The sequence below is a fragment of the Actinopolymorpha cephalotaxi genome (assembly GCF_013408535.1).
Classification (GTDB): domain Bacteria; phylum Actinomycetota; class Actinomycetes; order Propionibacteriales; family Actinopolymorphaceae; genus Actinopolymorpha; species Actinopolymorpha cephalotaxi.
In genome coordinates this window covers 6,130,616-6,187,610 of the sequence record NZ_JACBZA010000001.1, presented here as the reverse complement: position 1 = coordinate 6,187,610, position 56,995 = coordinate 6,130,616, and the positions used below count along the sequence as shown (strand labels likewise).

Genomic DNA, 56,995 nt, shown 5'->3' with positions numbered 1-56,995 from the left:
GAGTGGTGCTGCTGCACTGCGTCGCCGGTCAGAGCCGCACTCCAGCGGTCGCGGCCCGCTATACGACCCTGACCACCGGCGGACCGGCGCGTACAGCGTTGGCCGATCTCCGTGAGCTGCTCGACACGCACGGCTGGACGCTCAACCAGGAACTACGGCAGGTGGTCGAAGAGCTGTAACCCGTCATGCCGCGGCGCACGCCCCCGGATCCTCAACTTTCGAAGAGCTTTCCAGTCAGGTGCATGCTGGTGCATTCCAAACAGTCCGCGAGTTCGGGAGCGAACTGCACCCGACAGCCCCCTGTGTCCGGACCGGCCGGGTGAGCCTTCCGCGCCCCACCCGCGTGCTGGTGCGCACGAACCACAGCCGGGTCCACCGCAACCGGGGGCTCCCGCCCAGAGGGTTGCCCGGGGCCGGCCCACCGCGGCGCAGGCCGCGGCCACGCCCACCAGCGGCTGGAGTTCGCTGACCGGCTCACCCGACCCAAAGCGAACAACGAACCATTGGCGATCGCCTACCGGCTAGTGCACTGGAACCGAAGGTGGGAACCACTCAACCACGAAGTGTCCCTGACCGAGTTCTGCGGGTGGATGCTCACGGGCTCGGTAATCGCGCACCGGCGCCGGGACGGCTGGACGGTCTGGACCACGCCCCGCCACATCGAGTCTGAGCGCCAGGCAGCCGACCACTCGGCCGCGGCCCAGGACTACTGGCGCCAGGTGGAGCAGGAGCGCCTCCGGCAGCTGGCGAAGGTGACTCGCGAACTACGCGAGGCCCGTGAAGCCCGACGACGTACAGCGCAGAAAAGTCCCACCCCGATTCAGCCCACCCCTACGCCCGTACAAGCCCAGGGGCCGATCACTTGCTCGGTCTGCGGCAGGCGTCTAGCACCCGAACTCGCAAGCTCCGGCAGGCACAGCGCAGATTTACCCTTGGCGCTAGCCCAGCGCACAGCAAAGCGTCAGATGACCCGAAGTGGACCCAAGGCTGTACTCACCGAGGAGTGGCACGAGCAGGCCGCGAACAAGCGGAGCTTCGCCGCGCAGCTGCGGCACCGCGCGGCCCATGACGGCACCGATCAGGCCAGTGAAGCCGACGAGGCGTACCGCTGCCGCCACCTCGCCGCAGCCGAAAGGGTCCGGGCAATGGCCAACCGGACCTTTGCAGCCCTCCTCCGCCAACTGGCCGCCGACACCCGCCGCGGACTCATCGACCAGGCAGGCACCCTCGGCCCGGACGAGCATGAAAGGGCCGCTGCGGAACGAGACGCCGCGGCCGACTACCGAGACTGGATCGCCGCCCAACGCGAGGCCGACGGCGACCGACGAGACCAGATAGCCGACGAGCGGGACCGGATCGCCGACGAACGCGAGGACCAGGCCCAAGACCGCCGGCGCCTCTTCGACGAACGCGAACGCCTCCTCGACCAGCGTGAACGCCTGCTGGACCAGTGCGAACAGCGGCTTCACCAACACCAGCAGAAGCCCGACTAGGGCGTGTCTCCCAGTTCGCGTAGCCAGGTGATGATCGCGCCGAGTACGACGCCGCCGCGGTAGGTCAGGGCGAGCTTGTCGTACCTGGTGGCCAAGCCTCGCCACTGCTTCAGGACGTTGAAAGAACGCTCGATGACGTTGCGCCCCTTGTACGCCTCGGCGTCGAACGTCGGTGGTCGGCCACCCTTGGAGCCCTTGCGTTTGCGGTTTCCTGTCTGGTCGGACGGTTCGGCGATCACGGCGGTGATGCCACGGGAGCGCAGCAGCGCCCGGTTGCCGCGGGAGGAGTACGCCTTGTCCGCCAGGACCGCGTCGGGTCGGGTCCGCGGGCGCCCTCGACCCTGCCTGGGTACGCGAATCGCCTTGAGCAGGTTCGCGAACATCGGCGAGTCGTTGGCCTGGCCGGGCCCGAGCAGCAGCACGAGCGGGCGGCCCTTGCCGTCGCACAAGTGGTGAATCTTCGTGCTCAGGCCTCCGCGGGAGCGGCCGATGGCGTGGTCAGCCGGCTCGATCCGCAGATTCGTGTGATTCGACAGTTCCCCCTGTGCCAGTGGCGGGCCTGGTCAGGTTGGTGCCGTGCTGGTGCGCGCGGTTGATCGTCGAGTCCACGCTGACCGACCAGTCGATGTCACCGGCCGCGTCGGCGTGCGCGAGCAGCGCGGTGTGGATCCGGTCCCAAGTGCCGTCGCCGCAGAACCGGCGATGCCGCTTCCAGACCGTCTGCCACGGCCCGAACCGCTCCGGCAGGTCACGCCAGGCGATGCCGGTCCGGAACCGGTACACGACACCCTCGACGATCCTGCGGTGGTCCCGAAACCTGTTGCCCCGCTTGCCGTCCGAGGACGGCATCAAGGGCTCGATCAGCTCCCACTGGGCATCGGACAGCACGGCTGAACGCGACATCGGTCAACCATCGCAGCCCGGAAGGCCGACATTCGGGAGACACGCCCTAGCACAGCGACGATGCTGACGGCGAGCCAACGACGGTCGATCATCAGCGGCCGGCGAACTGGCCGCTGAGTACGGGACAGGCCGCGGGCCACCGCGCTCCCGGCGTGAAGGTGACCGCCCCGGCCCCCCTCATGGCCATCGACACGGGCCCTAACCCTCCCCTTGCCGGAGCCATCCGAGGACCAACCGGGGCGATCACCGACGAAGCTAGTGGAGTTCTGAGTTAGCCGCTGACCAGGCGCAGAGCCGTTGCCGAGCAGCGCGTACCGCGGGCAACAACCGCCGAAAATCCATACGGAAGGGCAGGAGCGGTGGACGGGCCCTGCGTCCATGACCTCGAGGGTCGTCTTGACTCCGACCCGCTGATTCACCCGGGGGGACGGCTGGCATACGGCGACGGGGAAAACACCGCAGCTCAGATCTGTGAACCAACGGGTCGGACAGGCAGATTCTAGCGACCACAGACACTCGGAAGTGATCTTCACGCGAAATCTGCCTGTACGAGCGCCATGCTTCGACTGCCGGCTCTACCGCCAGCAGAAGGTACGGGCTGCGACAGCGGTCTGTTCGGCGGGCCGCGACGAGGCTCGACCGGGTGCGAGAACTTTGAGCCACCAGGCGGATCGGCTCTTCCGCCAGCAGTCCGACGCCAATAAGTTGGCGGATGGGGCGGATCCTGCCTCATCAACTCAAACCGCAGCCGCAAGGTACTGATCGCCATACCATGATCGGTCGTGGGATTCTCCGTCAAGCTTGCCCCAGGCGTGCGAGTACGCGCCTCCAGTCGCGGACTGCGAACGAGCGTCGGGCCGCGCGCTGCCCGAGTCCACTTTGGCTCCGGCCGGACCGGCTTTTCCACCGGCGCCGGGCCCGTCAGCTTCTACACCAGCGTTGGAGGCAACCGGCCGTCACGTCGAGCACCATCAACCGGGGCCTCATCGCGGGCTCTCGCCCAAGCCGCGAAGCTGGAGCAGGCCAAGGAACTCCTGGCGGCACTGCAGAACATCCTTCAACTCCATCACCCCGACTTCCCGGTCGCCCAGCCGCCGATCGCGCCACCGCCGCCTGAGCCTGACCGTGACGAGATCAACGCGCGGCACCGGAAGGCCGCCCTGGCCGGTATCGGGATGTTCGAACGGAAGGCTCGGGCGCACGCCAAGGCAGCCGCGGAAGCGGCCGCACGAGCTGAGATAGCGGCAGCGATCGCGAACAACCAGCGCGTCCACGCCCGGTACCAGGCAGAGCTGGACCGGATGTGGCAGCGACTCCTGAACAACGACCCAGAGATCGTGCTTGGCACGCTGGCGGAGGCGTTCGAGGACAACGACGCTGCCGCCGCCCCCGTTGGCGTAGCAGGCTCCGAGGCTTCCATCGTCGTGCTCGTGCCCACACCCGCCGCTGTTCCCGAGCGCCGGCCAGCCACGACCTCCGCAGGAAACCTGACCCTGAAGAAGCTCACCAAGCGCGAAGTCGCCGACTTCTACAAACTCATGGTCTGCGGATACGTACTGGCCACCGTCAAGGAGGCATTCGCGGTCGCACCAGGCTTGACCCACACGAGCATCGTGGCCCTACGCAACGAGGGCCTAGACGCCTACGGCCGGCCCCGCGTCCAAGCGATCCTGGCAGCCCGCTTCGCCCGCCAAGCCCTCCACGATGTGCGGTGGACCGCAGCCGACGCCACCCAGATAGTTGGCGACGCCAGCGAACTGCTCACCGTCAAGCAAGCCGGCCCAAGCAAGGAGTTCGTACCACTCGACCTCGACTCCGAGCCGGACATCGCGAAGGTCGTACAGGCCGTCGACGTCAGCGACCTCCTCAGTTGAAATCGGAAGAAGGCCTCTATCCGACGCAGCGACCTCTCGCTGACCGTTAAGACGTCTGAAGGAACGAGGCCGTGTTCGACCACGTCGGGACCTGGCGATCGCCCGGACCCCCTCGTTGACCCCCGCCACAGGCGGTCGCTTCCTGCCCTCGGCGGACATCAATCCTTGGCGTCTCTGTCCCTTAAGAAATCGTGTCAGTCGGCTGCGGCAAAGTTGGGCGTCGTTCCATCGGCTGGACGTCGTGCAGCATGATCTTCAACCGGGGATGGTGGGGCACGTGGTCGAAGTGCCGGTTGAGCGATTCGATGCGGTACTTCTTCGTGGGGTGGTTGTCGAGGATGCACAGGTAGGCCAAGGGAACCGAGGCCTCGGGCTTTCTCGCGAGTTCGTCCAAGAGCATCGACAGCTTGTAGGCGTCGCGGGCAACCTCTGTATGGTCTTGGCCGTCGCCTTGGGTTGCCGTGACCTTCAACTCGCTGATGACGGCCATGCCATGGAGTCGCTGCAGGCCGGTACCGTCGGGGGAGCGGTCGATGCGGCTCGCATAGTGCGGAAGATGTATACCCGGTCGTTTCATGATGACCGCGTCCAAGCGCACGTGATTGCCGGCGACGAGGGACTTCCATGCGCTGTCGGCAAACGACTGCTTCTTCACCATGGGTTCGCGCGCCACGCGGTCGATGCCGAACTGTGAGATGAGGTAGTGGGCGAACCACGCCTGATAGGTCGGCTCCGGAGCTATGAACTGTCCGCAGGTACGCGAGAACACTTCCCACGCGGCCAGAAACTTGCCCGCCACATCCTCAGCCATGTCGCCCCCTTCAGCCTGCTCACTGATCTCGCGGCACCGACCCAGCAGCCACCAGCGGGACCCTAGGAGTGCCTTTCTATAGCCTGAGTGACGGATGCGGCCAGTCGGCGTACGCTCGCCACGACCGATGGGTCATCGGCGGCGAACCTCCGCTCCTGATCTGCAACGACCCGACCGACGTCGTGCCAGGTCGTCCACGCGAACACATCGGAGATCTGGTCCACGAGCATCGCCGGGTCGAGGTCGCTGCCGTCCATGCGGTCTACCACCGATTCGAGATGGAGCGCCACCGCCTCCTCGATACCCATCCGTCCATGGCCCCTCACCGTCACTGGGGGCGCAGAACCCAGGATCAGCAGCAGGAGCGGCGTCCTGTCTCCTGCTTCGCGTACGGCGGTGACGTACTCCCGGGCGAGTTGCTCGGGCTGGAAGGAACTGGTTCGGATTCGCTTCGCCTCGATGAGCACGAAGCAGTTCGGCGACACCATGATTCCGTCGGGTTGAACCACCATCTGCGTCTGGTAGGTCGGAGCAGCCGGTCTGAGTTTGAACTCATCAGGAAGAAGAGTGACAACCGCCTCTTCCACTTCACCTACGAATTTCATCCGCGCCCGGTCAGCACCATGCCCTGCGCTCACCACAGCGCCAAGGAATGCCTGGCGGGGTAGAAAGTCCAGACCAGCAAGCGCCTCAGCTGTGAGGACGTTCTCGTATCCGCGGCCGCCGTCGCGGTAGGCACGAATGGACGCTCCGGCCCACGACAACTCCTCGAGCAACCTCCCAAGGACGGATCGATTAACCGCCGCCTGATCGTTCATCCGCCCCTCCCGGAGCCAGACGTCACATGTAGTCGCAGCAGCGAAGACTACGCCTGTTCAGCAGCAGTGGCAGCTCGCAGCGGCCGGCTCCAACCAACGATGTCCGGCAGGAGCGCTGGCGAGCTCGACGAGTGTGGATGTGGGTTCCCTGCGTTACTTGATTCGCCCTGGCCCCGAGACGGCGTACGACTGACGATGCCTCCACCGAAGGCCCGAACAAACGCGGACCGCAACCGGCCGCGGTGACTTGGGCGACTGGGCAGTGAGGTTGCGAGAGCGCCAACGAACTGCCCGAGCGCGTGACCACCGCCGCCCATATCCAACCCTCGTGTTGGTCATGGATAGGCCGCGACAGCCAAGAGCCATTACGGCAACTGGCCATTTCAGTCCTATTCAGGCACCTCGATCGGGCGGTAACGATCCACGGTAAGCTCCAGTGGTGGGGACCGGACGGTCGGGCAGTCCCGAAGGACTTCGATCCGATCGAGACCTCGGTGCGGGAGAGAATCACCAGGCTGGCACAGTTCGACGATCTTGGCCTTGAATTCGACGTAAACGAGCGGCACGGGCGCAGCGTCCTTGTTCCCCATGCTGGCCTCACGGACCCGGCGCCGGGCCGACGACGCCGGCCCTACCTCCTCAGCCTCGATGGAGAGCTACCGGCATTCCGGCCGAGCGGAATCCGTGCAACCACCCGTTCAAAGCCACAAGTCACTGCACAGGGCTGGACCCGTAGACGATCATGGCCTAGTCCGAGGCGGGGTAAGAACCCGCCCTGACCTGCGTAAACAGGTGAGCGGAGGGCATGGGATTCGAACCCATGAAGACAGGTGGGTCCTGCCTTAGCGGTTTTCAAGCAATCTCCAACAGCCCATGCGACCAGCACGTTCACCACCCCGACCACCACTTCGCCGCGTATCCGCCGCGCCAAGGTCCCAGCAGCCAGAGCCCGCCGGACACCACCGGACTGGCGCCCGACCCACGCCTTGCGACCCAGCCAGACCGCTACTGTCGCGCCGATGCCGTGCATACCGCTCCGGCACCGGCCCTCGCCGACACCGACGTCCGGGCTGCGGTGCCAGCCATCGGCACTGACACGCCGCCGTCAGGACCGGCATCAAGTGTCAGGTAGTGCACACTTGTGCCATGAGCCAAGGTCTTCCCGAGCCGACGCCCGATGCCTCCGCCGAGGTCGTCACCATCACCGACGCACGGACCCGCTTCGGCAACCTCGTACGACGCGCCGCGCACACCCGCCAACGCGTCATCATCACCGACCACGGTCAAGCCGCGGCCGCGATCATCAGCGCCGCCGAACTGGAAGACCTCGAAGACCGGCTCGCCATCGCCCAGTACGAACTCGAGAAAGCCAACGGCACCCTGCGGACCATCCCGCACGAGCAGGCCAAGCGCAGGCTCGGGTTCACTGAGTGACCTACACCCTCGACTGGCGCGAGAACGCCCTCAACAGCCTGGCCGGATACCTTGACGACGACCGAGCCGGCGTGCGTGAAGTCTTCACCGTGCTCGACGAGCTCACCGCCAACCCCTACCCGCCATACGCCACCAAGATCGGGTCGGCACTTCGATTGCGGATCGGCCGCTATCGCATCGTCTACGAGATCGAGGACCACACCGTCACCGTGCTCGTAATCCACGTCGGCCGCACCAACTGACTCCCAACAGACATCACCCCGGCGGGCGGTGAACTAGCAGCGAACAAGACGACGCATTGGACGGGACACCAGCGATCACCTCCGGCTCGGGCTGGAGATCACGATCGCGGCACAGTTTCGTTGGCATCGGTCTGCCACCACTACCCTCACCGCATGCGCTGGCGTCTGGGCTTGTCCGCGGTCGCGATGGCGGTCCTCATGGCGGGTTGTTCGGTGATCGCCAACGGGCTGGCGGGGTCAGCGTCGACCCGCAGGGTCACCTGCTCGTCGTGCTTGCCTGGTGCGGCCCAACGCCGCCCGACGGTGCGACGATCTACCACGACGGCGGAACGGACGGGATCGAGGAAGCCAGCTACGACGCGCCGAGACTCACCGGACGTTCCACCTCCTTCCGCGTGGACGACCCAGCCGGCGGCTGGAAACTCCAAGGCAAACCTCCCAGGCTCCAGAAGAACATCACCTACAGCGTCTACGGCTGGACCCGAGACAACGGCTACTCCGTCGCGTCCGCAGAATTCCGGCTGTCCACTGCGGCACGCATCAAGCCTGGGAAGGTGCTCCTTCAGGACGAGAACGAGCACGACATGCAGGTGACCAGGCGCCAGCTCCACCGGATGACCCACGACCGAACCTGGGTCTCCTGCGGCTAACAAACACCGCCCGTCACCCTCGCGGGTAGAGATCTTGGTCTGTGTCAGCCCGGCCGCTCAGTCTCTGTCAGCCCGACCCGTCCGTCTCGAGTTCGGGCTCGTCCGACCGCCGGAGGCAGTGACGTCCCCGGCCGCTGGGCGGCAGATGACGTAGCACCCAGCCGGCTGGGCCCCGATGGGTGTCTCTTGTGAAGGCGAACACGCCGAAGATCACGAACTCGCTCACCGCATAGGCAATCCAGCACGTGACGGCCAGCCAATCCGCTGCGACCGTCTCCGACAGCACGAGAGCAGCGGCGAGGCACCCAACTGGTACCCACCCGATATGCCGACGCTGAACCGCTGACAACCAGAAGGCTCTGATGGTGAGCCCAGCGACGACAGCCGCCAGCAGCAAGTCAGTCGACACCACCGAAGTGTCTCAGCAGAACACCTGTCCGAGTGCGTCCCGGCCTCGTGGGCTTTCGCTGTTTGCGCGGACGTCTTCAGCCGGTCAGACCCTGTTAGGACCCCTCGTCTGGCCGGGCGGCCTTCCTCTGAGTACCCGCCGGCGACCGCGGACAGGCGCGTCTGACTACACGTTGCACGCTGATCTCATGGCGCATACTCCAGTTGCGAAGTGGCGTCGTATCCGCAGGCGGGGGAGGCACGGAGAGGAGTAGATGGGATGGGGAGCCGAAGTCAACGGGCTCCACGCTCGGCCGTTCCAGCTCTAGTGGGGGCTGCCCTCTTCGCCGCGCTTGCCATCGTCCTCGCCTACGATAGCTACGTCCTGGCTACGCTCGGCCAGATCGCTGAAGGGGTGGTCCTCGACAGGAAGCGTGCTCCCTCCTGGGCGGGGAAAGGAAGTGACGGTCCGCGCATCACGGTGCGCTTCACTACCAAGGACGGCCACCAGGTGGAGGACCGGACCGACACCTTCGTCGACGACCCCGTCACGTTCTCCATGCTTTCCTCCACGAGGCTTGTCTCCAAGGCGAAGTCGATGAGTTCAGGCGTCGGGTCTCACCGACGTCTCCCATAGTGGAACCTGCGTTGGCTGAGGCATCGGTATATCCGGCCGTGCAGCGAGTTTCGGTCCGCAGCCGAACGCTCAGCAATGGCAAAGTGGCGCAGCGAGATGTCTGATGGTGACTGTCATTGGCCCACCACCGTCAAGCATCAGGTGACACAGGGCACAGGGCCAACACGTCATGCCTGGTTGTTGCGGCTCATGAGGGTTGGTGGCGGAGTGTGAGGGAGGGGTAGATCGCCTGGCGGCAGGATGGAAGTGCGACCAACCGTTCTGTTCACGGAAAGGGATCTACCCCTCGTTCCCACGCTAGCGCTCCGTTGACTCCTGCCGGTCGGCTGCGTCTTGTTGCTGTCGCTGTGAGCTCAGTACCACTTGACCTCGAGGAGTAGGCCGTTCTGCACGTAGAACTTGTTCGGTCCCGGTGAGATCGCGGCGAACCCGGCCACGTAGTTCGGGCCCACGTCGACCAGCGTGTCCGGGTCGATCCGCCGGGTCCGGCCGTTGGTCGCGTAGATCGCGCCGTCGCCCGGGTCGTACTCCATGTTCACCGCCCGCGGCTGGAAGCCCGTCACCGTCGACCAGGGGTAGTCGAACTCCTTCTCGGAACGGATCAGCGAGCCGTCGGTCGGCGAGATCTCGAACACGGTCCCGTACGTCATGCCGAACAGCCGGCCCTGCCCGTCGAACGTCAGCCCGTTCACGCCCTGCTCGTCCGGCAGCGGCGTCGACCTCCACAACACGCGACCAGACGCGGCGTCCATCGCGAACACCTGGCCCGGATGCTTGGAGTTGTCCGAGGGGTTGCAGCAGCCGAGCGAACCGCCGTAGATGATCCCGTCGCGGTAGGTCAGCGCCGAGATCTGGTTCGCGCCCTCGACCAGGCCGGAGTTCCAGGTCCGCCGCTCCCCGGTCGCGGGGTCGTACAGCGTCAGGGCACCGTTGTCCTGGGTGTTCTTCGGTGAGGTGCCGATCGCGACGTACGGACCCGCGCTCACGACGGTCCACGGGCGTTCCTGCCCCTTGTCCTTGAGGTCGAAGAGCTTCTTCGGGTTCGAGTCACCGAACGGCAGGGCCGGGTCGTACTCCCACAGCTCCGCGTTCGCATAGACGCCGAAGTACATCTTGCCGTTGTGGGCGCCCATGCCCTCGATCTGGTGCCTGAAGTCGTACTCGGTCCACTTCGTGGTCGCGGGGTCGTACGCCACCAGCCCGCCCTGGAAGTAGCCGCCGGCGTAGATGCGCCCGTCCGGGCCCTTCGCCAACGAGCGCGGTGGGGTCGGCGTCCCGACCAGCCCGTCGGCGCGATCGAACGTGGTCTCCTTCGTGGCCGGGTCGTACGTCCACATGTCAGCGCTGCCGGTCGCGCCGTAGATCAGCTCGTGACCGACCCGCTTGTCGACCGCCCGCGCGACCCCCTTTCCGGCACCGAGACCGCCCTTGTCGGCCTGCTCGGCTCCACCCTGGAACCCGGTCGGCGTCAGGGTGCCCTTCCGAGGATCGAACAGTGTCAACTCGCTATTGACGATCAGGTAGACCCGTCCCTGCTCGTCGGCCTGGGAGATCGTCTGCCCCATGTAGCCGGGAATCTCGTACTTCCACTTCAGGGTCTTCAGGTCCAGCACCCAGCCGACCTGAGCAGTCGTGCCGCCCGCGAACAGCACGTACAGGTAGCCGGCCTCGTCCTCCATCTGGTAGGTGTACTTGTCCGTCGGCATCCCCGGCGGCGGCGGGATCTCGACCCGATCGCCGGTCCTCGGGTCCACCTGGTAGAGCGCGGTGGTCTGCCCGAGACCGGCGTAGATCTTCCCGCCGCTCGCCTCGACCGACCGGACGAAAAGATACTTCGACCCGAAGTCGCCGTAGTCGCGGTACTTCCGCGTCGTCGGGTCCCAGGAGAACAGCCGCCCACCAGGCAGCGGAGCGGGGCCGAAGCCCTCGGTGGTCCCGAAGTAGAAGACGCCCCGCTCGTCGGTGTCGCCCTCCCAGGTGAAACTCGTCCGCGGCGACGGGCGGCCGAGGTCCTCGACCGCGTCCGCCCGCCAGGGCAGGCGGTACACGTGACCGTAGCCGTACGTGCTCACGTACACCGTGCCGCGCTTGTCGATCGACACGCCCCACGCGCCCTGCGCGCCGAGGTCGGCCGGCACCTCGCCGGAGGGATCCCCGGGAACATACAGCGGCAGCATGCGCATGACGCGCTTGGTGAGCGTGTCGAACTCGGCGAGGTATGCGGGCTTGCCGCTGAACGCCTGGTACGTGCGGACGGTGCCGTCCGGCATCCGCGCGGTCTCCCCACCCGCCGCGGTCGCGGCGTACAGGGGGATCGTGCCGCGGTTCCACCACTGCGGCGTGGTCGGTGTGACGGCGGCCGTCACCGACAGACCGGCGACGAGGGCCAGTCCTGCGATCAACAACCGGTGCCAGGGTCGGGTTCGCATACTCGTGCCCTCCACCTCGGGGTCTTGTGGTCGTGACCGTAAACACGTGTCGTGCGGCCGTCACCGGCAATGCCCATAACTGGTGCGGACCTTTTATGGACGCGGGACCGAGGGGCGCTTACTCTCTCAGTTACGGCCCCGTCCGTAACAGGAGGCGCGATGACTTCCATCCGGAACGCCTTGGCCCTCACGACCCTCACCGTGCTGCTCGTCGCGGGCTTGGTCCCGCCAGCCCAGGCGGCCGGCGCGATGAGCTACGGCCCGCAGCGGGTCACCGGTATTCCCGCCGCCGGCGGGGTCAAGGTCTAGTTGCTCGGCACTGTCGACGTTCCCATGCAGGCAGGCCAGACCGCCTACGTCTACTCGTCCATGAAGGCGTCCGCCGCGGAGCAGGTCACGCTCGTCGACAACGAGGTGCTCTGCTCCGGAGCCGGTGCCAGCAACGTGGTGATGGGCGAGAACATCGACCCCGCCGGCAGCGCCAACACCGACCGAGTGAACATCACCATCGTCACCCGATTCCTCGTCTCGGCCACCTCGACCGGATCGATGGTCTGCAGGGTCTACTACCGCGGTCACTCGCTGTCGGAGCTGACCTCGGCGATCACGGTCGAAGGTGAGCTCAGGTTCGCCGATCCCTCCGTCGGCGAGGACGTCAACAGCCTCGCCATGCAGACCTCGTTGCCGAACGGGAACACTCCTGTGTCCTCGATCGCCCGTATCCCGGTTCTGGATCGCACGCTCACGGCGAGCCAGACGAAGGTGGACGTGATCGCCGACGTCGAGTTCATGGCGTGCTACCCCTTTGACGCGGCTACCTGCGGGCACTCCTCGGACCGGTCCAACGCCAAGTTCACGCTCTTCGTCAACCAGATGAACGGCGACACCGTCTGCAAGTCGGCAACGGCAGCGCAAAGCGTCGTGTCGGTACTGAAACAGACGCACCACAAGGCCGTTCCGATGTACACCTCGCTCGATCTCGCACCCGGCTGCCGGCGCCTGTACGCGTACGTCAAGGCCGAGTACGTGTCGGGGGCGGTCGGCTCGATCCAGGGTGAGACAAGCCCGTTGCCAGACGCCGACGGTAGCGGCACGCATACCTCGGTCATGACGCACATGTTCGCTGTCCCTCGTTGACCCCGGGAGAGGATTCCCCGTGCGGCAAGGCAAAACTCTGCTCGTTCTGGTCGCGCTCGTCGCGGCCGTGCTCACGTCCACCGGCGCGGTGGCCGCGCCACCCGCTCCGGTTGGCCCGCGGTCGCTGGGGATCCCATTGCGGGACGTGCTCATGATCGGCGGCACCGTGGGTTCGCTGCCGGACGGACGCCGGGTGATCTGGTCCGCCGTGTCCGGCACGCCCGCGTACCTCAACGCCGTCGACACGACGACGGGCGCTCCACTGCTGTCCGTTCCGCTGACGGGAGCGAGCGGCGCCTACGGCGTCGAGCAGGCACCCGACGGCTCGGTGTACGTGGGTACGTACGGCACCGGACGGCTGTACCGGCTCGCGCCCGGCGCGACGCAGGCCGAGGACCTCGGCGTGCCGATCGGCGGCGAGGCATACGTGTGGAACATCGTCGTCGCCCCCGACGGCACGGTGTACGGAGGCACCTCGCCGGGCGGCAAGGTGTTCAGCTGGAGTCCCACCACGAAGACGTTCCGCGACTTCGGCACGATGGTGCCGGGTCAGACGTACGTGAAGAGCATCGCCTACTCCCACGGCAAGGTCTACGCCGGCGCGCTCGCGTCGTGGATCGTCACAGAGCTCGACCCGGCGACCGGCGCGAAGCGTCAACTGCCAATGCCGCCCGGCATCGGCGACCCGACGAGCAAGGTCGTCAACGACCTCCGCGCATACGGCGACTTCCTCTACGCACGCGAGCAGACGGGCCCCGGCCCACTGCGCGTCTACGACGTCACGACCGGGTCCTGGACCGACACTGTCGAGAGCGCCGCCGGCCTGGACGTCACGCCGCCCGGCTCCGACGGCCGCGTCTGGTTCTTCCGCCAGTTCGAGGTCGGGTCGTCGGAGCTCATCGCGTACGACCCGACCACCCACGCGCAGCAGCGCACCGGGTTGAAGGCGTACGGGCGCGTCGTCAACACCCGCGGCATCGGCTGGGACGGCGACGCGGTCGTCGGCCTGTTCTGGCGCGGTCTGATGTTCCGCCACGACACCTCGACCGGACAGTCGTCGACACTGCGGACGACCGTCGCCGGGCAGCCGACTCCCGTGCTCGCGCTCGCGTCGGGCGCACCCGGAACGGTTTACGCCGGCGGGTTCCTGCAGGGCGGCGTCGCGACCGTGTCGACGGCCGACGGCAAGACAACGTACAACCGGTTCAGCCAGGTCGAGTCGCTCATGCCGACAGGCCGCGGCCTGGTCATCGGCGCGTACCCGTCCGCCCGGATCTACCGCTACGACGAGGCGAAGCCGTGGTACAGCTCGGAGTACTCCGACGAGGCGCCGCAGGGCACGGAGAACCCGGTCAAGCTGCTCGACCTCGAGTCGCACGTACAGAGCCGCCCGCAGGGACTAACCGAGGTGCCCGGCAAGATCGTGTCCGGGTCGACCCCGTCCGGCGACACATTGGGCGGATCATTGTCGGTCATCGACGCGCGGACAGGCAAAGTCGACCGGATCATCGACGACTTCGTGACCGACGAGGGCATCACCGCGATGACCGCCGGCAAGCACGGCATCGTGTACGGGGCGACGTCCGTCGCCGGTGGGCTGTCGACGACGCCACCGACCCAGGAGAGCGCGACGATCTTCGCGTACGACGTGTTCCGCAACCGCAAGCTGTGGGAGGTCAACCCGTCCGCGACGGTGAAGACGATCTCGGCCGTCGCCGTCGACTCCCGCAACCGGCTGTGGGCGGTCGTCGACGGCGACGTGCTTGAGCTCGACCCTGCGACCGGACGAACGATCCGTACGTTCGACACGTTCGCCGGCCATTCGGCGGCGGCTCAGCTCGCACTCGACGACACCCGCACGACGCTCTATGCCCTGGTGGGCGGGACAAAGGTCGTGCTCGTCGACACCAACAAGCAGACCTGGCGGCCGCTGCTCGACCAGCCGGCGTTGCGCATGGTCTACAACGCCGGCGAGCTGATCTTCGCTCGTGACGCTGAGCTGATCGCCTGGCAGGTTCCGAAGCGCTGACCGAGCACCCACCCCCCTGGCTTCTACCCTGGCCGCAGCTCACTTTTGGGCGGTGGAAAGCGAGCCGCCAGCCAAAATGAAGCGCCACGCCGCCACGCCCTCGCCGGAGCCGCACTTGGCGTATCCAGAACTCGGATTGAGTGACGACCAGGCGCCCGATCCTGGCCCGCGTATGGCCCGCAAACGCCGAGATCTGGCCGGACAGAGCAAGCCACACCGAGCCCAACCGAGCATGATCCAGAAGACGTCCCAGAACCACGTTTCCGCAGGTCAGAGCGGCTAAGAACCAGGTCAGGGCGGAGGGCATGGGATTCGAACCCATGAAGACAGGTGGGTCCTGCCTTAGCGATTTTCAAGACCGCCGCACTAGGCCACTATGCGAGCCCTCCCGACCTGCGGCACGACACCGGGTCCGGGCCGACAGCCGTACGAACGGCCAGACCCCACCCCGGTGAAACCCCCGCAGATCAGCCCTCGAGGCCAGGCTCGAGGGCAACGCCGACCATTGTCCCATCCAGGTACGACAACCCGTCCCACCCCTGGCACAGAGCGGTGACCGGGATGCGTGGGACCGAAGCGCGGCTTCAGCCCGTCGGGGAGATGTTGTGGTTGAGGCGGAAGAGGTTGTGCGGGTCGAAGCGCCGCTTCAGCTCGACCAGGCGCGTATAGTTGCCGCCGAACGTCGACCGCGCGAGTTCGTCCGCCTCGTAGAAGCCGGGGAAGTTCACGTACTCCCGCCCGTCGGAGTACGCCCCGGTCCGCTCGTACACCTCACGCGCCCAGGCGATGTTCGCGTCGTCGTCCTCGGGACGCTCCCAGTTCGCCTCGATGCCCAGCATGTACGGCATCGACCGGTCGCCGAACGCGGTGTCGCCGGCCGGCACCCGCGCCATCGCGCCGCCGAGCGGCCACACGTCGATGCTCGACCGCGGTGACGGCGCGGCTTCTCCGAGCGAGACGATGGTGTCGATGAGCATGTCGTCCAGCCCGGTGAGGAAGCGCGACTTCCAGTAGTAGCGGAGCTCGTGCGCGGGATAGTCGTCGTCGAGGAACTGCTGCAGTTCGAGGTACGTACGTCGCCCGCTGAGGTCGGCGACCGGCCGGCCGAGGGCGCGGGCCGGGGCCAGCGCGCGCTCGCCCTCGTCGGGGTCGCCGACGTACGTGGCGAGGTGGATCAGCACCGGCCGGCCGACGTACTCTTGCGGGAATCCCTCCATCGGCGGCCCGTCCATCAGGATGGCGATCGAGGCCACCTCGTCCGGGACCGTGTCCTTCCACGACCGGATCGCCCGCAGCACCTCGCCCGCGTCCGCGCCGGCGTGCACGACCAGCGCGCAGAACACGTCCGGCCCGACCGGGTGCGCACGGAACTCGAACTCCGTCACGATCCCGAAATTGCCGCCGCCTCCGCGCAGCGCCCACAGCAGATCCGGGTCCTCGCTTGGCTTCGACCCGGCGCGGACCGTACCCCCGTCGGAGGTCACCACCTCCGCGGACAGCAGGTTGTCGCAGCTCAGCCCGTGCTTGCGGGCCATCCAGCCGAACCCGCCGCCGAGTGTGAGGCCGGCCGCACCGGTGTCGCTCACCACGCCCATCGGGACGGCCAGGTTGAACGGCTGCGTCGCCTGGTCGAGGTCGGCGATGCGGACGCCGCCCTGGGCGCGGACGATCTCGGTGGCCGGATTGGTCAGGGCGGCGCTCATCGGGGACAGGTCGACGACCAGGCCGCCGTCACACGACGCGACCCCGGAGACGTTGTGTCCGCCACCACGGACGGCGAGGAGCAGGTCGTGCTCGCGGGCGAAGTTCACCGCGGTGGCGACGTCGCCGGAGTCGGCGCAGCGGGCGATCAGCCCGGGCCGCTTGTCGACCAGGCCGTTCCACACCGACCGGGCCGTGTCGTACTCGGGGTCTATGGGCTGGACGAGGCGGCCGCGCAGGTCGTCCGCGAACCGCTCCACCGCTCCCTCGGGCACCTCGACGAGCTCGCCGGCACAGGAGTTCAGTCGTACGACAGCCACGGCCGGCCCCCTTGGGAAAGGCAGAAAGCACAGAAGCACGCGGACGCCGAGCACGCCCGCTCCCGGCATCCCACCATCGGCGTACGCGTGGTGGCACGGGTATGTCGCCCCTCTCACCGTGGGCGTCCGGCCCGGCAGCGGCAGGCCCGTCGGCTCAGCGGGCCGGCTCCGCAGGCCGGCGCCGGCGGGCGGGGTCGACGGCAGCCAAACCAGGTGCACCGCTGCGCGCCCGCCCGGCACGATGGGGCGATGGTCCCGATGGTCCCCCACCCCGTATCGCCCAGGGCGCCCGAGGCGCCCGACGTGCCCAAGGTCATCGTGGTGACCGGCATCATGGCCGCCGGCAAGTCGACCGTGGCGCAGTTGCTGGCCGAACGCCTGGACCGGTCCGCGCACGTACGCGGCGACGTGTTCCGCCGGATGATCGTGTCGGGGTCGGCGCCGATCGTGCCGGACGGCGGCGAGGCCATGGACGCCGAACTCCGCCTGCGCTACCGGATCTCCGTCTCGGTCGCCGACGCCTACGCCGAGGCCGGCTACACCGCCGTCGTCCAGGACATCATCATCGGACGGCACCTGACGGAGTACGTGAAGTCGCTGGCCACCCGCCCGGTGGGCGTGGTCGTCCTCGCGCCCCGGCCGGAGGTGGTGGAGCGCCGGGAGTCCGGCCGGACCAAGACGGGGTACGCCGATGGCTGGACGGCCGCCGACCTGGACGCCGCGCTCCGTCTCGAGACGCCCCGGCTCGGGCTCTGGCTGGACACCTCCGACCAGACGCCGGACCAGACCGTGACGCAGATCCTGGACCGGCTGCCGGAAACCCTGGTCGACTGAGTCGCTGGTTCAGACGGGGTTCGGACCCGGGTTCAGAGCCGTACGTCGGCGACGACCGGCAGGTGGTCGGAGGCGTCGGCGTCGGTGAGCACCCACGCGCGTTCGGCCGTCAGGTCGGGTGAGACGAGCACGTAGTCGATCCGCCGGTCCGGGCCGGCGACCGGAATCGTGTGGCCGGGGTCCGCGTCAGGGTCGGCGTCCCCGTCCGGCCAGGCGTCGGTGAGTACGCCGGTGAGCGGCTTGGTCTCCGGCGCGGTGGGCTGGGCGTTCAGGTCTCCGGTGAGGATGGTTCGCCGCGGCGCGGCACCGAGGATCTCTGCGACCCTGGTGGCCTCGCTCTCCCGGGCGCGCGGATCGGCCTCGGACAGGTGCGTGGTCGCGAAGCACAACCGCTCCCCGTCGACGTCGACCTCGACGGCCAGCAGTCCGCGCGGCTCCAGGTCCGGCTCGGAGTCCGGACCAGGCGGCAGCAGCTCGTGCACCACCGTCAGGATCGGGAAGCGGGACAGCACCGCGAGGCCGTACTGCCGACGCTGCCGCCCGGGACCGGGCGAGTCGGGATCAAGGTCGGGACCGAGCGAGTCGGGATCAAGCGGATCGAGATCGAGATTGGCGGCGTATGCCACGTGCATGCCGAGGGTCGTCGCCAGCCACTTCGCCTGGTCGGCGAACGCGCTGCGCTCGGACCAGTGCCGGTCGACCTCCTGCAAACCTATCAGGTCGGCCCCGGAACGCGCGAGCACCGCGGCGGTCCGCGCGAGGTCGAGCCGATCGGCGGTGTCCGCCCCGTGGTGGATGTTGTACGAGACGACGCGAAGGGCGGCGGCCTGATCGCGGCCACCGCCCTCCGAAGGGCCGTGCGGGTGTTCGTGTTCCACGTGGAACGGCAGGCTGCTCACCCGGCCCACGCTACGGCTGTGGCGGCCGCAACCGCCAAGCGGTCAGCGGCGGACGGCGAAGTCGGCCACCACCGGCAGGTGGTCCGAGCCGTCGGCCTCGGTGGCCACCCGGGCGTGCAGCGGCTGCACGTCCGGCGACGACATCACGAAGTCGATCCGGTTGTGCGGGTCCTCCTGGGAGTAGGTGAACCCGTCACCCACGCCGACGGCCGCCCAGGAGTCGGTGAACACGTCGGTCAGGATCTGGATCTCGGCCGCACCCGCGCTGGCGTTCAGGTCGCCGGTGAGGAAGGTCCGGGTCGGGCTGTCACCGAGCAGTTCGACGATCCGCCGCGCCTGCGCCTGGCGTTCGAGGTTGTCGTTGTGCTGCAGGTGCGTGTTGGCGAATCGCATCATCACGCCGCGCACCTTGATGTCGGCGACGAGCAGGCCGCGCTGTTCGTGGTCACCGAACTTCGGCAGCAACGTGTTGGTGGAGGACAGGATCGGGAACCGGGACAGGATCGCGGTGCCGTACTGCCGGCGCTCCCCGCCCGGCGTGGCCGGGTCCAGGTCGAGGTTGGCGGCGTAGGCGACGTACATGTCCAGCCGGTCGGCCAGCCAGGCGGCCTCGTCGAGGTTGTCGCTGCGGTCGCCCCAGTGCCGGTCGACCTCCTGTAGTCCGATCACGTCCGCGCGCAGGCCGCGGATCTCGTTGGCCACGTCGGGCAGGTCGAGCACGTTGTCCGGGCCCGCACCGTGGTGGATGTTGTAGCTGGCCACCCGCACCCGTACCGGCTGGGCCTGGTCGGCGCTGGTCTGGTCGGCGCTGGCCGGCGCGGCCGCGAACCCGACGGAGGTGGCGAGGGCGAGTGCTGCCGCCCCCACGAATGTGAGTGCACGCGTGAGTCGTGGCGTACGTCGAAACACGAACTGCTCCCTTCCCGGCAACAGGGGTAGGGCACCCATCCCACCGGCACCCCCGCACGACGGCGGGGCATACGCGTGGACGGCGAACGAACGCCTGGTGACGGTGTGACCTGACCCGTGAGACGAACCGGCACCCGAGGAAAGAGCGGGGTGCGTGCGGGTCACGTTAACGGGTTTCGGTCCGGAGTGGATCTTCGTACGCCATTGCCGCGACCGGTCCCGGTCACGACAGCCAGAGTCGGGGGCAACGGCAACCAGCACAGGGACAGAGACAGGCAGGGACGACGCGAACGCCCGTCAGCGGAGCAGGCTCGCGGGGTCGACCGGACGGCCCATACGCGCCGACTCCTCACCGGCCAGCGCTATCGCCAGCGCGGTCAGGCCGTCCTCGGCGGTGACCCGCGGCTCCACGCCTCCGGTGAACGCGGTGAGGAACTCGGCGAACTGCTCGGCGAACGGGTCGACCGAACCGTCGTCGGCGTACAGCACCGCACCGGTCCCGTCGGTCAGCACCTGCGCCGGCGCGGAGTCGAACCGCAGCACACCCTCGTCACCCGCCAGTTCGAACGTCGAGCGCACCGAGGTGCCCGGCACGTCCCAGACCGCCTCGACCCGGGTGGTCACGCCGTCGACGTGGGTGAGCGTCGCGGTGCTGCGCAGCGGGGCGCCGGCACCTGCGCGCGGTGTCGTACGGCCGACCACCTCGCCCACCTCGCCGCCCACCCAGCGCGCGTAGTCGAGGTCGTGGATGGCCAGGTCGACCAGGATGCCGCCGGACCGGGACACGTCGGCGAACCAGGTCTGCGCCCCCGGGCTCTCCACCTCCCGGAAGAACGTGAACTCCGTCGGCCGCCCGATCCGGCCGGCGGCGACGGCGTCCCGGGCGATGACGTACGCCGGGAAGTAGCGCAGGACCTGCGCCACGCACAGCCCGACGCCGGCGTCGATGCACGCGTCGATCATCGTCCGGCCCTCGGCGGGGTCGCGGGCGAGCGGCTTCTCGCAGACGACGTGCCGGCCGGCCCCGGCGGCCCAGTGGGCGAGCGTCGCGTGGGTGTCGGTGGGCGTGCAGATGTCGATGACGTCGGCGGCGGTCAGCACCTCGTCGGGCGCGGTCACCGACCGCACGCCGTGCTCGGACGCGAACGCCCGGCCGCGTTCGGCCGAACGGGAATGCACCACGACCTCGGCCCCGAGCCGATGCCAGGACTCGACATGCCGGCGGGCCATCTCGCCGGTGCCGACGATGGCGACCCGGGCCCGGGCCGTCGCGTCGAGTGTCCGCGCGCCGTCCGAGGGTCCGTCCGAGGGTCCGTCCGAGGGTCCGTCCGCGGGTTCGGTCACGTCGCCTCCACCAGGGTGCCGGCCGCTGCCGACAGCTTCTCCGCCGCGGTGACGATATCGGCCTGGTCGGCGTCGGAGCCGAGGAGGACCTGCTGCGGAATCCACACCAGGTCGGCGCAGAACCGTTCGGTCTCCGGCAGGTCGAGCCGGCCGTAGTCGGTCGCCGCGTAGGCGGGGTCGAAGCCGGTCGCACGCTGGTCGAAGCGGCGCTGGGCGAACACGCCCTGCCGATCCAGCGGTACGCCGTAACCGGGGCTGCACGGAATGCCCTCGGCGTTCAGGGCGGCGGTGAAGCGCTCGCGCGGCAGCCCGCCGAACGCCTGCGGGTCGTACAAGAACTGGTAGAGGTGATAGCCGTGCGTCGTGCACCGCGGGTCGCGGGCGAGCGGGCTGAGCCCGTCGATCCGGGACAGCCCCTCGTCGAGAATGCGGGCGCTGTGTTCGCGGCGGGCCACCTGCTCGTCCAGGTCGGCGAGCTGGGCCAGCAGGATCGCGCTCTGGAACTCCGTCAACCGGTAGTTGCCACCGAGGATTCCGTGGTCGTACCACGCGCCGGCCCGCGAACGCCCGCAGTGGTGGAAGCTCCACGCGCGGTCGGCGAGCTCGTCGTCGCTGGTCACCACCATCCCGCCCTCGCCCGCGGTCATGTTCTTGCTGGCCTGGAACGACCAGCAGCCGAAGGTGCCGAACGACCCGACGCCCCGCCCCCGCCAGCGCGCCCCGTGCGCGTGCGCGGCGTCCTCGATCAGTGCCAACCCGTGCTTGACAGCGAGGTCGGTGAGCCGGTCCAGGTCTGCCGGGTGCCCGGCCAGGTGCACCGGGATGATCGCCTTCGTCCGCGGGGTGATCGCGGCCTCGACCGCGTCCGGGTCCAGGCAGACGTACTCCGGGTCGACGTCGGCGAACACCGGCAGCGCGTTCACGCCGAGCACCGCCGTCGCGGTGGCGAGGAACGTGTAGCCGGGCACGATCACCTCGTCGCCGCTGCCGATGCCGAGGGCCTTCAGCGCGATCTCCAGCGCGATCGTCCCGTTGCAGACGGCCAGGCCGTGCCGCGCGCCGTGGTGGTCCGCGAACGCCCGCTCGAACTCCGTCTTCACCGGGCCGTCGACGGACGACCAGACCCCGGCCTTCGCGACCTCGGTGACCGCGCGCACGGCCGCGTCGTTCGCCGGCGGCCAGGCTGGAAAGCCGTTGGTGCGTACGGGGCTGCCGCCGAGCAGGGCCGGCCGGTCGGCGTCGGTCGTCGGCCTGGTCGCTGTCATCGCTGGTCTCCGATCTGCGTGGACGGGCTCGGCCGGTCGGGCACCTCGGCCGCCTCGGGCAGGTCGCCGAGCACCTCGTCCAGTGCGGTCAGCACGTGCTCCTCCACCGCGGGCGCGAACCTGCCGGCGCGGTAGACGTACGGATAGGACTGGTCCGGCTCGTACCCGCCCTCCCGCAACTGCGCGGCGGTGACGACGTACCCGATCATTCCGTTGGTGTACGGGATCGGCAGCGCGGCGCCGGACGTGCGGCGTTTCACGTGCTGCCCGTACGCCACACTCACCTCCGCGTCGAGGCCGACCAGGGTGAGGCCGTCGGCGAGGTCGACCCGGGTCAGCCGCAGCGGCACCTGGTCGACCAGCCGGCCCGGCTCGGCGAGCAGCCGGCGCGCCCAGTCGCCGTCGATGCCGGGCGTCTCCCGGCGGCGGGCCAGTTCGTCGCGCGAGGGCGGCTGCAAGGGCAGGTTGACGCTGTGGGTCCGCACCGCGACACCGCCGGGCGGCAGCGGGGGAAGGCGCCGCAGCGGCCGGTCGAGCACCGCGCCGACCGAGACGGCCAACTGCTGCCCGATCGACTCGATCTCCTCGTCGCCGCCGCGGTGGAACTCACCGTCCCGTACGACGTTCGGGTTGATGTCGCCGCAGCAGCCCTGCAGGAAGCCGATGGGGACGCCCGCACCGACCGTGTGCTCCAGTGCGGACCGCATCGCGCCCGGGTAGTCCGGTGACACCTGCGGGTCGGCGGAGACGACGGGGTGACAGGTGTAGTGGACCAGCAGCGCCCTGGTCGAGCCGTCCGGGCGGGCCAGCCGGAGCACGCCGACCTCCGGGTCGTTCGGGCCGTCGGGGTCCGGGCCGCCGTAGGTGCCGTCGGGGTTGGCCCGCCTGCGGTTGACGCCGAACCCGCAGGTGCCGGTGCCGCGTTCGGCGTACACCGGCTCCATTCCGGCGAGCGCCTCACCGATCGCGGCGAGCACGACGTCGGTCAGGTGGGCAACGTAGGCGGGGTCGCCCCGGCCGAGGAGCGGCGAGAACGTCAGCCCCGGTTGCGGTGCGCAGTGGGTGTGCGAGGCGTGCAGCACGACGCTGCCCTCGGGTACGCCGTGGTCGGCATCGATCCGCCGGGTCAGGTCGGCCACCGTGTCCGGCCCCCACCACAGCAGGTCGGCGCAGACCAGCAGCGCCGTGCAGGCGCCGGCCGCGTCGCCGAACGCGAACACCTGCGCGGACAGCGGCGCCCGCACCTTCTCCCAGGGTTCGAGCCGGACCGCGAACCCCGCAAGGGGAACCGGCTCGGCGGGCGTGATGTCGGCAGTGGCGGTTCCGACGTACAACCCGGCGTCGGTCGGCGAGGACATGCGTGGGTCGGTCGTCCCCGAGGTCTCGGTCACGGTGGTGTCGCCTCCCGGCCACGGCTTACTGGTGTGGCCAAGTATGGCGAACGATCACTGTGGGAGACAGGGCGCGGACCCACCGCGGACGGCCGGAACCCGTCAGCCGCCGACCTTCCCCGCGGCGTCCGCGGCGTGCGTCGCGTCCGTCGCCTCGGTCGCGTCCGCGGCGGCCAGCTCGTCGTCGACGTACCTCGCCCGGGCAGCCATCAGGCCGGTCGCCACCTGCGGCACCACCAGCACCAGCAGCAGCCCGATCGGCACCGTCCACCCGCCGGTCACGTCGAACAACGCGCCCATCGCCAGCGGTCCGCAGGCCGCGATCAGGTAGCCCACGCTCTGGGTGAAGCCGGACAGTCGCGCCGTCACGTCGTGGGACCGCGAGCGCAGCCCGATCATCGTCAGCGTCAGCGGGAACGCGCCTCCGCCCAGGCCGAGCAGGACGGCCCAGGCGACCGCCCCGGAGGCGGGTGCGAGCAACAGCCCGACGTAACCGACGACGTACGCCGCGCCGCACGCCCACACCAGCGGCCGCTGGTCGGCCAGCCGGGCGGCCAGCGACGGGAAGAGCAGGGACAGGGGTACGCCCACCAGCGGGAGGATCGCAAGCAGCAGCCCCGCGTGCGCGGCGTCCACCCCGGCATCCCGGAAGATCTGCGGCAGCCAGCCGAACGCGGCGTACGCCTGCAGCGACTGCAACCCGAAGTACCCCGCCAGCGACCAGGCCAGCGGCGAGCGGCCGACCGACCACAGCGACTCGTGCCGGGTCGCCGTGCTCCCCGGCCCGGCGGGCCGTGCCACCACGCCCCGGTGGCGGGCCAGCACCAGCCACGGCAGCAGCGCCACCGCACCGGCCAGCGCCCAGGAGCCGAGGCCGAACCGCCAGCCGCCGAACGCGTGCGCGATCGGCACGGTCAGCGCGGCCGGCACCGTGGTTCCGATGGCCATCGACGTGGTGTACGCGGCGGTGGCCAGGCCCACCCGGCCCGGGAAGTACGCCTTGACGAACGCGGGTACGAGGACGTTCCCGGCCGCCATCCCGGCCAGCGCCACCGTCGTGGCCAGCAGGAACACCGGCACCGACGGGACGAGCACGCGTACCAGCTGCCCTACCACCACGGCGGCGAGCGCGGCGGCCAGCACCCGCCGGGAACCGAACCGGCGCGACCAGCCGGGCGCCATCGCACCGAACGCGGCGAAGCTCAGCACCGGCAGCGTGGTCAGGACGCCGGCCACGACGGCGGAGACGCCGAGGTCCGCGCTCAGCTCGTCCAGGACCGCACCGAGGCCGGAGACGGCGGGGCGGAGGTTGAAGGCGAGGAGGACGACGGCGGCGAGGAGCAGCCAGGCGGGCCAGCCGCCGCGGGCCGGGGCCGACTGTGCCGGGACGGCCGGCTGCGCGGGTGGCCGCTCCTCGGCCAGCGTCACCAGCGCGCCGCCGGCGTAGGCACGGGTGTGGCCGGACTCCACGGCGGGCTGAGCAACGGACTGAGCAACGGACTGTGCAGTGGACCGGGCCGCGGACTCCGCGGCGCTGCCGACGGGCGCCACCGGTGACGGGGAGGGAGCCGACGAGCCGGCGGATTCGCAGGTTGATGACACGTGGGCCAATCGTATGGGGTGTCTCGCGGACGGCCCACCCGTTATCCGTCCGCGAGGCCCTCGCCCGTGACGATCAGCTCGAAAGGATCAGCCGGTGACGATCAGTCCGAAACGATCAGCCGCGCGCGGTCCGGGTCCGGCGCACCATCGCCCGCAGGACCAGGGCGAGGAACCTCGTGTTGGTCACGGCGTACCGCGTGAACAGCCGGCGGGGCTCCTGCAGCAGCCGGAACAACCACTCCAGTCCCAGCCGCTGCATGTACGCCGGCGCCCGGCGCAGGTCGCCGGCCAGCACGTCGAAGCTGCCGCCCACGCCGATGCACACCGGCACCCGGGCCTGGTGGGCGCCCTCGATGATGAAGTGCTCCTTGGAGGGGGTCGGCATCCCGACGAAAACCACGTCCGGGTCGGCCGACCGCACCTCGTCCCACACGCGGGTGGCGTCGTCGGGGCCGAAGTAGCCGTCGCGGTGACCGACGATGCGCACGCCCCGGGCACTGAGCTGACCGGCCAGCCGGCGGACCACCTCGTCGCGGCCGCCGAGCAGGTAGACCCGCCAACCGGTCTCCCGGGAGCGGTCGAGCACCTGCTCCATCAGGTCGATCCCGGCGACCCGCTCCGGCAGCGGCTGGCCGAGGGCGCGGGCGGCCCAGACGAACGGCTGGCCGTCCGATCCGATCAGGTCACCGCGCTCGAGGACGGCGAGGTAGTCGGGGTCGTCGTGCGCGCGCACGACGTTCGCCGCGTTGACGCACAGGTGGGTGCCGCTCTCGCGGCTGGCGACCCGCTCCTCGACCCAGTTCAACGTGCCCTGCATGTCGACGGCGTCGACCGGCACTCCGAGCACTCGTAGCCGACGACTCACGCTCGTCACGGCCATCTGTCGCACACCCCTTTAGGAGACGAGCCCCCCAGCCTGTCCTGACCTTGATCAGCTTTTTGCCAGCACAGACCTTAGAGGTGACGAAGTGGATCAGGCGTGCCGGGAGCCCATTTTTACCTCAGACATTGACTTTCGGGATGTTTGGCAAGGATTCCGTCACTCGCGGTTCACTTCTGCGGACTGACAGTGAACTTGCGGTGCCGCAGCGTGGGGTTGCGCGTGCGCGCCTGCGCCAGGCGTTCGGCGTCGACGTCGCCGGCCGCCACACCCACCTGCTCGCCCAGGGACGTCACCACGACACCCATCGGATCGACCAGCATGCTGTGCCCGGAGTACGCCGGACCACACTGCCCGGAGGCGGCGACATAGCTCGTGTTCTCGATCGCCCGGGCCCGCGCCAGCGTGACCCAGTGGTCCTCCTTCAGCGGGCCGTGCATCCAGGCGGCCGGCACCACCAGGACGTCCGCCCCGGCGTCGACCAGCGCCCTCGCGAACTCCGGGAACCGAAGGTCGTAACAGGTGAGCAGGCCGAGCCGGTGGTCGCCGACGGGGACGGTGACCGGCTCCGGCTCACCGGCCACCAGCCGGTCGGACTCGCGGTAGCCGAACGCGTCGTACAGGTGGATCTTGCGGTAGGTCGCGGCGAGCGAACCGTCCGGCCGTACGACCACGAGCGTGTTGTACGCCCGGCCCGGGTCGTCGGCGACGCGCTCGAACATGCCCGCCACGATGACCGCGCCGAGCTCGGCGGCGAGGTCGGCGAGACCTCGTACGAACGGGCCGTCCAGCGGCTCGGCGTACTCCGCGAGCACGGTGTCGGCCGGGCCGAAGTCGCACATGCTCGCCTCGGGACACACCACGACGGCGGGCCGTTCGGCGGCGCGGTCGCCGGAGACGGACCTGGCGAGGCGCCCGATCTCGGCGAGGTTGCGTTCCTTGTCCAGCGTGGCGGAGAACTGCAGCAGGGCGATGCGCACCCCGCCAGTCTGCCGCGTGCTGGTGTCACACTCGACCCCGTGACCACATCCGCGGCGGGCGATCGGACGGACGGACGGGCGGCGGACGGGCCGGCGGCGCACGGTGCGGCGTACGACGTGATCGTGCTCGCCGGTGGCGGCGCGCGCCGGTTCGGCGGTACCGACAAGGTGCTGCTTCCGGTCGGCGGCCGGACGATGCTCGACCGGGTGCTCGCCGCCTGCGTGGGCGCCGCGTCGGTCACGGTGGTCGGCCCGCGGCGTCCGGTGGACCCGAGCCTTCCCGTACGCCCGCGCTGGACGCGGGAGGACCCGCCCGGTTCGGGCCCGCTCGCGGCGGTGGCCGCCGGACTCGGGGAGGGCGCCGCGCCCGTCGTGGTGGTGCTGGCCGCCGACATGCCCCTGCTTGACGCGGACGTGGTGGCCCAACTCGTGGCCGGCCTGCAGACCGGGCCGACGACCGGGCCGACGACCGGGCCGACGACCGGGGCCCCGGACGTGGAGGCGGTCACGTTGACCGACGGGACCGGGCATACGCAGCCGCTGGCCGCGGCCTACCGGCGTACCGCCGTCGACCGGGTGCTGGCCGAGACCGGCGACCCGCGGAACCAGCCCGCCCGCCGGCTCACCACCCTCCTGAGGTGCGCGGAAATCCGCTCACCTCGCGCGGCCCGCGACTGCGACAACCCGGACGACCTCGCCGCCGCCGACCGGCTCGCCCGTACTCCCCCCGAAAGCACCGAAAGGCCACCCATGCTCCTCGACTGGGCCCACCAGCTCACCACCGCGCTGGCCGCCGACTCCGCCGACGCCGCCAAGCCCGCCGACGCAGCCGAAGACGCTGAGACCGGCGTGCACCCGGTGGTCGACGCCGACCTGATCAACACCGTCCTCGACCTGGCCCGCGACGCCGCGCACAACGTCGACCGGCCGGCCGCGCCGCTGACGACGTTCCTGGTGGGGTACGCCGCCGCTGCGCGGGGCGGCTCGCCGGCCGACCTCGCGGCCTGTGTCGACCTGGCCCGCGAGCTCGCGCAGCGGTGGACGGAGACCGGCTCGGCGGACTGACCGAACTCGCCTGGCGCTACTGTCATTGCCGCCATGTCACTTCCGCAGCGTCCCAACCGCGCGGCGCCGCACCTGTTCGGTGAAGTGCGCCTCCCCGAGAGTTACGTCCCGCCCCTTCGCCAGATCGCCATCCGGGCCGCCGCAGCACTCGGCCTGCTGGCCCTGGTGGTGCTGGTGGTCTACGTCGACCGGGACGGCTACCGGGACACCGCGGGTGGGTCACTCAGCGTGCTCGACGCGTTGTACTACGCGACCGTCAGCCTCACCACCACCGGATATGGCGACATCACCCCGATCACCTCGCAGGCCCGGCTCACGAACGTCCTGCTCGTCACGCCGCTGCGGATCGCGTTCCTTATCGTGTTGGTCGGCACGACCCTCGAGGTCCTGGCCACGCGGAGCCGGGAGCAGTGGCGCATTTCGCGATGGAGGACCAGGTTGCGCGATCACACCGTCGTCGTCGGGTACGGCACCAAGGGCCGCAGCGCGATCGACACCCTCGTCAACGGCGGAATTCCCGCCGACCGGATCGTCGTCGTCGACGCGTCGGCAGGGGCGGTGGCCGAGGCGAACGCCGCCGGCCTGAGCGGGGTGGTCGGTGACGCCACCCGGGCCGACGTGCTCCGGCGCGCCGAGGTCTCCGTCGCCTCCCGCGTCATCGTCACCGCCCACCGCGACGACACGGCGGTCCTGGTCACGCTCACCGCCCGCCAGCTCAACCCCAGCGCCACGGTGGTGGTGTCGGTACGGGAGGCGGAGAACATCCGGCTGCTGCGGCAGAGCGGCGCCGACGTCACCGTCACCTCCTCCGACGCGGTGGGCCGGATCATGGGCCTGTCCACGGTCAGCCCCGCGCTCGGCACGGTTCTGGAGGACCTGCTCAGCTACGGGGAGGGCATGGAGGTCGCCGAGCGTCCCGTACTCCCCCGCGAGGAGGGACGTTCGCCGCGCAACCTGGACGACGTGGCGGTGGCCGTCGTCCGCGGCGGCGAGGTCTACCGCTACTTCGACCCGACCGTCTCGCAGTTGCTGCGCGGCGACCGGGTGATCGTGGTCCGGCCCGCGGAGGAGCTTCCGTGGGCGCCCCGGCCCGGCGGAGAACACGAGGCCCACGACGAGTCCGGCGACGCCGAGGAGGTCGGGCCGATCAGGCCGGCCGGGTCGGACGTGCCCGGCGGACCCAACGGCCCGGGCGGCTCCGGCGCCAGGGGCTCCGCTGCCAGGGGCGGCAAGGACTCCGACGGCCAGGCCGGCTAGATCGCCAAGGCCGACCGGCACGCCTCGAGACACGTTCCAGGTGTCAGGACGCCGAACGAACCGCATAACGACCGGGTAGGGCGACAAGCCGGCCGACCGGGAGGAGAGCCGAACGATGCGTGCAGTCGTACTCGAGGGTGCGGGTGGTCCGGAGGTACTCAGGCTCGGGGACGTGCCCGAGCCCGAACCCGCCGCCGGCGAGGTGGTCATCGATGTCGTGGCGGCCGGCGTCAACCGCGCCGACGTCATGCAACGCCAGGGCAACTACCCGCCCCCGCCCGGCGCCTCGGACCTCCTCGGGCTGGAGTGCTCGGGCCGGATCGCCGCGGTGGGCCCGGACGTCGAGGGATTCGCGGTCGGGGACGAGGTGTGCGCGCTGCTGGCCGGCGGTGGGTACGCCGAGAAGGTCGCGGTGCCCGCGGGCCAGGTGCTCCCCCGGCCCGAGGGCGTGAGCCTGATCGAGGCGGCCGCGCTGCCGGAGGCGGTCTGCACGGTGTGGTCCAACGTGTTCATGCTCGCCGGGCTGCAGCCTCGGGAGACCCTCCTGGTGCACGGCGGCGCGAGCGGCATCGGCACCACCGCGATCCAGTTGGCCACCGCGCTCGGTGCGCGGGTGCTGGCCACGGCGGGCGGGCCGGCCAAGTGCGAGGTGTGCCGCGACCTGGGCGCCGACGTCGCCGTCGACTACCGCGAGCAGGACTTCGTCGAGGTCGTACGCGAAACCACCGACGGGCACGGCGCCGACGTGATCCTCGACATCGTGGGCGCGCCCTACCTCGACCGGAATGTCACCACGCTGGCCACCGAGGGCCGGCTGGTCGTGATCGGAATGCAGGGCGGCCGCAAGGGCGAGCTCGACCTGGCGCGGCTGCTGGTCAAGCGGGCCGCCGTCCTCGCGACCGGGCTGCGTGCCCGGCCCGTGGCGGAGAAGTCGGCCATCGTGGCAAGCGTGCGGGAGAACGTCTGGCCGCTGGTCGCCGACGGGCACCTGCGCCCGGTCGTCCACCAGGTGGTGCCGATCGACCAGGTGGCGGAGGCGCACGGCATCCTCGACCGCGGCGAACAGGTCGGCAAGGTACTGCTGGCCGTCCGCGGCGAGTAGCAGGCCGACCCCAGGCCGGAACCAGGTCGGCACCACACCGGAACCGCGCCGGACCGCGCCGCCGCCAATCCGGGACCTCGTCGGCACCGAACCTCCGTCGAGCGGTGCCGAACGGTCGTCGACTGCCCACGAAAACGGACAAACGTAAAAAATCCGGGCGGGGAGGCAACCGTGGCGCCGTTCAGCCCGTCCCAACCTGTAACCCGCGGCGGCCGGCCGACCCGAGACGGCCGACCGGAGAAGGCCATCCTGGCCCCGTCGCGGCACGAGACGGGCGCGCGAGGGCGCACCGACGACGAGGCGGGTGAGCGGAATGAACATCGACTACACGCAAAGGGCTCAGCGACTCGCCCGCATCCGCATTCGCGCCGAGGTCGCCCGTCGCCGGGCCGAACGCCTCCGCAGATCCGGTGACGCCGAACGCCCCGCATCGCGAGGCCGCTCGACCGGCCACACCGACCCACATGCCTGAGACACCCCACCCGCAGGCCTCCCCCGTTGGTCCGGGGGTGCCCTCGCGTCTGCGGCCCGGAGGGGTAAGGATGGGGGCCATGACCGACCCCTTCTTCGCCTCCGACGCCGGTGCGACCGGCTCCGACCACCCCTACGGCAGCGAGGAATCGCCCCGAGTCGTGATCGTCGGGCCCGACGGCATGGCCGTGGAGGGCCCGCCCCGGGGGGACGACCCGGACGGTGAGCCGCACGAGGACGACGAGCGCTCGGTCACCGACCTGGTCGAGCAGCCGGCCAAGGTGATGCGGATCGGCAGCATGATCAAGCAGCTGCTGGACGAGGTCAAGGCAGCACCGCTGGACGAGGCGAGCCGGCAGCGCCTCCGCGAGATCCACAAGTCGTCGATCGCCGAGCTGGAGAAGGGCCTCGCCCCCGAGCTGGTCGACGAGCTCAGCCGGCTCTCGCTGCCGTTCGAGGAGGGCGTGGTCCCCTCCGAGGCGGAGCTTCGGGTCGCCCAGGCGCAGCTGGTCGGCTGGCTGGAGGGCCTGTTCCACGGCATCCAGACGGCGTTGTTCGCCCAGCAGATGGCGGCCCGGGCCCAGCTGGAACAGATGCGCCGCTCACTTCCGCCCGGCAGCCAGCTCCCGCCGCAGATGCAGCCCGCTCCGCCGGAGGCCGAGCGCCCCGGAGGCATGTACCTCTGAGCGGGGCGCCTCGCCGCGGGCCCGGACGACGGTGGCACGCCGGCACCGGCGTGCCACCTGCTCACAGATAGATGCTCTCCAGCACGTGCGCGACGCCGTCCTCGTCGTTGGACGGGCAGCGGCGTTCGACCGCGGCCAGCACCTCCGGATGCGCGGTCGCCATCGCGAACGCCGTTCCGGCCCAGGCCAGCATGGCCAGGTCGTTCGGCATGTCACCGAACGCCACCACCTCCGTGGGATCGATCCCGCGTTCGGTGCACAGCGCGGCCAGCGTCGTCGCCTTTGAGATGCCCTGTGCGGAGATCTCCAGCAGGCCCACCTGGCTGGAGTGGGTGAGCTCGACCAGATGACCGGCCGCCTTCCGGGCCATCGCCAGCAGTTCGTCGGGGTGGTAGGTGTCGTGGCGGACGAGGAGCTTCACCATCGGCTGGCCCAGCAGGTCGGCGATCTCTCCGACGTAGGTCTCACTCGCGATGTCGCCGTCGATGGCGTACGCCTGCTCGTGGCCGAACCGGTCGCCGGACTCCACCCCGAACGACACTCCGGGGATCGCCGACCTGATCGAGTCCACCACCGACCGGCCGATCTCCGGGGACAGCGGGAACCGCTGGACCACCTGCTCCTGGTGCAGGTCGTAGACCAGGGCGCCGTTGGAGCAGACCGCGATCCCCCGGTGACCGGTCTGCTCGGCCACCGGACGCATCCAGCGCGGCGGCCGCCCGGTCGCGAACACCACCGTCGCGCCGGCCTCCTCCGCCGCGGCCAGCGCGGCGCGGGTGCGGTCCGAGACCGTCCCGTCGGAACGCAGGAGGGTCCCGTCGAGGTCGCTGACGACGAGTCGGGGCGGGCTGGACGGCAGGTGATGCGGCGGTACGGTCACCGGCCCATCCTCCCAGAGCGGCCCGCCACGGAGGGGACGCCCGGGTCCGGGTCAACGCGCCGGTCGGGTGCGCCGGTCGGGTGGGCCGGGTCAGTTGGCGGCGTTCTCGAGCCGGTCGGCGACCTTGGGGACGACCTGGCCGGCGATCTCCCGGGCTCGCGACCGGCTGCCGGCCCAGACGTAGACGGCGCTGAGCAGGTCACCGTCGGCCTGGTACACCGCGAGGTAGGAGTACTTCTCGCCGTCGCGGGCGTCGACCCCGCGCCACGCGAACGCGCCCTTGAGCGCGCCCGACGGCGGGTCGACCACGGTCACGTCGCGAATCTGCCCCTGGTCGTGCTTCCAGCCGTCGCAGTCGCCGACCGCGCGCCGGATCTCGGTCAGCGCCTTCGCACCCGTGCCGGGCTGGTACGCGACAGCCTCGCCGCTGACCACCAGCGACGCGGACTTGCCGGACTCCCAGAAGAAGTCCTGGTTGCGGGCGAGCCGCTTCTTGTCGCCGGCCCACTTCCGGCCGCAGATGTCGTTCGTCGGCGTGGTCAGGCTGTCGTCCTGGTTCTGGATCTCGACGTCGTGGCCGATCTCCTTGTCGGTGAGGACGATCTTGCCGATCGCACCCTTCAGCTCCGCGGCCGTCTTCGGCGTCGGCGTCGGCGTCGGCGTCGGCGTCTTCGCGGGCTTCGCGGGCCTGGTCGCGGCGACCTTGGCCGGAGACTTGGCCGGCTTCACACCGGCCGAGTCGTCGTCGCTGGAACCACAACCGGCGACGGCCAGCGCGCAGCAGGCGACCAGGGCGAACGCACGTCGGAATCTGGGCACGAGTCGGAACTCTAATCCACCCGGCGAACCCGTCCCGCAACCCGCCCTCGCCGTCGTACCGCCGCCCCGGCCGCGCCTTTGGCCGTCACCTCGCCGGGACCTCTTTCCACACCTCGGGCCGCACCTCCAGCCGCGGGAAGACGGCCTCCGGATCAGGCAGCCGCTCGCCGGGCACCCCGGACCCGGCCTGGGTGAGCACGCGTTCGGCCAGCGTGGGCACGAACGGCGCGAGCTCGGCACCGATCGCGCGGACGGTCGCGGTGAGAACGCCGAGCACCACGCCGAGCCGCCGGCCGGCGTCCCGGTCGCCGGCCCGTTCGGCCCTGGCCAGCGTCCACGGTGCGGTGTCCTCGACGTACCGGTTGGCCTGCGCGATCACCTCACGCACCGCCCGGGTCGCGGCGCGCAGGTCGAACGCCGCCAGCGCCTCGTCGATCCGGCCCGGCAACGCGTTCGCCTCGCCGAGGAGTGCGGTGCCGGCGGAGTCCTCGCGTACGCCGGAAGCACCGGAAGCACCGGAAGCACCGGAAGCGGCGGAAGCGACGGGTACGACGCCGGCGCGGTAGCGGTGCACCATGCTCACCACCCGCTGGGTGAGGTTGCCGATCCCGCCGGCGAGGTCCTGGTTGGCCACGTCCACGAGCCGGTCGACGGTGAAGTCGGTGTCGCCGACCTTGGGCACCCGGGCCGTGAGCCACCAGCGCAACGCGTCGGTGCCGTACTCCTCGGTCAGCTTCACCGGGTCGACCACGGTGCCGAGCGACTTGCTCAGCTTGCGGCCGTTCGCGGTGAGGAAGTCGTGCACGAGGATCTCGGTGGGTAGCGGCAGCCCTGCCGACAGCAGCATGGCCGGCCAGTAGATCGCGTGGAAGCGCAGGATGTCCTTGCCGATGACGTGCACCCGGCGGGCGTCGGCGGCGTCCTCACCGCGCCACCAGGTGCGGAACGCCGGCACGTCCGGACCGTCGCCGTAGTCCAGGCCGGTGACGTAGTTGCCGAGCGCGTCCCACCAGACGTACATCACCTGGCTCGGGTCGCCGGGCACTGGCACACCCCAGCCGCGGGCCCGGCCCACCGACCGGGAGATCGAGAAGTCCGCCAGGCCGGCCTCGACGAAGGCGCGCACCTCGTTCGCGCGGACGGCGGGTTCGATCCGCAACCGCCCACTGGCGTAGAGGTCGAGCAGCTGCTGCCGGTAGCGGGACAGCCGGAAGAACCAGTTCTCCTCGCTCACCGGCTGCGGCCGGGTCTCGTGCTGGGGACAGAGCCCGCCGACGAGTTCGGCCTCGGCGTAGAACTGCTCACAGCCCACGCAGTACAGCCCCTCGTAGTGCGTGCGGTAGAGGTCGCCCGCGTCGGCGCAGGCGCGCCACAGCCGCTCCGCACCCGGCCGGTGGCGGGGGTCGCGGCTGGTGCGCAGGAAGTCGTCGTAGGTGAGGTCGAGCACCTCCCGCTGGCGTTCGAACGCGGCGGCGTGGGCGTCCACGAAGTCCTGCGTGGGTACGCCGGCCCGCTCGGCGGCCTGGACGTTCTTCAGCGCGTTGTCGTCGGTCCCGGACTGGAAGCGCACCTGGTCACCGCGCAGCCGGCGGTGCCGGGCGAGGACGTCGGCCTGGACGAGCTCGAGGGCGAACCCGAGGTGCGGATCGGCGTTGACGTACGGGATCGAGGTGGTGACGTAGAACCGCCTGCGCCGGTCCGGCAGGGCCGACGGAGCGGGCGGAGCCGACGGGGACGGTCGGGCAGGTGGAACAGGTTCGGACGGTCGGGCAGGCGGGGTCGGACGGGCGGACATCGGGCGGTTCCCTTCGTCTGCTCGCGAGGGAGGCCCGGTCCCGACATGCACGAAGGCCCGCTCTCGCGAGGGGCCTTCGGCTGTGGATACGGCACGGAAGCGACCCCTAACGGGGCCGCATCATCTCCTGGTGCCGGAACGTCATGCCGGAAGCTTACCCGCTTCCGAACCGCCGCCGGGCGGGTCAGCTCGTGGCACGGTGACGTCGGGGAACCAGCGGGCGAGCTCGACGGCGACACCGTGGTCCTCCTGCAGCGCGGTGACGTGGTCGGCGACCCGCTGGATCTCGATCGCGGCGTTGCCCATCGCCACGCCGCGCCCGGCCCAGGACAGCATCTCGGCGTCGTTGTCGCCGTCGCCGATCGCCAGGACGTCCTCCCGGTCGACGCCGAGACGCTCGGCGACCTTGGCCAGCCCGGTGGCCTTGCTGACGCCTTCGGGGGCGAGGTCGAGCCAGGCGGTGTAGCCGATGTAGTAGGAGACCCCGTGCAGGCCGACGCGGTCGATGATGTCCAGGAAGTGCTCGGCCTCGATGCTGGGCTCGCGCAGGATGACGCGGGTGGCGGGCTCGGACACGAGCTGGGCGACCGACTGCACCTCGATCTCCCCGGTCAGCTCGCCCGGAGGAAAGTGCGCGTTGACGCGGTAGCCGACGCCCAGCTCCTCCACGGCCACGAGCACGCCGGGCAGCCGGGACAGCAGCATCCGCACCACCGGCTCGGGGTCGAACGTCACCACGTCGACGAGCTCGACGCCGCGGCCGTCGACCGAGCCGTCGTGGGTGAGTGCCGCCCCCTCCGGGTGCAGGCGTACGGTCACCGCGCCGTTGCTGCAGACGAGGTACGGCGTGGGCAGGTCGAAGTGCCGAGCCAGCGGGCGGGTCGCGGTCAGCCCGCGCCCGGTGGACAGCACCACGTGCGCGCCGGCGCGCACCACCTGGCGTACGGCCGCGTCCACGACCGGCGACAGGCGGTTCTTCGCGTCGACGAGGGTTCCGTCGATGTCGAGCGCCACCAGGCGGGGGCGCCAGCTCTCGGCGATCCGATCGGGCGAGGTCGTCGAGCGGGCAGTCACGTGCGCGGCTCCAGCAGGGCCCGACCGCCGAGGAAGGGCTGCAGCGCCTTGGGCACCCGGACCGAGCCGTCGGCCTGCTGGTGGTTCTCCAGCACCGCGACGATGGCCCGGGCGACCGCGACCAGGGTGCCGTTCAGGGTCGCCACCGGGCGTACGCCGCCGGCGTCGCGGAACCGCACTCCCAGCCGGCGGGACTGGAACTCGGTGCAGTTGGACGTCGAGGTGACCTCGCGGTAGCGGCCCTGGGTGGGGATCCACGCCTCGATGTCGTACTTGCGCGCCGCGCTGGCGCCGAGGTCGCCGGCCGCGGTGTCGATCACGCGGTACGGGATCTCCAGCCGGTCCCAGAACTCCCGCTCCCAGGCGAGGAACCGCTGGTGCTCCTCCCGCGCCTGGTCGGGGTGGCAGAACGAGAACATCTCCACCTTGTCGAACCAGTGCACCCGGATGATGCCGCGGGTGTCCTTGCCGTAGGAGCCGGCCTCGCGCCGGAACGCCGGGCTGCTGCCGGCGTACCGCAGCGGGAGCGCGTCGGCGTCCAGAATCTCGTCCATGTGGTAGGCGGCGAGGGGCACCTCCGACGTCCCGACGAGGTAGAGGTCGTCCCCTTCGACGCGATAGACGTCGTCGGCGGCCTGGCCGAGGTAGCCGGTGCCCTCCATCGCCCGCGGCTTCACCAGCGACGGCGGGATCATCGGCGTGAAGCCCCAGGTCAGCGCCTGGTCGACGGCCATGTTGATCAGGGCCATCTCCAGCAGCGCGCCGACTCCGGTGAGGTAGTAGAACCGCGCGCCGGAGACCTTGGCGCCGCGTTCGATGTCGATCGCGGCGAGCAGCTGGCCGAGCTCGATGTGGTCGCGGGGCTCGAACCCCTCGGCGGCGAAGTCGCGGGGAGTGCCGGTCTCCTCGAGTACGACATAGTCGTCCTCGCCGCCCGGCGGGGCGTCCTCCTCGACGAGGTTGTCCAGCCCCAGCATCAGCTGCTGGAACTCCCGCTCGGCCTCGGTCTGCTCGGCCTCGGCCGTCTTCACCTGGGCCGACAGCTCCCGGGTGCGGGCCAGCAGGGCCTGCTTGTCCTCGCCCTGGGCGCGGGCGACCTGCTTGCCGAGGGACTTCTGCTCGGACCGAACCTGCTCGAACGAGGCGATCGAGGACCGGCGCCGCTCGTCGGCGGCGAGCAGTTGGTCGACGAGATCGACCGAGGCGCCGCGACGCCGCTGGCTGGCGCGCACCCGGTCGGGGTCTTCTCGGAGCAGTTTGGGGTCGATCACGGCATCGAGAGTACGCGGGTGGGCCACCGGCTCCGCCACCGGTTTACCTGGTAAGGCACTCGCTGGCCAGGCACGACGTGAGTTCCGGGGCAGATCCGTACCGCCGCGTGGCAGGTCCGGCGCACGGCCCCGGAGCGGAGCCGGCGAGGACGCGCCGGGGCGCCGGGCACCCCCACGGTCTGCGAACGCACCGATCCCGGGGTAGACATGCTTTCCGTGAGCAGCAAGACGGGGGCCAAGGTCCGCCGGCGGCGCCGCCGGCGCGGTGTGAAGGCACCCGTGCCCGGCGCCGCGAAGGCCGCGACGGCGCCGAAGAACGGCCACCCGGGCCCGCACGGCACCGACCATCCGGATCGCCCGGATGCGCGGGACGCCGGGACGCCCGCGCCGGCACCCGACCACACGGACCACTCCGACCACACAGACCGCTCCGGCCACTCCGGCCGCAGCGACAGCTCCGAGCAGACGGAGCAGGACGGACGCGAGCAGGACCTGTCGGAGCAGTCGCAGCCGGACGAATCCGGAATGAACGGATCCCCCGGGCACCCGCCCGACCGTTCCGGAACGGTCGGGCGGGCGACCGCTCCAGCCGCTGCCGGCCGGACGCCGGGAAGCCACCGCGCCGCCGCCCGGCCGGGCCGGAGCGGCCGATCCGCCCAGCAGCGGACTGCCCGGGCCGCCCGGCAGCGGGCCTGGCGCAGCCGGGCGGTCGAGCGCCGGGCGATGTTCGCGACGCTCACCGGCAGCGCCGGGTTCGCCGTACTCCTCGTTCTCGTCGCCGTCCAGTGGTCCCCGCTGGTCGGCATGGACCGCTCGGTGGCTACTTGGTGGACGACCGTGGTGACGCCGGGCTCGGGGCTCGCCGACTTCTTCGTCGTGGTGCAGGCGATCAGCCAGCCGTGGGTCCTGCGGGCCGCCTCGGTGGTGGTGGCGGCGTTCGTGATCAGAGCCGGTTACCGGCGGCTCGGGTTGTGGCTGATCGGCGTGGTGGCGGTCGGCACGCTGCTCGAGTGGTTCCTCAAGGCGCTGGTCGCACGGCCACGGCCACCGGTGGCCCGGCCGGTCTCGGCGCCGTTCGGTTACTCCTTTCCGTCCGGACATGCCCTGATGTCGGCTCTCGTCGCGAGCGCGCTGGTGATCGTCGCGCTCCGCCTGCGCGTCCGTACGCGCGGCAAGGTCGCGGCGTTCGTCGCGGCGGGCGGGACGATTCTGCTGGTCGGGCTGGATCGCGTCGCCCTGTCCGTGCACTACGTTTCAGACGTGCTAGCCGCCTGGATACTCGCGCCCGCCCTGCTCGGAGCCACCGTGCTCGCCTTCGGACTGGGCCGCCCCCGCGGCCGGGCCGGGGAGGACGAGCCGGAACGCCCCCGCCGCCGCCTCGCCGTGGTGCTCAACCCGTCGAAGGTCGACGACGCCACCGACTTCCGCAACCAGGTCGAACGCACGGCCCAGCGCGCCGGGTGGGAGCCGCCGGAATGGTTCGAGACCAGCGTGGACGACCCGGGCCACGCGATGACCAAGGCCGCGCTCGCCGCCGAGGTCGACCTGGTGATCGCCGCCGGCGGCGACGGCACCGTCCGGGTGGTCTGCTCCGAGCTCGCCGACAGCGGCGTGCCGGTCGGAATCGTGCCTGCCGGCACCGGCAACCTGCTGGTCCGCAACCTCGGCCTGCCGCTGGACCTGCGGGAGGCGATCGAGGTGGCGATCACCGGCACCGACCGGCGGATCGACCTCGTCCGGGTCGAGGGGGACAACCTGGAGACCGACCGGTTCGCGGTGATGGCCGGGCTCGGGCTCGACGCCGCGGTGGTGGGCGAGGCGCCGGCGAAGCTCAAGCGGCGGGTCGGCTGGGCGGCGTACGCGGTGTCCATCGTGCGCAACCTGTCCTTCCCCGCGCTGCGGGTGGACATCGTCGTCGACGACGAGCCGCCGGTACGCCGGTACGCCCGTACCGTCCTGGTCGGCAACGTCGGCACCCTGCACGGCGGGCTCGAACTCCTGCCCGAGGCCGAGCCGGACGACGGGATGCTGGACGTCGTGGCGGTGGCGCCGCGCCGGCTGACCGAATGGCCGCACGTGGCGTGGCGGGTGATCCGGCGGTCGAAGGACCAGGACGAACGCCTGCACACCTGGCGCGGCCGCCGCATCGTCGTGACCGCCGCGGAGGACTGCCCCCGCCAGCTCGACGGTGACGTCATCGAGTCCGGGCGTGAGCTGCGGTGCGAGATCGAGCCGGGCGTCCTGCTCATCCGGATGCCGAGTACGGACCGCCACAGCTAGAGCGGCGGGCGCCTACTCGGGGCTTTCGTCGGCGGGTCGTTCGTCGAAGGCGGCCTCCACGACGTACGCCGGGAGCTGGTCGGGTTCGGCCAGCACGGCCGCGACGGCGTACCGCAGGTCCCACCGCCCGCCTGCCCAGGCCAGCGCCCGGGCCAGCCCGGCGCCGGTGGCCGCGTGCGGGATTCCGTCGTCGTCCACCCACCACTCCACCGACTGCCCGTCGACCTGCAGGTCGTCGTACTCCCGCCAGCTCGTGGGTCCCTCCGGCAGCAGCAGGCGGACGCCTTCCGGCACCGGGCGTTCCCCGCCGTCGTCGGCCGGCTCACCCTCGACCTCGCCGGCGGCGAGCTCGGAGGCCAGCGGCAGGTCGAGGAGTTCGGCCAGGTTGTCCGCGGCCTGGCCGGTCGCGACCACGTGCTCGCCCAGGTCGGTGCGCTGCGCCCACATCGGCGCGTCCACGACCACCGCGTCGTCGGCGTCGACGACTCGGGTCTCCCGGCCGGCCAGGACGCGGACGCGTTCCGGCGCGGAGTCCGCGCCGAGCAGCTGCGGGTCGAGCGAGCCGAGCTGCGCCCACAGCCTCACCATCGTCGCCGCGTCCACGACCAGGGCAGGGTCGGCGAGCCGGTGCAGGATGCGGCGCAGGCCGTCGCTGTCCAGGTCGTCGGCGGTGCGCACCAGGCCGATCGCCTGCCGGGCCGCCGGGTCGAACGCCGCCAGCCACGCCGGCGCCGGGCGGGCCAGCGCGGCGATCGCGGGTTCGGCGTCGGGGTCGGCGTACCCGGGGATCGGCAGGCCGTCGACGTGCACGTGCCGGCGGATCCACCATGCGGTGTACGACGGGACGTCCACCGCCGCCAGCTCCGGCCGGCGCGGGTCACGCAGCCGCGCGGGGACGACCAGCGCCCGGCGCAGGGCCGGCTCGGCGACCAGCAGCGCAAGCGCCCGCGGCCAGGCGTCCTCGCGTACGAAGTCGACGTCGCGCACGGCGAGGAACTCGCCCACGGTGCCGCCGCCGTCGCCCGACTCGAGCTCGTCGGCGGCCTCGCTCGCCCAGCTCTCGATGTCGTCGAGTTCGGCGAGCTCGTCCGGAGGGGCGGTGAGGTCGACGTCGGAGGCGGTGACCAGGCCGAGGGTGCCGACCACGCCGGCCGCCTCCAGCACCTGCGGCCCCCAGCGTTCGAACACCGCGCGGTCCAGCGGCGCGAGGTCCTCGGGGTCGAACAGCTCCTCCGCCCGCGAGCCGGGCAGGACGAGGGCGCTGGCGGGGGCCAGCTCGCCGTGGTCGTCGGGCAGCGCGAGGTCGCCCAGCCAGGGCAGCTCGCCGGGCTGGAGTTCCCCCGCGCGCACCGCGGCGGCGACCAGGGCGAGCACGGCGTCGGCGACCTCGCCGGGCTCGTCGGCGTCCGGGGAGTCCTGGACCGCCGCCCGGACCGCGCCGTCGTCGAGGATGCTCCGGGGGCCGGCAGGTGTCGCGCCGAGGCGTTCGAGGGTGTCGAACGCGGGCTCGGCCGCCGCCAGCTGGTGGATCAGCCGCAGGCCGTACGACGCGAGGACGCCGGTCGTCTCCTCCGGGAGTTCGGCGCCGCCGGGCAGCAGCAGGCCGCGCGCGCCGCGGGCGACCCGGCCGTCGGCGAGCGGGACGGGCAGTGCGCCCAGCGCCTCCCGGCGTTCGGGGTCGGCGGCGGCACCGGCGAGGGCGACGTACAGGTCGTGCCACCAGTCCGGCGGGTGCGCGTCGGCGACCGCGCCGAGCTCGTCCACCAGGTCCGACAGCGGGAGCCGGCGTACGCCGAGCGCGTCGAGGGCGGAGCCGTGCCTGCGCTCGGGGGCGACCAGCCCGCCGACCACGGAGGCCAGCGTGCGTACGAGCACCGGGTCGGCGTCGTCGACGACGACCGCCTCCCGCGGGCGCAGCAGGAGGTGCGGGTCCTCCGCCGAGGGCAGCAGCGGTGTGGCCGGGAGCCGGCGGGCGATGGCCTCGCGCAGGGCGCCGTCGAGCCGGCCGGCCGGAAGACCGAGGGGTACGAGGTCGAGCGCGCCGGAGCTCCCGTCGGGTCCGGCCTCGGCGCGGGTGCGGGCGAGGTCGGCGTACGCCGCGGCCGCCTCCTCCACCAGCCGGTCGGTGAGCGGACCGGGCGCCACGTGCCGGCGGGTCGGGTCCAGCGGGAACGACGCCAGCAGCAGGGCGGGCAGCGACATCGGTTCGTCGGTCGGGGTGGGCGCGTGCACGACCCGCGGCAGCGCCGAGCGGGAGGTCCCGCCGCCGAGCGGGTCCACCGGCGCGGCGTCGCGGGGCACCGCCCACAGGACCGACCAGTACGGCCGGTCGCGTTCCTCGGTGGGCCGGTCCGCGAGCAGCGTGGCGCGCTCGGCGCCCGTCCAGGTGCCGCCGGCGCGTACGGTGTGCCAGCGCGCGGCGGCGTCGGACAGCACGCGTACGGGAGTGGTGCCGGTGTCGATCTCGATCCGGTCCAGGCGGGGCAGCGCCAGCAGCAGGGTGTCGTCGACCTCGGCCAGCAGCTCGCGTACCAAGTCCGCCGCGGCCTCGTCCCGCAGCGGCAGCACCACGGCCGTGTCGAAGCCCTCCGGCGGCTCGCCCTCCGCGGGGAACGGCAACCGCAGGGCCGGCACCTGGCCCCCGCGCCGGCGTACCTCCGTGTCCAGTCCGGGCGCGGCCCGCGCGGCCTCGGCGACCAGCGCGGCGGTGTCGGCGCGGGAGAAGCGCACACCGCCGGACCGGGACAGGACGACCGGCTCGTCGGTGACCGCGAGCACGGCCGCGAAGCCCACCCCGAACCGGCCGACGGCCGACTCGACCTGCTCGTCCTGCTCGGCGTGTTCGCCCGGCTCGATCGGCTCGGCCGGTTCGTCCCGCTTGGCGGAGGCCCGCAGAGTCGCCAGCGACTGCACCCCGTCGGCGGTCAGCCCGGCACCGGTGTTCTCCACCACGAGGACCGGTCCGCCGGAGGCCGACCACGCCGGAGCGTCGTCGCGCAGGGTGAACCGGACGACGCCGGGCACCCCCGCGCGGGCAGCCGCGTCGGCGGCGTTCTGCGCGAGCTCGACCACCAGCCGGTCGCGGTAGCCGCCGAGCGCGAGATCCTCCTCGGCGTTGGCGTCCTCCCGGAAGCGCGCCGGTGACGCCGACCAACCGGCCAGCACCCGGTCACGGATTTGCCCTGTCGCAAACGGATCGCTCACCGTAGGCATTATCGACCCGCCCACACCTGCGCGCGGCCGGGGCCTGCGGGCACGGCGGGAAAATGACAGAGCCCCGGCGACCTGATCCGCGGATCAGCGGTCCACCGGGGCAATTCGTCCAGGACCTACCCGTCTCGAGCGCTTCCACACGGCTCGGGCGTGTCCTAGGTTAGGGCTCGCCGCGACTGGCGTGGATGGATCCGACCATCGGGAAGCGGCGCCGGCCTCCCGTCGACTCCTGGTGACTCCTGTCGACGTCGTGGCCTGGACCTGCCTCGACCGCCTGGGGCCTCGGTCCGCAGCATCCGACTGCGACCGAGGGAGACCCGATGCAACTGCGGTACGGCATGAACCCCCATCTGCCCGCGTCCGTGACGCCCGTACGACCCGGTGAGTGGCCGCTCGACGTGGTCAACGGCGCGCCGTCGTACCTCAACCTGCTGGACGCCCTGGCCGGCTGGCGGCTGGTCGCGGAGGCGGCGGACCTGTTCGGCCGGCCCGCCGCCGCGTCGATCAAGCACCTGTCCCCTGCCGGTGCCGCCCTGGACGGCCCGGTGGACGAGGTGGCGGCCTCCACGTCCGCCGTGGACGTCGCCGAGCTGAGCCCGGTCGCACGGGCCTACCTGCGTGCACGCGACACCGATCCGCAGTCGTCGTACGGCGACGTCGTCGCGGTCTCCGCGCCCGTCGACGTGACCCTCGCCCGGCTGTTGCGGCGCAAGGTGTCGGACGCGATCATCGCTCCGGCGTACGAGCAAGGCGCGGTTGACATCCTGGCGGCCAAGAAGGGCGGGCGCTTCCTCGTCCTGCGGATGGATCCGGCGTACGAGCCTCCGGAGGAGGAAGTCCGCGAGGTGCACGGCCTGCGCCTGGTCCAGCCCGCTGACAAGCTGCGGTTGACAGCCGAGCTGGTACGCGTGGACACAACTGGTCAGTCGCTTCCAGCGCACGCCGTCGAGGACCTGCTCCTCGGCCAGGTCGTCCTGCGGCACACCCAGTCCAACTCGGTCGTCTACGTCCGCGCCGGCGCCACCCTCGGCGTGGGCGCCGGCCAGCAGTCCCGGATCGCCTGCACCCGGATCGCCGGGGCGAAGGCGGACGCGTGGTGGGAGCGCAGACACCAACGGCCGTACGACGTCGCGTTCGGGTCGGACGCGATGGTGAACTTCCGCGACAACGTGGACGAGGCCGCCCGGCACGGCGTGCGGTGGTTCGCCGAGCCGGGCGGTTCGATCCGCGACGACGAGGTGGCGCGGGCCTGCCACGAGCACGGGATCAGCCTCGTCCGCACCGGAGTGCGCCTCTTCCGGCACTGAGGTGCGGGGCCGGGCCCGGGGTCAGCCGCGGGCGAGGACGGCGCGCAGCATCTGGTCGAGCTCGGCCCGGCCGTCGCCGTCGGCGGGCGCCGCTACCGACCGCCAGGCGACCACGCCGTCCGGGCGGACCAGAACCGCGCCGTCGGCACCGATCCCGTGCCGTTCCGGACCGCCGGCCGCGGTCAGGTCGGCGCCGAAACGGTAGGCCGTCACCCGCACGCCGAGTTCGGCCTGCACCGCCTCCGCCGCGTCGGTCCAGGCCTGCCCCGCCGGACCGGCGAGCAGCACGAACTCCCGTCCGTACAGGTCGAGCGTGGAGATCTCGGCACCGCCTCGCCCGGCCACGACGTGCGGCGCCCGGGTGCCGGGCTGCCCGGCGAGCGCGTCCGGTGGCAACGGTGACGCGCCCTCGCCGGCGCCGACCACCGCGGCGGAGCGGTACTGGTAGCCCATCGCCACCGCGGAGTACTCCAGCATCTCCACGTCCGCGTCCGGTCCCATCCGGTTCCCGAACCGCGCGTACGCCTGCCCCGTGGTGAGGTGCCCGGTGGGATGCCGTTCGTCGTGGTAGGTGTCCAGCAGCGCGGGACCGGCCTGCCCGTGCAGCACCGCGGCCAACTTCCAGGCGAGGTTGTGCGCGTCCTGCACGCCGGTGTTGCCGTTCAGCCCGCCGGTCGGCGGCATCAGGTGGGCGGCGTCGCCGACCAGGAAGACCCGGCCGGAGCCGTACCGGCGGGCGAGCTGCGCGCCGATGCCGAAGCCGAACACCCTGCGTTCGGTGCCGGGGATCTGCGGAAGCAAGGTCACCTTGACATCGGGCAGACCCGCGGCGGCGCGCACCATCGCGACCACCCGTTCGTCGGTGAAGTCCTCCGGACCCTCGTGCTCGGGTGAGTAACCCGTCCCGAACACCCACCGCTGCCCGAGGTCGTCGTGCGCCATCAGGATCGTGAACGGCTGCGGCTGCTGGAGGTAGGCGATGGTCACCTCGCGCCCGCGCGTGGCCGGGGTGAGGTCGGCCTCGACGATCGCGGTGATGGTGTGGAACAACGCGCCCGGCCCGTCGACCTCGATGCCGAGGGCAGTCCGCACCGGGCTGATCCACCCGTCCGCGCCGACGAGGTAGTCGGCGCGCAGCACCGTCACCGCGCCGGACGTCAGGTCCCGCAGCGTGGCCGTCACCCCGTCCGCGTCCTGGCCGAACTCGGTGACCTCGGTGGCGAACCGCACGTCGGCGCCCAGCTCGCGGGCCCGGGCCCGCAGCAGCAGCTCCAGCTGGTCCTGGTCGATCGGGCCCTGGCCGCAGGGGCTCGCGGCCTCGGGGCTCGGGTCACCCTCGCCCTCCACCGGGGAGTACTCCTCGTCGGCGAGCGTCTCCGCCCTCACCGGAATCCATTCGAACGCCTCGGCCCGGGCGTAGCTCGCCGCCAGGATCGCCTCCTCCATCCCGACCTGGCGGTAGAGCTCGACCGTGCGTGGGCTCAGGCCGCGCAGCCGGGGGTGCATGAGCAGGTCCGGGTGGCGTTCGGCGACTACCACCGGGACGCCGTGCCAGGCGAGGAAGACGGCGGTGGACAGGCCGGTCAGGGATCCGCCGACCACCAGGACGGACGTCCGGGCCGGCTCGTCGGTGGACACGGCGGATGTGACGGGAGAGGCGGCGTTGCTCGCGGTCATGGTCGTACTCCTTCGTGGGTCGTGGGGACGTACGCCAGGTTCAGCCATCCAGTTGAACTTGTCAACCGTACGGATGAAACGTCCATCCGTACGGTTGACGACTGCTAGGATCCGCGGCATGGCCGGCACGCGGAGGACTCCCCCGAAGGCGACTCGGCAGCGAGACCCGGAACGCACCCGCGAACGCATCCTGGATGCGGCACTCGCGGAGTTCGCCGCCAAGGGCTACGCCGGAGCGCGGGTCAACGAGATCGCCGACCGCGCCGGCGTCAACAAGCAGCTGATCTCCTACTACTTCGGCGGGAAGGCCGGGCTGTACGACGCCCTGCTGGGCCGCTGGCAGGAGATCGAGGAAGAGATCATCGGCGGCCAGGGTGAGCAGTCGCTCGCCGAGCTGACCAGCGGATACGTCGCGCGGCGGCCCCAGGAACGCGACTTCGCACGGTTGCTCGCCTGGGAGGGCCTGTCCGTGGCGGCCGACGAGGCGGAGACCACCCGCGCCACCGAGCACCGGACCACCCGGATGCCGGCCGCGGTCGCCGAGATCGAACGCCGCCGGCAGGCCGGCGAGCTTGCCGCGGACATCGACCCGCGCGCGTTCCTGCTGGCCTTCATGGCCGCGGCGAACGCCGTCGCCGCGCTCCCCCAGATGGCGCGGGCGATCTTCGGGGCCGACCCGAACACCGAGGAGTTCGCCCAGGCTTACGCCGACCAGCTGGCCCGGATGATCCGCCGGCTCGCCGAGCCGGACCACTGACGCAACGACTCAGCAGACCCGCCGGCCTGGACGGCCTGGGGTGGGTACTGGCTGGTACTGGCGGGTCCGGAAACCGTCGGGACGTTCAGCCGACGGCGCGGGATCGCGCGGTTGTCGGTGGTCCCTGCCATGGTGTCCTCGTGCCGGCACCGCGGCGACCCACGCCCGCCGCGGTGCCAGAGCGCGAACGGCGTCCCCGCGGTCTGGTGCCCCGGCTAGCCGCGGCCTTCCCGCACCCGCGCCAGCCAGTCCGCGGCGTCCCGGAAGTCGGCGTCGGCGGTGCCGCCGCGCAGCTGGATCCGGGCGCCGTCCGCGCGTGGGTACGAGCCGAGGAAGCGCACCTCCGCGCACACCCGGCGCAGGCCCATCAGCGCCTCGCCGACGCGGGCCTCGGCGACGTGTCCCTCGCAGTCGATCGAGAAGTTGTAGCGCCCGATGCCGTCACCGGTCGGGCGGGACTCGATCCGGGTGAGGTTGACCCCGCGTACGGCGAACTCGTCCAGGATCTCCAGCAGCGCGCCCGGGTGGTCGTCGCGGATGAACGCCACCAGGGACGTCTTGTCCGCACCGGTCATCGGCCCGGGCGCGGCCGGACGGGTGGCCAGCACGAACCTCGTCACCGCGTCGGCGTTGTCCTCGATCTCGTTCGCGAGCACCTCGAGCCGGTACCGCTCACCGGCGATCCGGGGCGCCACCGCCGCATCGAGCTCCGAGCCCTCCTCCGCGACGGCGGCGGCCGCGGCGGCGGTGGACGAGGCCAGCGTCACCTCCGCCTGCGGCAGGTTGGCGGCCAGCCAGCGCCGGCACTGCGCGGCGGCGTGCGGGTGGGTGCTGATCCGCTTGCAGTCGGCCAGTTGCGTGCCCGACCTGGCCAGCAGCGCGAACGACACCGGCAGCAGGATCTCCCGGGTGATCGCCAGATGGCCGCCGGCGAGTTCGTCCAGGGTGACCGGGACGCCGCCCTCGACGGAGTTCTCGATGGGCACGACCGCGCCGTCGGCCGCGCCGGTGCGTACGGCGTCCAGGGCGGCGGGGACGGTCGCGCAGGGTTCGGGGTCGATCCGGTCGACGTGGGGCAGGGTGCGCAGGGCCGCCTCGGTGAAGGTCCCGGCGGGGCCGAGGTAGGCGTACCGGACTCGTGCGGCTTCGGTCACGCTCCGAGAGTAGACCGGCAGGTCCGGCCACCCGCGCCAGGGGCGACCCCGGCGGGCGGCCCGGTTCGACCCGGGTCGGGACAAGAATTGGTCCGGGATCGTGGGCGATCTTCGGCCTGGTCACCCGGTCCGCGTCTTCCTACCGTGGACGCATGACGAACCAGCAGACCAGCGCCTCCCTCACCCGGCGGCTCGGCCGCACCGACCTCGAACCCAGCGCCATCGGCCTGGGGTGCTGGGCGATCGGCGGCCCGTTCACGATGTTCGGCCAGACCGACGGCTGGGGCGAGGTGGACGACGAGGAGTCGGTCCGCGCGATCCGCCGCGCGCTCGACCTCGGCGTGACCTTCTTCGACACCGCCGACGCCTACGGCACCGGCCACAGCGAACGCGTGCTCGGCCGCGCGCTCGGCGCCGACCGCGAGCGGGTCGTGGTGGCCACGAAGTTCGGCTACACCTACGACGAGGAGCGCCGCGACCTCATGGGCACCGACACCTCGGCCGCATACATCCGGCGGGCCTGCGAGGCCTCGCTGCGGCGGCTCGGCACCGACCACATCGACCTGTACCAACTCCACGTCGGCGACCTGCCGGTGAGCGAGGCCCTCACCGTCATGGAGACGCTGGAGGACCTCGTCGCCGCCGGCACGATCCGGGCGTACGGCTGGAGCACCGACGACGCCGAACGCGCCGAGTTCTTCGCCGCCGGCGCCCACTGCGCCGCGGTCCAGCACGAGCTCAACCTGTTCCGCCCGGCCACCGACCTGCTCGCCACCTGCGCCCGGCACGACCTCAGCAGCGTCAACCGCACGCCGCTGGCGATGGGGCTGCTCACCGGGAAGTTCGGCGTGGGCTCCCGGCTTCCGGCCGACGACGTGCGCTCGGTCGCCACGCTGCCGTGGTTCGACGGCGGCCGGCCGTCGCCGGCGTTACTGGCGAAGCTGGACGGCGTACGCGAGATCCTGCGCAGCGGCGGCCGGACGCCGGCACAGGGCGCGCTGGCCTGGATCTGGGGCACCGGCGACCGGACCATCCCGATCCCCGGCTTCCGTACGGTCGCGCAGGTGGAGGACAACGCGGGCGCCCTCGCCCACGGTCCGCTCAGCCCGGAGCAGGTCGCCGAGGTGAACGCCCTGCTGCGCGACCCGGACGAGGCGGCCTGAACGACGCACCCTCAACGACGCGGCCTGAGCACGCCGGGACGGGCGGATCCGCTCGGGAAGGACTCAGGACCGGGCGATGGTGTCGACGTGGGCGACGTTGGCCCGGTCGTCGGCCTCCTCGCTCGGCCTGCCCTCGAACCACGCGTCCAGGATCTCGGCCAGCAACGGCTCGGAGACCACCCGCAGGCTGAGGGCGAGCGCGTTCGCGTCGTTCCAGCGCCGGGCCCCGGTGGCGGTGTAGGCGTCGGCACACAGCGCGGCCCGCACCCCCGGCACCTTGTTGGCGGCGATCGACGCGCCGGTGCCCGTCCAGCAGCACACCACCGCCTGGTCCGCCCGGCCCTCGGCGACGTCGCGGGCCGCCGCCTCGCTGGCCCAGGCCCAGTCGTCGCGGTCGTCGCCGTCGCCGGGGTTCAGCGCCCCGTGGGCCAGCACGTGGTGGCCGCGGCGGCGGAGGTCGGCGACCAGTGCGTCGGCGACACCGGCCGCCATGTCGGAGGACACCGAGATGCGCATGCCGGTGACCGTACTCCGAACGACCCCCGAAACCACCCGTCGGCGGGTCCCGGGAAAGCCCGGAACCCGCCGACGTGGTGCGGGTCGGATCCAGGACGGTCGTTCCACGTGGAACGAGCGCCGCCTCACCGCCCGATCAGACCGTGCCGATCAGATCTCGGTCTCGGACCGGTCGCCGGACCACTCGAGGTGGAACGAGCCCTCCGCGTCGGTCCGGCGGTAGGTGTGCGCACCGAACAGGTCGCGCAGTCCCTGCAGCAGCGCGGCCGGCAGCCGGTCGCGGCGCAGCGCGTCGAAGTAGGACAGCGCGGCACCGAAGCCGGGCACCGGGACACCCGCGGCGGCCGCGGTCGCGACCACCCGGCGCCAGGCCTCCTGACCCTCGTTGACCGTCCGCGCGAAGTACGGGTCGACCAGCAGCGACGGCAGGTCGGGCGTCTTCTCGTACGCCTCCCGGATCCGGTCCAGGAACCGCGCCCGGATGATGCAGCCGCCGCGCCAGATGGTGGCCATCGCACCGAGGTCGATGTTCCAGTCGTAGGCCTCCGCGCCGGCCCGGATCATGTCGAAGCCCTGCGCGTAGGCGACCACCTTCGACGCGTACAGCGCACGGCGTACGTCGTCGACGAACTGGTCGGGGTTGTCGACGGCCACCTTCTCCGACGGCCCCTCGAGCACTCCCTGGGCCGCGTCGCGCTGCTCGGCGTGCCCGGACACCGAACGCGCGAAGACCGCCTCGGCGATCCCGGACACCGGGGTGCCGAGGTCGAGCGCGATCTGCACCGTCCAGCGGCCGGTGCCCTTCTGCTCGGTCTGGTCGAGCACCTTGTCGATGAACGCGCCGTCGCCGCCGCGCGGGTCCTTCGCGGCGAGGACGTCGGCGGTGATCTCGATCAGGAACGACTCCAGGTCGCCGGTGTTCCACGTACGGAAGATCTCGGCGAGCTCCTCGGGCGTCTTGCCCAGGACGGTGCGCAGCAGGTCGTACGACTCGCCGATGAGCTGCATGTCGGCGTACTCGATGCCGTTGTGCACCATCTTCACGAAGTGTCCGGCACCGTCGGCGCCGACGTGGGTGCAGCAGGGCGTGCCGTCGACCTGGGCCGAAATGGACTCCAGGATCGGCCCGAGCGTCTTGTACGCCTCGGCGGTGCCGCCCGGCATGATGCTCGGGCCGTTCAGCGCACCCTCCTCGCCGCCGGAGATGCCGGTGCCGACGAAGTGCAGGCCGCGCTCGCGCAGTGCCGACTCGCGCCGCCGGGAGTCGATGAAGTGGGCGTTGCCGCCGTCGACCAGGATGTCGCCCGGCTCCAGCAGCTCGGCCAGCTGGTCGATGACCTCGTCCGTGCCGGCGCCGGCCTGGACCATGACGATGACCTTGCGCGGCCGCTTGAGGGCACGAACCACGTCGGAGAGCGACTCGCAGGCGATGAAGTTGCCCTCGGTGGCGTACTCCGCGATCAGGGTGTCGGTGCGCTTGCGGGTGCGGTTGTGCACCGCGACCGTGTGGCCGTTCCGGGCGAGGTTGCGGGCCAGGTTGCGCCCCATGGTGGCCAGGCCGGTCACCGCGATGTCGGCCTTGTCCGGCGTTTCGGGCGTCTGCACGGACGCCTCCTTCTCGGACTGCTCCGGCTGTGCGGCCGTGCCGCCGGGCTCGGTCGTCGTTTCGGTCATGCCTTCGATCCTCTCGCTTCGGGCGGCTCGATCCGCAGTCGGGTCGGTACCACGCCGGGTGGTTCGGGGAGTCGGAGCGGGCCGTGACCGGGAGTGATGCTCCCGAGGACGGTCGCCGCGTCCGCACCGGTGCAGGCCGGGACGGTTCCGGTCACCCCATGGAAGGTGAGAAAGCCCAGCAGGGCGAAGGCGTACGCCTCCTTCCCGTCCGACGGAAGTCCCAGGTCCTCGATCGGCCGGATCCACACCATTCCGTCCTCGCTGACGGCATGGTCGGAACCGGCGAGTTCCCGGATCCGGCGCATCAGCCACGTGTTCCGGACCCCGCCGCCCGACACGACCAGCTCGGCGATGCGGTGCGTGCCGCATTCGGCCGCCACCAGCCGGGCGGTCAGCTCGGTGACCGTGGCCACGATGTCGGCCGGCGGAAGGTCGGGCACGCCGAGCAGGGCGGCGTCGAGGTAGCCGCCGTGGAACAGTTCCTTGCCGGTTGACTTGGGCGGCGGACGACGGAAGTACGGCTCGTCCAGCAGGGCCGCGAGCAGTTTCTCGCTCACCGAACCGGACGCCGAGATCTGCCCGTCGACGTCGTACGGCTGGTCGAAGTAGCGACGGCAGGCGAGGTCGGCGAGCGCGTTGGCCGGCCCCAGGTCGTACGCCAGGACGCCGCCGTCGGGCCGGACCAGCGTCAGGTTGGCGATCCCGCCGAGGTTGAGGGCCGCACGTGTCGCCGGCGCCGGCGGCAGCAGCAGGACGTCGAGGATGCTGACCAGCGGCGCACCCTGCCCGCCCCGGGTGATGTCGCGGCTGCGCAGGTCGGAGACGACGGGGAGGCCGGTGCGTTCGGCGATCCAGGCGGGCTGGCCGAGTTGCAGCGTGCCGCGGGCGCGGCCGTCGTCGATCCAGTGGAACAACGTCTGCCCGTGGGACACGACCAGGTCGGCCCGGCCGCCGGCCAGTTCGTCGGCACCTCGGGCGGCCGCCTCGGCGAACGCCTGGCCGAGCACGGTGTCCAGCCGGCACACGTCCGCCATCGAGGTCTGCGCGGGCGGCAGGCCGGCGCCGATCAGGTCGCGAATGCCGGGGGCGAGCGGGTGGGCGAGCGCGCCGAGCGGGCGGAGCACGATCTCGGTCCCGTCGAAGGCGAGGTCCGCGGCGGCCACGTCGATTCCGTCGTACGACGTGCCGGACATCAGGCCGACCACCCGGGTCACCGGGCCCTGCCCCAAAAGACGCTCCGAAGCCCGCTCCGGAGCCTGCCGCGGGCTCTGTCCTGGTCCCGGTCGCGGCCGGGATCCGGGAGTGTTCGGGTCGGCTCCTGCCTCCGCCTGCACTCGCCGCCGCCTCCCGCCGTGGACGTCGTCCGGTCTGTCCTGTCGGCACGCACACTACGGCGACCAGCCCCACTGGCTCGCCCGGCGGCGGTAAGCGGCTGGAAGCGGCCACCTGCCGGGCTGCCGGCCGCCTCGGCAGCAGACCTTCGATTCGCCTTGACTTATATAAGGCGGTGGCGAATGATGGCGACGTCGCTCCGGCGCGTCCGCCGAGCGAGGACGGAGGGGACCGCCATGGCAGCACGCGGCCACGTAGGCACCGAGGCAGGAACCGAGGCAGGCAGCGACGTCGGAGGCGACGCCGGCAGGTCGGCCGAGCGGATGGCTGCCCCGTGGCCGATCGTCCACGCCGGCGCGACGACGACGGCGACGGCGACGGACGGCGCCCGCCTCGAGGTCGTGCGTACCTTCCCCCTCCCGTCCGGTGAGGTGTGGTCGGCGGTCACCGAGCCGGAGCGGCTCGGCCGGTGGTTCGCCGAGGTCACCGGCGACCTGCGAGTGGGTGGCACCTGGACCGCGACGTTCGACCAGGGCGCGGCATCCGGCGTCGTCGCCGAGTGCCGGCCGGAGTCCCGCATCGTCACGTCCTGGCGGTGGCACCACGACCCGGACGACAACGGCGGCGCAGGGCCGAGCCGGCTGACCGTGAGCCTCGAACCCGTGGCCGACGGCACCCGGCTGGCGCTCACCCACGAGGGCGTGACCGGCAACACGACCGGGCAGGCCGCCGGATGGTACGCACACCTGGCCGGGCTCGCGGCCCACCTTCGCGGCCCGGCGGGCGAAGGCCCGGACGAGGCCGACTGGGACGCGGAGTTCGCCCGCGCCCTCGCCGCGGTGCGCGACCCGGGTGCGGCCGGCGCCGGGACGTTCTGAAGGATCGACCTGTGCACGCCTTCGACGTACTCGGCGATCCCGTACGACGGCGCATCCTCGAACTCCTCGCCGACGGCGAGCAGTCGGCGGGGGCGATCGTGGAGACGATCCGGGCGGAGTTCGGGATCAGCCAGCCGGCGGTGTCCCAGCACCTGCGGGTCCTGCGCGAGAACGGCTTCGCGAACGTCCGGGCCGAGGGCACCCGCCGGCTGTACGCCGTGGACACCGCGCCGCTGCGTGAGGTGGACGAGTGGCTGGAGCAGTACCGCCGGTTCTGGACGCAGCGGCTGGACGCGCTCGGGACCGAGCTCCGCCGCGGCCGGCGCGGGACCGACAGCTGAGGAGCCGCCTGAGGAGCTGGACCCGAGCAGTCCGGCGGAAGCCTCACGCGCCGCGGCCGGCGTACGACTGCAGCGCCACGCCGAGCGCCCGCACCTCCGCGCGCAACTCGGCCGGACGGCGCACCTCGAACGGCCAGCCGAGCCCGGCCAGCATCAGCGCGGCGCCGTCGAGGCGCTCGGCCCGCATGGTCAGCACGACGCCGCCGTCCGCCTCCGCGAGCGTGGCCAGCGTCGCCGGGACCCGCCGGCGTACGTCTGCCAGTGGAGCGTCCAGGACGACCTCGACCTCGTGCGCCCACGGGACCCGGGCCAGCGACTCGCTCACCCGGGCAACCGGATCGAAGTCGGCCGGCGGTTCGAACCCGGCGCCGGTCGGGGTGACCGCGGCGATCCGGTCCACCCGGAAGGTGCGCACCTCGTCGCGCCGGTGGTCGTGGCCGGTGACGTACCACCTGCCCCGGTCGACGACCAGGCCGTACGGGTCGAGGTCGCGCTCGGACCGCTCGCCGCCGCGACCGGCGTAGGTCAGGTGCACCCGCTGCCGGCGCCGTGCGGCGGACGCGAGGGTGAGGACCACCTCGGTCGGCGGTACCTCGCCGGTCCGGGTCGGCCGGGTCAGGCCGAGGGTGTCCTGGACCGCGGTCACCCGGTCGCGCACCGCCGCGGGCAGGACGCGGGAGATCTTGGCCAGCGCGCTCTCGGTCGCGGTCGCCGTCGTGGAGGTGGCCGGCCCGGCGGCGCGCGCCGCGACCAGTCCGAGCACGACGGCGGTGGCCTCGTCGTCGGTGAACATCAGCGGCGGCAGCTTGTATCCCGGGCGTTAGTGCAGTCCGTGCCGCCTTTCCCCGCGCCTGCGGTCAGACCAAGTGGCCATAATCGGCCAGAACCAGACCTCGGGGTAAACCGGAGGCAAAAACCGGACAGACCGGTCAGGTCGCGGGGGGATGCTTCGCCCCAGCCCCGGCGCAACCGGGGCGGGTCCGAGCGGAGTTGCAGCTCCAGCCCGGACCCTCGGCCCACACCTACGGGAGAGGTGCAGAACCGTGGACCGCATTGTTCCGGAAGACCCTGACGCGATCGACTTCGAGACCATCCTTGGCCACGAACGGATGGCTGCCGCGGAGCGGGTGAACCAGGCCGCCGACGCGGCGATCGCAGCCATCGACCGTCCGGCCAGCCGCACCGCCCGGATGCGTGCCGGTGCACTGCTCGCCCTGTGCTGGCTGTGCGGCGGCTCGTTCGGCGTCGAGGCCGCCGACTGGCGTGCACTGCCCGGCGCCTGTCTGGACGCCGCCGTTGCCCGCGAGGAGCGGCGTCCGTGACCCACCACCGCCGACGTCGCCACTACTACCTGCCGACACCTGCATGGGCGGTCGTTCTGCTGGCCGCTCTCATCACCTTCGCCGTGCTGGCCGTACGGCTCATCCACCACCTGCTCACCCTGATCTGAGAGAGGACACTCCCATGACCGAAGAACGCCGCGCACGCATCCAACGCCTCGCCGAACAACTCGCGATGGCCGAGGACATCCACACCGCCCGGAAGTCGCTGGGCGCCACCTGGCAGGGCCTCGCCGCTGCGTGCGGGACCGACATCACCCAGGCGACCGTCAAGCGGTGCGAGGACGGGAAGGGCACCACGGCCGAGCTGGTCGCGATCCGCGCCGGGCTGGTCAAGCTCGCCGACGCCGCCGACGCCGCACACGCCGCCCGGATGCGATCGGTGCGCGCACTCGTTGACGACATGCCCGCCACGGCACCTGCCGACGACAAGGCGTCGAAGGCCACGCCCATCCGCTCCAGCCGCAAGGCGTCCTGATGACGGCCACGGCCGCGCCGCGCGCCGAGGTGCTGGCGTCGTTCGACGACCTACAGCGTGCCGAGGCCGCCCTCCACCAGGCCGCTGGGTGGCTGCGGGGCCTGCACCTGTCCAAGCGGTACGGGGTGAAGCTCCAGCACCGCGAGGGTGCCGTCTGGCTGGTTCTCGTTGACCGCACACCTGGCGTACCGAACCCGCGTCGCGAGGCGCACCATGCGTAGGTTCCTGGCCGTCGCGTGCACCGCGGCGTTCGGCGCCGCACTCCTCAGCGGGTGCGGCGGGCAGAGCACCTACGAGCAGATGTGCGATGCGTACTACTCGGCTCAGCAGGCTCTGATGAACGGCGGCGGCCAGCAGGCCGAGGCCGTCCAGCTCGTCAAGGCCGAGGCGCTGGCCCGCAAGGCGTCCAAGGAGTACGGCGGCCAGCTCGGCACCGACTACGCCGACCTTGCTGACGTGACGGACAACTACCTGCGCGACGGCTCAGGGCTCTCGATGTTGGCGTGGGCCGACCAGTACGGGCGGGCCTGCCACGTCGGGGACGGCAACTAACCCCATCACCCGGGAGCCCCCCGCACCAGCCAGGTGCGGGGGGCTCCTTCGTTGTCTGTGCCCCGTCCCGGGGCTGGACGGCCGTCTCCCGGCCTGGCAGCACCGTGCCGGGGTGGTTGCCTGGGCCGCCCCCGCAGGACACGGCAGACGGGCGTCGGCGAACTGGTGGTCGGCCCGCCCCCGGAAGGAAGGTAGGGGCGGGCCGACTCTCCCGTTTCGGCGGAGCGCACAACCACGCTCAACACCGATCCGTCCGCGCCGGTGAACCAAGCCGCGCGGACAGTCTGTGGTGGTGCCGGGGGCGGCGGCGACGGAGACGAGTGCCGCCGCCGCCCCGGCTCTATGGCGCTGGCCGAGCTGAAAGGCACGCAAGTGCCCGACCATCCATCCCGTGACGCCATGAGCAGTCGCCCCGGGTGAGGTTGACGCCGCCCCTCGGCGCGCGGACCGGTTCCTCCTACCCACCGCGCGCCCAGGGGAGTTCTTAGCGGCGGAACCAGACCGTTGCCTGCTCCGGCGTCGCCGCCGGAGGGGCAGGAGCCGGCATCCCTTCGAGGGCTTCCTCCAGCGTGCCCAGCATGACGTGCAAGTCGTCGTTGCTCGGCTCGGAGAAGAGGATCTGGTCGGGGCCTTCCAGTGCCAGCCGGATGCACAGGAGTGCGGCCCGGAGGGTCTGGCGGCGGGCCTCGCGTAGCGACTCGACCGTCTCGTCCCGGGACCCGAGTGCGGGCACCGTCCGGGCGTTGAGGGCGTGCCGGTACTGGAGCTGCGCCTGCTGCCGTTCGGTGAACGGGGCGGCCGGACTCACGGGAGCACCACCACGGTCGCTTCGGCGCGGCGGTCTGCGCGGCGGAGCTTCAGCTTCGCGATCACGGCCAGGCCTGCCGCCTCACCCACCACGGTCACGCCGCGCGTAGTGCGCTCCACGTAGCCGTCCAGGAGGT

51 protein-coding genes, 1 tRNA gene and 1 pseudogene (2 of these 53 cut by a window edge) are annotated in these 56,995 nt (G+C 71.5%); 24 read left to right on the top strand and 29 right to left on the bottom strand.

Annotation, left to right across the window (positions count from 1 at the left end; translation table 11 throughout):
• Positions 1-179: the 3' end of a protein-tyrosine phosphatase family protein gene (locus tag FHR37_RS27560; RefSeq protein WP_175542870.1), read on the top strand. It extends 211 nt beyond the left edge of the window; 179 of the gene's 390 nt are visible here — the last part of the coding sequence; its start codon lies beyond the left edge, outside the window; the stop codon is at positions 177-179.
• 759 nt (positions 180-938) lie between these two features.
• Here FHR37_RS27560 and FHR37_RS27555 read toward each other — a convergent pair.
• Complete coding sequence (locus FHR37_RS27555) at positions 939-1,469, bottom strand: hypothetical protein (RefSeq protein ID WP_139239273.1); 531 nt, start codon at positions 1,467-1,469, stop codon at positions 939-941.
• Between the two features lie 20 nt (positions 1,470-1,489).
• A pseudogene (locus FHR37_RS27550) lies at positions 1,490-2,396 on the bottom strand (IS5 family transposase).
• 782 nt (positions 2,397-3,178) lie between these two features.
• On the opposite strand from FHR37_RS27550, the gene FHR37_RS27545 reads away from it, so the two are divergent.
• Positions 3,179-4,270 carry a DUF4236 domain-containing protein gene (locus FHR37_RS27545; RefSeq protein WP_139239008.1) on the top strand — a complete coding sequence of 364 codons (1,092 nt, stop codon included), beginning with the start codon at positions 3,179-3,181 and terminating at the stop codon, positions 4,268-4,270.
• A gap of 181 nt (positions 4,271-4,451) precedes the next feature.
• Here the strand turns inward: FHR37_RS27545 and FHR37_RS27540 are convergent, their stop codons facing one another.
• The gene (locus FHR37_RS27540; RefSeq protein ID WP_092884069.1) at positions 4,452-5,081 is read right to left on the bottom strand and encodes a hypothetical protein; all 630 of its coding nucleotides are present in this window, start codon (positions 5,079-5,081) and stop codon (positions 4,452-4,454) included.
• A 62-nt stretch (positions 5,082-5,143) separates the two neighbouring features.
• Complete coding sequence (locus FHR37_RS27535; protein ID WP_092884068.1) at positions 5,144-5,899, bottom strand: hypothetical protein; 756 nt, start codon at positions 5,897-5,899, stop codon at positions 5,144-5,146.
• 1,146 nt (positions 5,900-7,045) lie between these two features.
• Between FHR37_RS27535 and FHR37_RS27530 the strand changes: the two genes are divergently transcribed.
• From FHR37_RS27530 to FHR37_RS27520, 3 genes are all read left to right on the top strand, one after another.
• Positions 7,046-7,333, top strand: coding sequence for a type II toxin-antitoxin system prevent-host-death family antitoxin (locus tag FHR37_RS27530; RefSeq protein WP_092884067.1), 288 nt, complete (start codon positions 7,046-7,048; stop codon positions 7,331-7,333).
• Positions 7,330-7,575 (top strand): type II toxin-antitoxin system RelE family toxin, encoded by a 246-nt coding sequence (locus tag FHR37_RS27525; protein ID WP_092884066.1) that lies wholly within the window; start codon positions 7,330-7,332, stop codon positions 7,573-7,575. Before FHR37_RS27530 ends, FHR37_RS27525 begins: the two co-directional genes overlap by 4 nt.
• 206 nt (positions 7,576-7,781) lie before the next feature.
• On the top strand, positions 7,782-8,225 hold the full coding sequence (locus tag FHR37_RS27520; RefSeq protein ID WP_139239007.1) for a hypothetical protein: 444 nt from the start codon (positions 7,782-7,784) through the stop codon (positions 8,223-8,225).
• A gap of 1,377 nt (positions 8,226-9,602) precedes the next feature.
• Here the strand turns inward: FHR37_RS27520 and FHR37_RS27515 are convergent.
• A complete protein-coding gene (locus FHR37_RS27515) occupies positions 9,603-11,678 on the bottom strand; it encodes an outer membrane protein assembly factor BamB family protein (protein ID WP_092884062.1) in 2,076 nt (691 codons plus the stop codon).
• A gap of 159 nt (positions 11,679-11,837) precedes the next feature.
• Here FHR37_RS27515 and FHR37_RS27510 point away from each other — a divergent pair, with 159 nt between their 5' ends.
• The 3 genes from FHR37_RS27510 to FHR37_RS27500 all read left to right on the top strand — a co-directional run bounded on the left by FHR37_RS27510 (position 11,838) and on the right by FHR37_RS27500 (position 14,844).
• On the top strand, positions 11,838-11,987 hold the full coding sequence (locus FHR37_RS27510) for a hypothetical protein (protein ID WP_175542559.1): 150 nt from the start codon (positions 11,838-11,840) through the stop codon (positions 11,985-11,987).
• 141 nt (positions 11,988-12,128) lie between these two features.
• Positions 12,129-12,815 carry a hypothetical protein gene (locus FHR37_RS27505; protein WP_139239006.1) on the top strand — a complete coding sequence of 229 codons (687 nt, stop codon included), beginning with the start codon at positions 12,129-12,131 and terminating at the stop codon, positions 12,813-12,815.
• A 19-nt stretch (positions 12,816-12,834) separates the two neighbouring features.
• The gene (locus FHR37_RS27500) at positions 12,835-14,844 is read left to right on the top strand and encodes an NHL repeat-containing protein (RefSeq protein WP_092884060.1); all 2,010 of its coding nucleotides are present in this window, start codon (positions 12,835-12,837) and stop codon (positions 14,842-14,844) included.
• Between the two features lie 297 nt (positions 14,845-15,141).
• On the opposite strand, the gene FHR37_RS27495 is transcribed toward FHR37_RS27500, so the two are convergent.
• Together FHR37_RS27495 and FHR37_RS27490 are read right to left on the bottom strand one after the other, a co-directional pair.
• Positions 15,142-15,233 (bottom strand) — tRNA-Ser (locus FHR37_RS27495).
• Positions 15,234-15,428: 195 nt separating this feature from the next.
• Positions 15,429-16,865 (bottom strand): FAD-binding oxidoreductase, encoded by a 1,437-nt coding sequence (locus tag FHR37_RS27490; RefSeq protein ID WP_202818136.1) that lies wholly within the window; start codon positions 16,863-16,865, stop codon positions 15,429-15,431.
• Between the two features lie 249 nt (positions 16,866-17,114).
• On the opposite strand from FHR37_RS27490, the gene FHR37_RS27485 reads away from it, so the two are divergent.
• Entirely contained in the window at positions 17,115-17,699 is a 585-nt protein-coding gene (locus FHR37_RS27485; protein ID WP_237768854.1) for an AAA family ATPase, read from the top strand.
• Between the two features lie 32 nt (positions 17,700-17,731).
• On the opposite strand, the gene FHR37_RS27480 is transcribed toward FHR37_RS27485, so the two are convergent.
• The 8 genes from FHR37_RS27480 to FHR37_RS27445 all read right to left on the bottom strand — a co-directional run bounded on the left by FHR37_RS27480 (position 17,732) and on the right by FHR37_RS27445 (position 26,969).
• Positions 17,732-18,598 carry an endonuclease/exonuclease/phosphatase family protein gene (locus FHR37_RS27480; protein ID WP_175542558.1) on the bottom strand — a complete coding sequence of 289 codons (867 nt, stop codon included), beginning with the start codon at positions 18,596-18,598 and terminating at the stop codon, positions 17,732-17,734.
• A 42-nt stretch (positions 18,599-18,640) separates the two neighbouring features.
• Positions 18,641-19,465 (bottom strand): endonuclease/exonuclease/phosphatase family protein, encoded by an 825-nt coding sequence (locus tag FHR37_RS27475; RefSeq protein ID WP_237768853.1) that lies wholly within the window; start codon positions 19,463-19,465, stop codon positions 18,641-18,643.
• A 339-nt stretch (positions 19,466-19,804) separates the two neighbouring features.
• Positions 19,805-20,851: a Gfo/Idh/MocA family protein gene (locus tag FHR37_RS33355; protein ID WP_175542557.1), complete on the bottom strand. Its 1,047-nt coding sequence runs from the start codon at positions 20,849-20,851 to the stop codon at positions 19,805-19,807.
• Positions 20,848-22,116, bottom strand: coding sequence for a DegT/DnrJ/EryC1/StrS family aminotransferase (locus tag FHR37_RS27465; protein WP_092884055.1), 1,269 nt, complete (start codon positions 22,114-22,116; stop codon positions 20,848-20,850). The genes FHR37_RS33355 and FHR37_RS27465 overlap by 4 nt, the downstream gene beginning before the upstream one ends.
• Positions 22,113-23,507 carry a hypothetical protein gene (locus FHR37_RS27460; RefSeq protein WP_139239004.1) on the bottom strand — a complete coding sequence of 465 codons (1,395 nt, stop codon included), beginning with the start codon at positions 23,505-23,507 and terminating at the stop codon, positions 22,113-22,115. Before FHR37_RS27460 ends, FHR37_RS27465 begins: the two co-directional genes overlap by 4 nt.
• A 102-nt stretch (positions 23,508-23,609) precedes the next feature.
• Positions 23,610-24,977, bottom strand: a complete 1,368-nt coding sequence (locus FHR37_RS27455; RefSeq protein ID WP_202818135.1) for a CynX/NimT family MFS transporter — start codon at positions 24,975-24,977, stop codon at positions 23,610-23,612.
• Between the two features lie 247 nt (positions 24,978-25,224).
• Complete coding sequence (locus FHR37_RS27450; protein WP_092884053.1) at positions 25,225-25,989, bottom strand: WecB/TagA/CpsF family glycosyltransferase; 765 nt, start codon at positions 25,987-25,989, stop codon at positions 25,225-25,227.
• A gap of 170 nt (positions 25,990-26,159) precedes the next feature.
• Positions 26,160-26,969, bottom strand: coding sequence for a carbon-nitrogen hydrolase family protein (locus tag FHR37_RS27445; RefSeq protein WP_092884109.1), 810 nt, complete (start codon positions 26,967-26,969; stop codon positions 26,160-26,162).
• Positions 26,970-27,008: 39 nt separating this feature from the next.
• Here FHR37_RS27445 and FHR37_RS27440 point away from each other — a divergent pair, with 39 nt between their 5' ends.
• The 4 genes from FHR37_RS27440 to FHR37_RS27425 all read left to right on the top strand — a co-directional run bounded on the left by FHR37_RS27440 (position 27,009) and on the right by FHR37_RS27425 (position 31,550).
• The gene (locus FHR37_RS27440) at positions 27,009-28,034 is read left to right on the top strand and encodes an NTP transferase domain-containing protein (RefSeq protein WP_092884052.1); all 1,026 of its coding nucleotides are present in this window, start codon (positions 27,009-27,011) and stop codon (positions 28,032-28,034) included.
• 33 nt (positions 28,035-28,067) lie between these two features.
• Entirely contained in the window at positions 28,068-29,291 is a 1,224-nt protein-coding gene (locus tag FHR37_RS27435) for a potassium channel family protein (RefSeq protein ID WP_092884051.1), read from the top strand.
• A 115-nt stretch (positions 29,292-29,406) separates the two neighbouring features.
• The gene (locus FHR37_RS27430; RefSeq protein WP_092884050.1) at positions 29,407-30,393 is read left to right on the top strand and encodes an NAD(P)H-quinone oxidoreductase; all 987 of its coding nucleotides are present in this window, start codon (positions 29,407-29,409) and stop codon (positions 30,391-30,393) included.
• A 551-nt stretch (positions 30,394-30,944) separates the two neighbouring features.
• The gene (locus FHR37_RS27425; RefSeq protein WP_092884049.1) at positions 30,945-31,550 is read left to right on the top strand and encodes a bacterial proteasome activator family protein; all 606 of its coding nucleotides are present in this window, start codon (positions 30,945-30,947) and stop codon (positions 31,548-31,550) included.
• Between the two features lie 61 nt (positions 31,551-31,611).
• Here the strand turns inward: FHR37_RS27425 and FHR37_RS27420 are convergent, their stop codons facing one another.
• The 5 genes from FHR37_RS27420 to serS form a co-directional block, all read right to left on the bottom strand.
• Entirely contained in the window at positions 31,612-32,430 is an 819-nt protein-coding gene (locus FHR37_RS27420) for an HAD family hydrolase (RefSeq protein ID WP_237768852.1), read from the bottom strand.
• A 90-nt stretch (positions 32,431-32,520) separates the two neighbouring features.
• Complete coding sequence (locus FHR37_RS27415) at positions 32,521-33,249, bottom strand: hypothetical protein (protein ID WP_092884048.1); 729 nt, start codon at positions 33,247-33,249, stop codon at positions 32,521-32,523.
• 85 nt (positions 33,250-33,334) lie between these two features.
• Entirely contained in the window at positions 33,335-35,044 is a 1,710-nt protein-coding gene (locus FHR37_RS27410) for a methionine--tRNA ligase (protein ID WP_092884047.1), read from the bottom strand.
• A gap of 141 nt (positions 35,045-35,185) precedes the next feature.
• The gene (locus FHR37_RS27405) at positions 35,186-36,118 is read right to left on the bottom strand and encodes an HAD family hydrolase (RefSeq protein WP_237768851.1); all 933 of its coding nucleotides are present in this window, start codon (positions 36,116-36,118) and stop codon (positions 35,186-35,188) included.
• Entirely contained in the window at positions 36,115-37,389 is a 1,275-nt protein-coding gene (gene serS / locus FHR37_RS27400; protein WP_092884106.1) for a serine--tRNA ligase, read from the bottom strand. Before serS ends, FHR37_RS27405 begins: the two co-directional genes overlap by 4 nt.
• A gap of 216 nt (positions 37,390-37,605) precedes the next feature.
• Between serS and FHR37_RS27395 the strand changes: the two genes are divergently transcribed.
• Entirely contained in the window at positions 37,606-39,669 is a 2,064-nt protein-coding gene (locus FHR37_RS27395; RefSeq protein WP_139239003.1) for a diacylglycerol kinase family protein, read from the top strand.
• 12 nt (positions 39,670-39,681) lie between these two features.
• Here the strand turns inward: FHR37_RS27395 and FHR37_RS27390 are convergent, their stop codons facing one another.
• A complete protein-coding gene (locus tag FHR37_RS27390) occupies positions 39,682-42,873 on the bottom strand; it encodes a sacsin N-terminal ATP-binding-like domain-containing protein (protein WP_202818134.1) in 3,192 nt (1,063 codons plus the stop codon).
• 329 nt (positions 42,874-43,202) lie between these two features.
• Between FHR37_RS27390 and FHR37_RS27385 the strand changes: the two genes are divergently transcribed.
• On the top strand, positions 43,203-44,189 hold the full coding sequence (locus tag FHR37_RS27385) for a 5-aminoimidazole-4-carboxamide ribonucleotide transformylase (protein ID WP_092884044.1): 987 nt from the start codon (positions 43,203-43,205) through the stop codon (positions 44,187-44,189).
• Between the two features lie 21 nt (positions 44,190-44,210).
• On the opposite strand, the gene FHR37_RS27380 is transcribed toward FHR37_RS27385, so the two are convergent.
• On the bottom strand, positions 44,211-45,866 hold the full coding sequence (locus tag FHR37_RS27380; protein WP_202884570.1) for an FAD-dependent monooxygenase: 1,656 nt from the start codon (positions 45,864-45,866) through the stop codon (positions 44,211-44,213).
• Positions 45,867-45,984: 118 nt separating this feature from the next.
• On the opposite strand from FHR37_RS27380, the gene FHR37_RS27375 reads away from it, so the two are divergent.
• On the top strand, positions 45,985-46,623 hold the full coding sequence (locus tag FHR37_RS27375) for a TetR/AcrR family transcriptional regulator (RefSeq protein WP_092884043.1): 639 nt from the start codon (positions 45,985-45,987) through the stop codon (positions 46,621-46,623).
• 215 nt (positions 46,624-46,838) lie between these two features.
• Here FHR37_RS27375 and pheA read toward each other — a convergent pair whose 3' ends face one another.
• Positions 46,839-47,777 carry a prephenate dehydratase gene (gene pheA, locus FHR37_RS27370; RefSeq protein WP_092884042.1) on the bottom strand — a complete coding sequence of 313 codons (939 nt, stop codon included), beginning with the start codon at positions 47,775-47,777 and terminating at the stop codon, positions 46,839-46,841.
• Between the two features lie 152 nt (positions 47,778-47,929).
• Between pheA and FHR37_RS27365 the strand changes: the two genes are divergently transcribed.
• Positions 47,930-48,940 carry an aldo/keto reductase gene (locus FHR37_RS27365; RefSeq protein ID WP_092884041.1) on the top strand — a complete coding sequence of 337 codons (1,011 nt, stop codon included), beginning with the start codon at positions 47,930-47,932 and terminating at the stop codon, positions 48,938-48,940.
• Between the two features lie 63 nt (positions 48,941-49,003).
• Here FHR37_RS27365 and FHR37_RS27360 read toward each other — a convergent pair whose 3' ends face one another.
• The 3 genes from FHR37_RS27360 to FHR37_RS27350 all read right to left on the bottom strand — a co-directional run bounded on the left by FHR37_RS27360 (position 49,004) and on the right by FHR37_RS27350 (position 52,344).
• A complete protein-coding gene (locus tag FHR37_RS27360) occupies positions 49,004-49,456 on the bottom strand; it encodes an RpiB/LacA/LacB family sugar-phosphate isomerase (protein ID WP_092884040.1) in 453 nt (150 codons plus the stop codon).
• A 150-nt stretch (positions 49,457-49,606) separates the two neighbouring features.
• Positions 49,607-51,130, bottom strand: coding sequence for an NADP-dependent phosphogluconate dehydrogenase (gndA, locus tag FHR37_RS27355; protein ID WP_092884039.1), 1,524 nt, complete (start codon positions 51,128-51,130; stop codon positions 49,607-49,609).
• Positions 51,127-52,344: an anhydro-N-acetylmuramic acid kinase gene (locus FHR37_RS27350; RefSeq protein ID WP_237768850.1), complete on the bottom strand. Its 1,218-nt coding sequence runs from the start codon at positions 52,342-52,344 to the stop codon at positions 51,127-51,129. Before FHR37_RS27350 ends, gndA begins: the two co-directional genes overlap by 4 nt.
• Before the next feature lie 354 nt (positions 52,345-52,698).
• Here FHR37_RS27350 and FHR37_RS32150 point away from each other — a divergent pair, with 354 nt between their 5' ends.
• Positions 52,699-53,340: an SRPBCC domain-containing protein gene (locus tag FHR37_RS32150; RefSeq protein WP_139239002.1), complete on the top strand. Its 642-nt coding sequence runs from the start codon at positions 52,699-52,701 to the stop codon at positions 53,338-53,340.
• Between the two features lie 11 nt (positions 53,341-53,351).
• On the top strand, positions 53,352-53,681 hold the full coding sequence (locus FHR37_RS27340) for an ArsR/SmtB family transcription factor (protein ID WP_092884038.1): 330 nt from the start codon (positions 53,352-53,354) through the stop codon (positions 53,679-53,681).
• A gap of 43 nt (positions 53,682-53,724) precedes the next feature.
• Here the strand turns inward: FHR37_RS27340 and FHR37_RS27335 are convergent, their stop codons facing one another.
• A complete protein-coding gene (locus tag FHR37_RS27335) occupies positions 53,725-54,474 on the bottom strand; it encodes a helix-turn-helix transcriptional regulator (RefSeq protein WP_092884037.1) in 750 nt (249 codons plus the stop codon).
• Between the two features lie 250 nt (positions 54,475-54,724).
• On the opposite strand from FHR37_RS27335, the gene FHR37_RS27330 reads away from it, so the two are divergent.
• Genes FHR37_RS27330 through FHR37_RS27315 form a run of 5 tightly spaced genes read left to right on the top strand, consistent with a single transcriptional unit; the run spans position 54,725 to position 56,051 of the window.
• The gene (locus tag FHR37_RS27330) at positions 54,725-55,003 is read left to right on the top strand and encodes a hypothetical protein (protein ID WP_092884036.1); all 279 of its coding nucleotides are present in this window, start codon (positions 54,725-54,727) and stop codon (positions 55,001-55,003) included.
• On the top strand, positions 55,000-55,131 hold the full coding sequence (locus tag FHR37_RS32750; protein ID WP_269086086.1) for a hypothetical protein: 132 nt from the start codon (positions 55,000-55,002) through the stop codon (positions 55,129-55,131). The genes FHR37_RS27330 and FHR37_RS32750 overlap by 4 nt, the downstream gene beginning before the upstream one ends.
• Positions 55,132-55,145: 14 nt before the next feature.
• Positions 55,146-55,499: a hypothetical protein gene (locus FHR37_RS27325; RefSeq protein ID WP_092884035.1), complete on the top strand. Its 354-nt coding sequence runs from the start codon at positions 55,146-55,148 to the stop codon at positions 55,497-55,499.
• Positions 55,499-55,720 carry a hypothetical protein gene (locus tag FHR37_RS27320; RefSeq protein WP_092884034.1) on the top strand — a complete coding sequence of 74 codons (222 nt, stop codon included), beginning with the start codon at positions 55,499-55,501 and terminating at the stop codon, positions 55,718-55,720. The genes FHR37_RS27325 and FHR37_RS27320 overlap by 1 nt, the downstream gene beginning before the upstream one ends.
• The gene (locus FHR37_RS27315) at positions 55,713-56,051 is read left to right on the top strand and encodes a hypothetical protein (protein WP_092884033.1); all 339 of its coding nucleotides are present in this window, start codon (positions 55,713-55,715) and stop codon (positions 56,049-56,051) included. Before FHR37_RS27320 ends, FHR37_RS27315 begins: the two co-directional genes overlap by 8 nt.
• A gap of 484 nt (positions 56,052-56,535) precedes the next feature.
• Here the strand turns inward: FHR37_RS27315 and FHR37_RS27310 are convergent, their stop codons facing one another.
• Entirely contained in the window at positions 56,536-56,859 is a 324-nt protein-coding gene (locus FHR37_RS27310; protein ID WP_092884032.1) for a hypothetical protein, read from the bottom strand.
• Positions 56,856-56,995 carry the 3' portion of a hypothetical protein gene (locus FHR37_RS27305; RefSeq protein WP_092884031.1) on the bottom strand. 82 nt of this gene lie beyond the right edge of the window, so 140 of the gene's 222 nt are visible here — the last part of the coding sequence; its start codon lies off the right edge, out of view — the gene reads right to left on this strand; the stop codon is at positions 56,856-56,858. The genes FHR37_RS27310 and FHR37_RS27305 overlap by 4 nt, the downstream gene beginning before the upstream one ends.

What these genes read in the sequence shown, in the direction of transcription:
- FHR37_RS27315 (WP_092884033.1), top strand. Translation starts at nt 55,713, where the DNA reads ATGCGTAGGTTCCTGGCCGTCGCGTGCACCGCGGCGTTCGGCGCCGCA.
- FHR37_RS27335 (WP_092884037.1), bottom strand. Translation starts at nt 54,474, where the DNA reads ATGTTCACCGACGACGAGGCCACCGCCGTCGTGCTCGGACTGGTCGCG.
- FHR37_RS27450 (WP_092884053.1), bottom strand. Translation starts at nt 25,989, where the DNA reads ATGGCCGTGACGAGCGTGAGTCGTCGGCTACGAGTGCTCGGAGTGCCG.
- FHR37_RS32150 (WP_139239002.1), top strand. Translation starts at nt 52,699, where the DNA reads ATGGCAGCACGCGGCCACGTAGGCACCGAGGCAGGAACCGAGGCAGGC.
- FHR37_RS27325 (WP_092884035.1), top strand. Translation starts at nt 55,146, where the DNA reads ATGACCGAAGAACGCCGCGCACGCATCCAACGCCTCGCCGAACAACTC.
- FHR37_RS27505 (WP_139239006.1), top strand. Translation starts at nt 12,129, where the DNA reads ATGGGCGAGAACATCGACCCCGCCGGCAGCGCCAACACCGACCGAGTG.
- FHR37_RS27465 (WP_092884055.1), bottom strand. Translation starts at nt 22,116, where the DNA reads ATGACAGCGACCAGGCCGACGACCGACGCCGACCGGCCGGCCCTGCTC.
- FHR37_RS27375 (WP_092884043.1), top strand. Translation starts at nt 45,985, where the DNA reads ATGGCCGGCACGCGGAGGACTCCCCCGAAGGCGACTCGGCAGCGAGAC.
- FHR37_RS27510 (WP_175542559.1), top strand. Translation starts at nt 11,838, where the DNA reads ATGACTTCCATCCGGAACGCCTTGGCCCTCACGACCCTCACCGTGCTG.
- FHR37_RS27540 (WP_092884069.1), bottom strand. Translation starts at nt 5,081, where the DNA reads ATGGCTGAGGATGTGGCGGGCAAGTTTCTGGCCGCGTGGGAAGTGTTC.
- FHR37_RS27380 (WP_202884570.1), bottom strand. Translation starts at nt 45,866, where the DNA reads ATGACCGCGAGCAACGCCGCCTCTCCCGTCACATCCGCCGTGTCCACC.
- FHR37_RS27365 (WP_092884041.1), top strand. Translation starts at nt 47,930, where the DNA reads ATGACGAACCAGCAGACCAGCGCCTCCCTCACCCGGCGGCTCGGCCGC.
- FHR37_RS27530 (WP_092884067.1), top strand. Translation starts at nt 7,046, where the DNA reads ATGAGCCAAGGTCTTCCCGAGCCGACGCCCGATGCCTCCGCCGAGGTC.
- FHR37_RS27410 (WP_092884047.1), bottom strand. Translation starts at nt 35,044, where the DNA reads ATGTCCGCCCGTCCGACCCCGCCTGCCCGACCGTCCGAACCTGTTCCA.
- FHR37_RS27485 (WP_237768854.1), top strand. Translation starts at nt 17,115, where the DNA reads ATGGTCCCGATGGTCCCCCACCCCGTATCGCCCAGGGCGCCCGAGGCG.
- FHR37_RS27535 (WP_092884068.1), bottom strand. Translation starts at nt 5,899, where the DNA reads ATGAACGATCAGGCGGCGGTTAATCGATCCGTCCTTGGGAGGTTGCTC.
- FHR37_RS27515 (WP_092884062.1), bottom strand. Translation starts at nt 11,678, where the DNA reads ATGCGAACCCGACCCTGGCACCGGTTGTTGATCGCAGGACTGGCCCTC.
- FHR37_RS27425 (WP_092884049.1), top strand. Translation starts at nt 30,945, where the DNA reads ATGACCGACCCCTTCTTCGCCTCCGACGCCGGTGCGACCGGCTCCGAC.
- FHR37_RS27435 (WP_092884051.1), top strand. Translation starts at nt 28,068, where the DNA reads ATGTCACTTCCGCAGCGTCCCAACCGCGCGGCGCCGCACCTGTTCGGT.
- FHR37_RS27385 (WP_092884044.1), top strand. Translation starts at nt 43,203, where the DNA reads ATGCAACTGCGGTACGGCATGAACCCCCATCTGCCCGCGTCCGTGACG.
- gndA (WP_092884039.1), bottom strand. Translation starts at nt 51,130, where the DNA reads ATGACCGAAACGACGACCGAGCCCGGCGGCACGGCCGCACAGCCGGAG.
- FHR37_RS27320 (WP_092884034.1), top strand. Translation starts at nt 55,499, where the DNA reads ATGACGGCCACGGCCGCGCCGCGCGCCGAGGTGCTGGCGTCGTTCGAC.
- FHR37_RS27360 (WP_092884040.1), bottom strand. Translation starts at nt 49,456, where the DNA reads ATGCGCATCTCGGTGTCCTCCGACATGGCGGCCGGTGTCGCCGACGCA.
- FHR37_RS27430 (WP_092884050.1), top strand. Translation starts at nt 29,407, where the DNA reads ATGCGTGCAGTCGTACTCGAGGGTGCGGGTGGTCCGGAGGTACTCAGG.